Here is a 51120-nt window from a genome sequence, read left to right as displayed (position 1 = left end):
CCGCCGCCGCCCGGTCCGTCCGCCCGCGGGCCTGGCCGAAACCGGGCCGCCGGCCCCGAGGACTACCTCGGCTGACGGGCGCCCGGCCCCGCACTCTCACCGTCGTCGTCACGCCCCCCTGCCGGCTCGGGGCCGGGCCGCTCGGCGTCAGGCCGGGAGCAGGCGCAGGGTGAGGCCCAGGCGGGCGGGGCGGCCGGGCGCGGCCTCCAGCGGGGTGTTGACCCGGCCGGTCTCCACGCACAGGAAGTGGCGGTGGTCCTCGTCCGTCAGGTCGGCCATGCCCGCGGCCAGTTCGGGGCCCGGGTTCCAGACGATGACGTCGCTCGCCCCGTGGTGGGCGATCTCGACGGCCCGGCCGAGGGCCCGGTCGGTGACGAGGGCGATCTCGTCCGGTTCGGGGTAGACCCGTTCGATGTGGTCCGTCGGCGTCACCGCGCCGCCGGCGTCCGACACGTCCGACGCGAGGAGGTTGTCGCGGTAGTGCTTGCCGAGTCCCGAGACCTCGGCCTCGCCCAGGTCGCCGATCTGCAGGTAGGTGTGCAGGGCGGCCGTGCTCCGGTGCTCGCCGCTCGCCTCGACCTCGATGCCGCAGGTCTCGCCGAGCGTGATCCGGGTGGTCAGCGTGAACTCGTGCGGCCACAGGGCGCGCGTGACGTCCGAGGCCTCCAGCCGGAACACCAGCACGACCCCGTCCTCGGTCGTGTCGTGTGACACGAGGTCCCAGTCGAGGGTCCGGGCGAAGCCGTGCGAGGGCCTGGCGACGGTGCCGAACCACGGCCAGCACAGTGGCACTCCGCCCCGGACGGGGGTCCCCGCCACCCAGGCGTTCCGCTCGCCCAGCCACAGCCCCGGTGCGGCTCCCGCGGGCTGCCAGGCGATCAGCTGGGCCCCCTGGAGGCTGACCGCTCCCCGGACGCGCGGGTGGTCGACGACCAGGAGCGGGATCTCGCCGATCCGGCGGCGGGTGACCGACGGCGCGAGCTGTTCGAGGACGGGGAGGGCGAGCAGGTTGTCGTTCATGCGCCGACTCTTCAGAATCCGCACAAGAGAGTCAAGTCGGGCCCCGGGGGACACGCCCCGGACCGCGCGCGGGTGCGGCACGGCGGGTCCTGAAGTCCGCCGTGCCGCCTGCCGTGCCGTGCCGTGCCGCGCGTGCGCCGCGTACCGTTCCGTGCTCGAAAGGGCCCCCGTCGGGCCCGCCCGGTCCGGTGCTCGCGGCCGGCCTCAGCCGATCTGGTCGTAGTTCCAGTACTGGTCGAACAGCGGGGCCCACACCTCGGGCCACGGGGTGGTGGTGCTGCCGCAGGCACCCAGTACGGCCTGCGAACGGCGGCCCGTGTCACGGATGCACTGACCGGTGCTCGCTTCGACGATCTCCCAGCGGTTCGGGTACTCGGGAGTGCCGCGGTGGTTCCACGTGAAGGTGGAGCAACCCCAGCCCGTGGTCAGCGCGATCGGGGCGCCGGGCGCGGGGCTGCCGCCCTGCGGGCCGAGGCAGTAGGTGCCGAAGGCGCCGACGGTGAAGTTGCCGTTGCCCAGGCTCTGGAAGTGGAAGCGCTGGTGCAGCCCCGTCTTGCAGTCGAAGGTCTGGACGACCTGCCCGGCGTGCGGAGCCCCGCCGCCGCGGAGGTCGAGGCACTTCCAGCTGACGGCGGCACGCAGTTCGTAGATGGCCGCGCTGCGGAAACTCGTCGTGTACCGGATGCCGGGGTTCTCGGCGGCCTGCGCCGAAGTGGGCATGAGCAGGGCGGACAATCCGATCAGGGCAGTCACCACACCGTGCCTGCCGAGCCTGCCTGACTTTCGAGCCACGCGGTCATCTCCTGTCTCGCGACGGCCTTGACGCGAAGAACCTAGCGAGATCCACTGAATACCCGGTACCCACCCTTTCAGGGGGGTGTGTTCACTGCGGAGGCTGTGGTGAGTGGGGGCTCGGGGCTTCAGCGCGCCCAGCAGTTCATGATCTTGGCCACCGGGCTCTACCGGGCCAGCCACCTGACCGTGGGCGTGGTGTCCGTCGCCCGGCACACGCCCGGCGCGCCCGCCGCTTGGGGGATCCTCGCCACGGCCGTCGCGACCAGCCTGACGCTGTACGGCACGGCCCGCGCGGACGGTTGGTTCGGCCGCCGCTGGGTGTGGTGCGACGTCCTGGTGACGGGCTGCGCCCTGCCGTGGGCCGCCTGGTGGGCCCTCGGCGGTCCGACGGTGTCCCAGAGCGGCTGGCTGATGCTGCTGGGCGGATCGGCGAGCTCGGCCGCCGCCGCGGGCCTCGGCGTCCGGGGCGCCGCCACGTCGGCCGTACTGCTGCTCGCGACCTCCCTCGCGGTCCACCTGGTGGTGGCCGGCGAGCACTCGGCCGAACTGCTCGGCCACCTCAACGCGGTGCTCTCCTCCACGGTGATGGCATGGGTGTTCTGGTGGTACCTGCGGCGCCAGGGCGCCCTGCTGGACGCCGCCCAGAGCCAGGCGGTGACCGCCGAGGCGGCACGGGCCCGCCAGGCCGAGCGGATGGCCCACCACGCGGCCCTGCACGACACGGTCCTGGCCACCCTGACCACGATCGCCGCCGGGCGCGTCGACGCCAACGCGGCGCCCGTGCGCGAGCGGTGCGCGCGGGAGGCGGCCTACCTGAGGCGGCTCGTCCAGCAGGAGGACGGCGCGCCGCGCCGCCGCGGGGGAGCCGTCCCCGGGGCGACGGCGGCCACGGCCGTCGGCGCCGCCCTGGAGGCGGCCGCACGCTCCGCGGAGTGCCTGGGACTGAGGGTCGCCGCCCAGTACCACGCACTGCCCGCCGTCCCCCGCGCGGTGGCCGTCGTCCTGGAGGCGGCCGTCTGTGAGGCGCTGAACAACGTACGGAGCCACGCCGGGACGGGAGAAGCCTTCCTGACCGCCGTCGGCGACGGGGACGGGAACCTCACGGTCACGGTCGTGGACCGGGGCGCCGGGTTCGACCCGGCCGCGGCGGACGGGAGCGGCGGGACCGGGCTGCGCCGCTCGGTCCACGCCCGGATGGCCGCGATCGGCGGACTCGCCGGGGTGGAGAGCGCTCCCGGCGAGGGCACCCGGGTCGAACTGCGCTGGCCGGCGTGATCACGGTGGCGGTCGTCGACGACGACCGGATGATGCTGGACGGACTGAGCTCCTGGCTGGCCTCGGGCGCCCGGCTGCGGCTGCTGGCGGCGGTGGCGACCGTGGACGCGCTGCTCGCCGGGCCGGGACGCGCGGCTGACGTGGTGCTCCTCGACCTGGTGCTGCGGGACTCCTGCGCGCCCGAGGACAACGTCCGCAGGCTGCGCGCGGCGGGCAGCCGGGTCCTGGTGATCAGCACGGTGGCCGACCGGGCCCGGATCGTGGCGGTGGTGGCGGCCGGCGCGGACGGCTACCTGACCAAGGACCACGACCTGGACACCCTGGTCGCGGCCGTCGAGACGGTGGCCGGGGGCGGTACGGCCCACTCGCCCGAGCTGGCCTTCGCCTGGGCGCACGACACCTGCCCGGACCGGCCGCGGCTGGCGCCCCGGGAGCGGCAGGTGCTCCTGGACTACGCCTCCGGGCTGACCCTGAAGGCGACCGCCCGGCGCGCCGGGATCAGCCCGAACACCGCGAAGTACTACCTCGACCAGGTCAAGGAGAAGTACCGGCGCGCGGGCCGGCCGACGTACACCAAGACGGACCTGGCCCGCCGGGTGCGCGAGGACGGTCTCGACGGCTGAGGTCCCCGCGGCCGACGGCCGACCGGGTCCGCCCGCCGCTCACTTGCCCTTGAGCTTGGCCCAGACCCTTTCCAGGGCCCGGATGTCCTCGTCGTCGAGCCGTTCGTCGAAGACCTCCCGCAGTGCCTCGCGACGGGTGGCGTCGGCCTCGGCGAAGGCCGTGCGCCCGGCGGGGGTGAGGGCCACGGAGACGGAACGGGCGTCCGTGGCGGAGGGGAGGCGCTCCACCAGGCCCCGTGCCTGGAGCTGGTCGACCACCCGGGAGACCTGGCTGCGGCTGAGGAGCGTCTTGGAGCCCAGGGCGGAGGCGGCGACCGGTTCGCGCTGCGCGCTCAGCCAGAGCATCACCTCGAACCAGGAGAGCGGCAGCTCGTGGGCCCGGGACAGGGCCTGGTCGATGCGGGCCGAGAGCGTGGTGCCCGCCCAGATCAGGCCGTAGAAGGCGTGATCGCGAGGGGTCAGTTCACCCATGGTGAGGTCGGTACGAGCCATGGGGGGAGCCTACCCGTTTGCGTGTGCGCGCACATATCTCTATGGTGTGTGTGCACGCACATAAACCTGTGCGCGTCGGCCCGTCCCTCGGCGCCGTCCCCGCCCCACCCCCCGGAGCACCCCATGACCACGCCGCACGCCCCCCGTACCGTCCTCGTCACCGGCACCTCCTCCGGCATCGGTCTGGCCGCCGCGGTGGCCGCCGCCGAGGCCGGATGGCAGGTCGTCGCCACCATGCGCGACACCGGCAAGGCCGCACCGCTGCGCGCCGCGGCCGCCGAGTCCGGGGTCGAGGGCCTCGTCGACGTCATGCGCCTGGACGTGGTCGACGCCGCCTCCGTCGACGCCTGCCTGGAGGAGGTGCTCGCGCGGTACGGCCGTCTCGACGCGGTCGTCAACAACGCGGGCGCCGGCCGGGTCGGCACGATCGAGCAGGGCACGATCGACGACGTCCGCGCCACGATGGAGGTCAACTTCTTCGGCGTCGTCCAGGTCACCCGCGCGGCCCTGCCTCACCTGCGCGCCTCCCGGGGGCGCGTGATCACGGTCACCAGTGTCGGCGGTGTCATCGGCCAGCCCTTCAACGAGGCCTACTGCGCGGCCAAGTTCGCCGTGGAGGGGTTCATGGAGTCCCTCGCCCCGGTCGCGGCCACGGTCGGCGTCGACGTCACCGTCGTCGAGCCCGGCGCGGTGGCCAGCGAGTTCGTGGCCAGCATCGGCGTGGACGTACCGGCGATGGTGGCCGCGGCGGGCCCGTACGGCGACGCCCTCCAGACCTACATCGCGCGCACGACGCAGTCCTTCACCACGGCCCAGACCCCGGCCGAGGCCGCCCGCCCGATCGTGGACGCCCTGACCGCCGACCGGCCCCCGTTCCGGGTGCAGACCTCGGACTGGGCCCGCGCGTTCGTGGCCCCCAAGCTCGCGGACGCGGACGGGTCCGCCGTGCAGGCACTGACCGGCGGCTGGGTCCGCTGACACCGGCGCGGAGGCCGGCGCCGGTCCCCGCGCCCCCGCCCGCGCCCCGCCTCACGCGGCGGTCCAGCCGCCGTCCATCGGGAAGGACGCGCCGGTGACGTGGGCGGTGTGCGGGCCGCAGAGCCACAGGGCGACCGACGCCACCTCCTCCGGTTCGATCAGCCGCTTGATCGCGGACCCGCGCAGCAGCACCTCCTCGACGACCCGCTCCGGCGGGATGCCGTGGGCCTGCGCCTGCGCGGCGATCTGCCGCTCCACCAGCGGTGTGCGCACGTACCCCGGGTTCACACAGTTGCTGGTCACCCCCCGCGCGGCCCCTTCGAGGGCGGTGACCTTGCTCAGCCCCTCCAGGGCGTGCTTGGCGGTCACGTAGCCGGACTTGAAGGGGCTGGCCCGCAGCCCGTGCACACTGGAGATGTTGACCACCCGCCCCCAGCCGCGCCCGTACATGTGCGGCAGGGTCCGGCGCAGCAGCAGGAACGGGGCGGTGACCATCACCCGTTGCAGCGTCTCGAACCGCTCCGGCGGGAACTCCTCGATGGGCGAGAGGTGTTGGAGTCCCGCGTTGTTGACGAGGACGTCGACCGCCGAGGGCAGCCCCTCGACGGCGGCGGGGTCGGCCAGGTCGGCCGTGTGGGCCCGCCCCCCGACCTGTTCCGCCACCGCCGCGGCGGCCCGCGCGTCGACGTCCACGACGTGCACGAGGGCCCCGGCGGCGGCCAGCGCCACCGCGCAGGCCCGCCCGATGCCCCCGCCCCCACCGGTCACCATCGCCACGCGCCCCGCGAGGTCGGCTCCCGCGCCCCCGCCCGCCGTTCCACCGAGTGAGGTGGTGAATCCGCTTGTCATGCACGGCACGCTAGAGCCCCGGGCGCCCCGTTCCGATGTGGCCCGCCCCCACACTCCCGCCCCCGGCTGTGGTGCCCACGCCCACCACCCCCGCCGGGCGGCGGCCCGTGCGCTCAGGCCGTGCCCGCCAGGGTGCGGTAGCGGCCGGGCGTGGTGCCGAACTCGCGGTTGAAGGCGTGCGACAGGGCGTACGGGGTGGCGTAGCCGACGCGGCGCGCGACGGTGGCCAGCGGGTCGTCGGAGTCCCTGAGCAGGGTCGCGGCGAGGTTCAGCCGCCACCAGGTGAGGTAGGCCATCGGCGGGCGGCCGACCAGGGAGGTGAACCGCCTGGCCAGGGTGGGGCGCGACACCCCCGCCTCGGCGGCCAGCCGCTCGGTGGTCCACGCGGAGGCCGGGTCCGAGTGCAGCGCCCGCAGCGCGGCGGCCGTGACCGGGTCGCCCAGGACGGCCGGCCAGGTCCCCGGGGTGCCCTCGGCGACCACCCAGGAACGGATCATGTACACGAGGAGCAGGTCGAGCAGGCTGGGCACCGCGATGCACGCGCCGGGCTGCCGCTCGTCCATCTCCCGCCCCAACAGGTCGATGGCCGAGCGGAGTTCCGGGTGGCTGCCGACCCGGTTCGGCAGGTGGACGACCTGGGGGAGTTCGGCCATCAGCGGGTGCGTCCGGCTCCGGTCGAGCCGGTACTTGCCACACAGCATCTCCACCACCCCCGGCCCGTCCCCGGGGCCGGTGTCCGGCTCCCGCCCCCGCCTGCGCGCCACGGCCTCCTCGAACGGCACCGCCCGCGCCACGGCCGCCGCGTCGGCGGGCCCGTCGGCGATCACGTGCCCCGCGCCGTGCGGCAGCAGCACCGCGTCACCCGTGCCGAGGGCGACCGGCGCACCGCCGTCGGGCAGCAGCCAACAGCCGCCCTGGAGCACCACGTGGAACCCGGCACCCTCGTAGGGCGCGAAGCGCGCGCACCACTTGCCGCCGATCCGCACCCGGTCGGAGGAGGGCCGCCCGATGCGTACGGCCGAGATAGCGTCGCTCACCACGTCCATCCGTCCAGGCTACCCACGGGCGTCAAGACGTGAGACGCATGCGTATCCCCATGAGCCGAAGGGGCATTGAGCCACTCAACCGGCCCTCCGTAGAGTCGGGTCCATGGAGAACGAGAGCAAGCAGAGCATGGTGTTCGGGGACGTCGAGGTCATCCGGGTCGTCGAGTGGCAGGGGCCCTTCGTCCCCTCGCTCGGGCTCGTGCCCACGTCCGGGGAGCGGATGTGGAAGGAGAACGAGGACTGGCTGGCGCCCGACCACTGGCACCCGGAGGAGGACCTCGCCGTGGTGGCCCTGCAGAGCTGGGTCCTGCGCAGCGGCGGCCGTACGGTCCTGATCGACACCGGGGTGGGCAACGGCCGCGAGCGGCCCGGCTCGCCGCGCTTCCACCACTGGCAGGGGGACTTCCTCGGCGCCCTCGACCGTGCCGGGGTCAGCCCCGAGGAGGTCGACGTGGTCGTCAACACCCACGTCCACGGCGACCACGTCGGCTGGAACACCCGGGACGAGGCGGGGGAGTGGGTGCCCACCTTCCCCAACGCCCGATACCTCCTGCCGGCCGCCGACGACTTCCACTTCGGCCCGCGGGGCGGCTACGGCGACGGGGTCCGGGAGGACGACCGGCTGATCTACGAGGACAGCGTCGCGCCCGTCCACCGGGCCGGCCAGGCCGTCCTCTGGGAGGGCTCCCACCGCATCGACGAGCACCTCACCCTCGAAGCCGCCCCCGGGCACACCCCCGGCTCCTCGGTGCTGCGCCTGGACTCCGGTGGCGAGCGCGCCGTCTTCGTCGGTGACCTCCTGCACAGCCCGGTCCAGATCCTCGACCCCTCCCACAACAGCTGCTTCTGCATGGACCCGGCGCAGGCGGCCGCCACCCGCCGGCGGATCCTCGCCCGTGCCGCCGCCGAACGGGAACTGGTCGTACCCGCGCATTTCGGCGGGCCGGGGGCCGTGGAGGTCCGCGCGGAGGGAGAGGGGTTCGCCCTCACCCGGTGGGCCGCCTACGGTCCGGGCCGCTGATCCCACGGCCGGACCCGGCCGGACCCGGCCGCACCGGCCGGGTCGGTCCGGCCGGCCGCGCCGACCGGATTGAACGGTCGGATCATCCGACTGTTACCGTCCAGGGCATGCCCGAGCTGATCGCCCCCACCCGCCGTCTCCGGGCCTCCTGGCTCTCCGCCCAGGAGGAGTGGGGGCAGGACGCCCACATGGACGGCGCCGGCCTGGACCGCGAGGACGACGTGGACAGCCCCGAGGGCTTCGCCGCCTGGACGCGGCGGCTGCACGGCTACGCGGACCGTACGGCGCCGATCGAGCAGGGCCGCGTCCACGCGACGTACTGGTGGATCGCCGACGGCGACACCTACCTCGGCGCCATCGACCTGCGCCACTACCTCAACGGCTTCCTCCTCGACGCCGGGGGCCACATCGGCTACAGCGTCCGCCCCTCCGCCCGCGGGCGCGGGCTCGCGGGCTGGGCGCTGCGCGAGGTCCTCCACGAGGCGCGCGTCCTCGGGATGGACCGGGTCCTGCTGACCTGCGACCCCGGGAACGAGGCCTCCGTGCGCACCATCGAGCGGGGCGGCGGCCTCCTGGAGGACGTCCGCGACACCCTCGTCGGACCCAAGCGGCGGTACTGGATCACCCTCTGACCGCGGGCTCGCACCCCCGCGCACCGCACCACCCGGCCGGGACCGACCGGGCCGGGACGGGCACGCCGTCGAGGTGGAGGCCGGACGGGTCGATCCAGTGGCCGGTGCGGTGGACGCCGCGGCCCTCCGCCCCGGTGTTCGCGTGAGGGCGTGCAGGATCCGGTGCGGTCAGGCGGGCTGCCACAGCTCGATCCGGTTGCCCTCCGGGTCGGTGACCCAGCCGAACCGGCCGACACCCTCCATCTCCTGCGTTTCCTCGGCCACGTCCGCGCCCCCGGCGCGCAGTTGCGCGAGCATCGCGTCCAGGTCGCGGACCCGGAAGTTGAGCATGGTCTGCTGGGTGGGGGAACCGAAGTAGTCGGTCCCGGACTCGAACGCGGCGAACACCGTCGGACCGGCGCTCTGACTCCACAGGCCGTTCTCGTCGGCGTCCAGCCCCAGACAGTCGCGGTACCACGCGCCCAGGGCCACCGGGTCGGCGGCCCGCATGAAGTGTCCACCGATTCCAAGCACACGTTCCATGCCGCCATCCTGCCAGTCCGGCGACCGGGCGGTCCGGCACCACACCACCGGACGCCGCCGCACCCGTGCCGCCCGCGCCGTACGGGGGACGGCACGGGCGGCACGGTGGCACGGGGGCGTTCGCGGATCAGCGGGCGTTGCGCTCCGGCAGGTCCACGTCGGCCGGGGCCGGGGCGGTGGCCGGGGCGGTGGCCGCGAAGCCGCGCGCGGTCGCCTTGACCGGCTTCTTGCCGCAGAAGGCCGCTTCGAGGGTGCCGCCGAGTGCGGTGTTCGCCGCACCCCGGTTCGAGGTGTTCGCCATCGCGGCCAGGCTGCGCTTGCCGTCACGGGTGGAGAAGGCGTACGTGTAGAAGCCCTGCACGGTGCCCGTGTGGCCGTAGACGGAGGTGCCGCAGGACAGGTCGTACCGGCGCAGGCCCAGCCCGTAGAAGCGGGTGTTGGTCGCGTCGGTCGGGGTCATGGTGAGCATCTGGTCGAGCATCTGCGGCGGGAGCAGCCTGCCCGTCACCAGGGCCGAGGTGAAGGTGTTGAGGTCGGCCGCGCTGGAGATCATCGCCCCGGCGGACTGGGCCCAGGACACCGTCTGCTCGGTGGAGTCGACCAGCGGTGCACCGGCCTCGTCCGGGTGCAGGTAGCCGTTGGCGTGCAGGCCCTTGATCTTCGTGTCCGGATGCACGTAGGAGGTGTTGCGGAGCTTCAGGGGCTTGATGATGCGGCGGTCGTACTCCTTGACGACCGGGTTCCCGGTCGCCTTCTCGATGAGCATGCCGACGACCACGAAGTTGGTGTTCGAGTAGCTGTACGCGGCGCCAGGCTCCCCCGTGCGGGGCTCGTTCAGCGAGAGCTGCACCAGCTCCTGGTAGCTGAACACCTTGTTGCGCACGGCCTCGAAGCCGGGCACGGTGTTGTTGAACATGGCGTTGGTGTAGTCGGACAGCCCGCTGCGGTGGGTCATCAGGTGACGGACCGTGATCCGGTCGTCCGGCAGCAGCCCCGGCAGGTAGTGGTTGACCGGCTGGTCCAGCTCGATCTTCTTCTCCGCCACCAGCTGCAGCAGCACGACGGACGAGAAGGTCTTGGTGACGCTGCCGATCCGGAAGCGGGCGTCGGTGTCCATGGCCGCGCCGCTCACCTTGTCGCGGACGCCCGCCGTCTTGGTCTGGACGCCGTCCACACCGCTGATCCGGGCCATCGCCCCCGGCGCCCCCGCGGCGAGGGTGTTCTGCAACGCGGCCTGCAGGGCCTCCAGATCGGGCGCCGGCAGGGCGGTCCCGGCGCCCTGCGCCGCCTCGGCGGAAGCGGCCGGAGCGGCCTGGGCGGCGGTGGCCGGCGCCACACCGGCCACGACGGCCAGGAGGGCGGCGCTGACGGCCAGACGTCGGTTCATGGGGAGGTGCACGTTGATCCTCGATCGGTCGGGTACTGGTCGGGGTACCCCACGGCCGCCGACTGGGTTGCCGAACAACGCAGTTGACGGCCGGGTTGGTCAAGATCCTACGGAACGTCACCGGGAGCCTGACACCGGCCTCCCGGACGGGACGTCCTCGACGACCCGACCGGAGCCCGTCACGCTCCGTCAACGAGGCCTTCGGCGCCACCATTTGACGGGGGTTGCCCGAAAGGGCAGCGGCGAGGGCAGGCTTCTCCGGGCGCGACCGGCCCGCCGCGCCGCCGGCGCCGGACACGTGACCGGTCCGACCCGGGGTCGGAGCCCGAGGAGCCGACGCGCGACCCGCGGAGACGGGCGTACGGGAAGCCCGGCTCGGCACCCGCCGCCCGGTGAGGGGCTCCGGGGTCCGCAGGGCTCCGGCGGCGCGTGCGCCGGGTTCGACTGGCCGCGGCTCGGTCCGATCGGTCTCGCCCCGCCCCGCACCCGCCCCGGCCCGCCACCCGCCCTGACCAGGGCTGATGCCGTGCACGCCCGCCCCGTACCGGCCCGCCGCCTGCGCGGACCCCGGCGAGCGGAAATATGATGAGCAGGATCCCGCGCAGCGGAAGCGAAGGCGGAAGCGAAGGCGGAAGCAGAGGCACATGGACGTACTTCGGAGCGGTCCGTGACCCGGCGCCGCCCCCCTCGGCCGGACAGCGCCGACCTGCTGAGCATGCTGGGGCAGCTCACCGCCCAGGCACGGGAGGGGGCCGAGCTGCACCAGGCCCGCGTGGAGCTGGCCGAGGCCCTCCAGCGGGAGCTGCTGCCCGCGACCCTGCCCGCCCTGCCCGGACTGCGCGCCGCCGCCCGGTACACGCCCGCCCGGCGCGGGCTGGAGATCGGCGGCGACTGGTACGACGGGTTCCTGGTGGCGCAGGACGCCGTCGCCTTCTCCATAGGCGACGTCCAGGGCCACGACGTCGCGGCCACGGCCTTCATGGGCCAGGTCAGGGTCTGCCTGCGCGCCCTGGCCTCCGTCATCGCCGACCCGGGCGAAGTCCTGAACAGGGTCAACGAGGTCCTGCTCGCGATGGACAGCGAACTGTTCGCGACCTGCACCCTGCTGCGCGTCGATCCGCGTACGGGCGAGATCGCGGGCGCACGGGCAGGCCACGTACCGGCCGTCTGGGCCACCGCCGACGGCCGCTACGGCATCGCCGAGGACGCCGGGGGCCCGCCGCTGGGCACGCTGCCCGGAGCGCGCTACGAGGTCACCCGGCGCACCCTGGCGGGCGCGGGGTCCATCGTCCTGCTCACGGACGGGGTGGTCGAGGGGCCGGCGTTCCCGATCGAGGAGGGGCTGGCGCGCGTGCTGCGACTGGTCCGGGACGCCGCGGGAGGGGATCCCGACGAGCTCGCCGCCGAGGTGCTGAAGGTGGCCGATTCCACCGGGCACGCCGACGACGCCGCCGTGCTGGCCATCGGCTACGACCTCGGCTGACCGGTCCCGGCGCCCGCCGCCGTGCGCCCGACTTCCCCGCCGCGCGTGTCACGCCGCGCCCGCGGGCCCGGACTGTTGTCTGATGCTGTGATGCGCACCGTGGAATGGCGAGGTCCGGCCCTGGCGCTGTCGCGGATCCTCGCCGTCGCCGCGGCCTACTACGTGTCCGGCCGGCTCGGCCTGCTCTGCCAGGTGGTCGTCGAGGGTTCGGTCGTCACGCCCCTGTGGCCGCCCACCGGCATCGCCCTCGCCTCCCTCCTGTGGTTCGGCCCCCGGATCTGGCCCGGGATCGCGGTGGGCACGTACCTGACCATCGAGAACCTCAGCTCCTTCAGCGCGTCCGACATCAGCATCGTCGCGGGCAACGTCCTCGCCCCGCTGTGCGCCTACGCGCTGCTGCGCCTGGTGGACTTCCGGCCCGAGCTGGACCGGCTGCGGGACGGAACCGCCCTGGTCTTCCTGGGCGGCATGCTCCCGATGCTGATCAGCGCCGGCACCGGCTGCGGGACCCTGCTGCTCACCGGGAACCTGCCGGCGTCGAACTTCTGGGCCGTGTGGTCCGCCTGGTGGACGGGGGACACGATGGGGGTGCTGCTGGTGACCCCCCTGCTGCTGGTCCTGCGCCGGCCCCGGCTGCCGCGGGACCCGTACCGGGTGCTGGAGGCCGTGGCCCTCGCGGTCGCCACGGCCACGGGCACGTTCCTCGCCACGAGGAGCACCCTGTCCCTGCTCTTCCTCGTCTTCCCGCTGCTGATCTGGGCGGCCGTGCGCTTCCAGCTCGCCGGGAGCGCCCCGTGCGCCCTGCTCGTATCGGTCCTGGCGATCTCGGCGGCCACCGAGAGCGTCGGCCCGTTCGCCGGGCACACCCTGCTGGAGATCATGGTCAACCTCCAGGCCCTCAACGGGGCGGCGGCCCTGACCGGGCTCCTGCTGGCCGCCCTCGTCACCGAGCAGAACAACATCCGGATGAAGATCGAGGAGGTGTGCGAGGACCTGGCGGAGGTGGTGGCCCACCTCACGCCCCGGAAACAGGCGGACTAGCCGGCGCCGCGGGCCGGGCGGGCCGCCGGACCGCCGGGCCGCGGTGCCGTGGTCCACGGGCGGTCCGGTCCCGGCCCGGCCGGGCGCGGCCCCTACGCTGGGCCCGTGACGAACGCGAACGTGGTGGGTGCGGGGCAGGGCGGCCGGGTGCTGTACGGGTGCATGGGGCTGGGCGGGAGCTGGGATCCGCAGCCGTACGGACCCGGGGACGTCGATACCGCCGAGGCCGCCGTCCACGCCGCCCTGGACATCGGGATCACCGTCTTCGACCACGCCGACATCTACCGCCACGGCAAGGCGGAGGCGGTCTTCGGCGAGGTCCTCGCCCGGACCCCGGGCCTGCGCGAGCGGATCGTCCTGCAGACCAAGTGCGGCATCCGGCTCCCGGAGGGGGACCGCCCCGGCCTCTACGACCTGCGCGGGACGAGCATCGTCCGCCGGGTGGAGGAGAGCCTGGCCCGGTTGAGGACCGACTCCGTGGACGTCCTGCTGCTCCACCGCCCCGACCCGCTGGCGGACCCGGACGACATCGCCTCCGCCCTGATGTCCCTCCACCGGCAGGGCCTCGTCCGCGGCTTCGGGGTCTCCAACACGGGCGCCGCGCAGATCGCCCGCCTCCAGGCCCGCCTGGACGTCCCGCTGGTCGCCAACCAGCTGGAGATGAGCCTGCACAGTCGCGCCTGGGTCGAGGCGGGGGTCCTGCTCAACACTCCCGAGGGGGCCGCGCACGGCTTCCCGTCCGGCACGCTGGAGCACTGCCAGGAGCACGGCATCCGCCTCCAGGCCTGGGGCGCCCTGGCGCGGGGACGTTTCACCGGCGGCCAGCAGACCCCCGCCGAACACGCCACGGCCGAGCTCCTGGCCGACCTCGCCCGCCGCAAGGACACCACCCCGGAGTCGGTCCTGCTGTGGTGGCTGACGCGGCACCCCGCCGACATCGCCCCCGTCATCGGCACCGCCCGCCCCGACCGCATCCGCGCCTGCCGCGATGCCTCCCTGCGCGCGCCCGACCTCACGCACGAGGAGTGGTACGCCCTGTGGACCACCGCCCGGGGCCTCCCGCTGCCCTGAGCCGGAGGCCGGTCAGAGGCCGGTCAGGCCGCTGCCGATGCGCTTCCACACGGAGCGCGTCGCCCCGAAGCCGCTCTCGTGCTCCCAGACGTGGGTGCAGCCCGGGCACTGGAGGTGGAGCAGGCTCCCGGTGTTGGAAAGCATGTAGCGCCAGTGCTCCGAGCAGCTCCGGCGCTCGTCGCACGGGGCGCAGCCGCGGGCGTCGTCGCAGTTCGGGCAGGCCACCCAGGCGCGTCGCCCGATGTCGGCCTGCGGGTCAAGCGGCAGCACGGCCGCCCCCGCGCGCGGGCAGCACTCCGGCCGCGACGAGCTCCTCGTACACGCGCTGCTGCTCCGCGTCGAGGCCGGAGTACAGCAGGTCGTACGCCGCCTCCTCGCCGCGCAGCACCTCGATGGGGTCCCAGTCGGGGCCGAGGGCGGCCATCACCTGGGCGCGCCGGGCCACCTCCTGGGAGGTCAGGTCGACGTCGAAGGGCACCAGAGCGGGGCCACCGGGCTCGGTGGGGCCGTCGGGGCCGGTGTGGGGGGTGTGGCCGTGGGGGGTCATACCTCGAAGTTAGGTAACCCTTCTTTTCCCGGTCAAGGGAGGGTGGGCGGAGTCACAGCGGGCCACGGGCCGGGGGCGGGCGGCCGCCCGATGGATATGGAGGGCCGGATTCCTTACCGGTCAAGGGCATTCGGACCTCACGGGGCGGCCGTATGAGCGCCACCACTGTGGGGGATACATGTATCTGCGGAGTGATCCCGCGACGCATTCGATTCAGGGGGAATGGAATGGCGACTCGGCCCGACAGGATCGATCTGCTGGAACTCGGTCCGGACTTCGTCCGCGACCCGTATCCGGTCTACGCGCGACTGCGGGCCGAGGGGCCCGTCCACCACGTACTCACCCCGGACCGCCAGGACGTCTGGCTGGTCGTCGGACACGAGGCCGGCCGTACGGCCTTCACCGATCCCCGGCTGAGCCGCGACTGGCGCCGCTCCGGCGACATCGGCAAGATCATCAACACCGAGCAGGACCACCCCGCGCTCGCCCACATGCTCATGGCCGACCCGCCGGACCACACCCGGCTGCGCCGTCTGGTGGCAAGCGCGTTCACCCCGCGGCGGATCGAGACCCTGGCCCCGCGCGTCCGGCAGATCACCGACGAACTGCTGGACGCCATGGCGGCGCTCCCGGAGCGCCGGGCCGACCTGGTGGACGCCTTCGCCTTCCCGTTGCCCATGACCGTGATCTGCGAGCTGCTCGGTGTACCGGAGCTGGACCGCGGTGCGTTCCGCGGCTGGTCCAACGAGATGGTCTCCCGCACCAGCCCGGAGGCCGAGGCCGCCGCGTACGCGCAGATGCCCCGGTACCTCGTCGGGCTCATCGAGGCCAAGCGCGCCGCGCCCGGCGACGACCTCCTCAGCGCGATGATCCACGCCGTCGACGAGGGCGGCGACCGCCTCTCGCCCGACGAGCTCATCGGCATGAGCGTCCTGCTGCTCATCGCGGGGCACGAGACCACCGTCAACATGATCGGCAACGGGATGCGCGCCCTGTTCGCCCACCCCGACCAGCTGGCCGACCTGCTCGCCCACCCCGACCTGCTGGACGGGGCGATCGAGGAGATGCTCCGCTACGACGGGCCGGTGGAGACCTGCACCGACCGCCTCGCCCTGGAGGACGTGGAGATCGGCGGGGTGGTGATCCCGGCCGGTTCCGCCGTCCTGATCGCCATGGCCGACGCGGACCGGGACCCGGCGCGCTTCGTGGACCCGGACCGTTTCGACATCCGCCGTGACGCCCGCGGCCACATCGCCTTCGGCCACGGCCTGCACCACTGCCTCGGGGCGCCCCTCGCCCGCCTGGAGGGCCGCATCGCGCTCCGCTCCCTGCTGGACCGCTTCCCCGGCCTCACCGACGACGCCGGCGGGGCCGAGCCGGCCTGGGTGCCGGGCATGCTGATCAGGGGCGTAAGGCAGCTGCCCGTTCGCTGGTGATCCGGTCCCGGGGAGGGGCCCGCGTCCGCGGCCCCTCCCCGGGATCAGGAGCCGGGCGTCGTGCCCGGCCCGGGAGGGTACGGGACCACGGCGGCCGACGGATCGTCGGCGGGCCCCACCGGCCGGCGTCGACGGGCGAAGGCGTGGGCGAACTCCACCGGGTGACCGAGCGTCAGCGTGTCCGCGCCGCCCGCACCGCAGGGCCCGGAAGGCGACGGGGCCCCGCCGTCCACCCGGTACCCCGTACGGATCAGTTGGTCGTCCGGGCCGCTGTGGTCCACGGCGGCGAAGCCTTCCGAGTCGGTGCCCCACTGTCCGTCGACCCGCCACGTGTAGCGCAGTTCCAGCAGGCCGGGACCGGGGCAGCTCCAGCGGAACCGGCCGACGCTCAGCTCGGAGCTGAAGCTCTCGAAACGGCTCCAGCCCCGGCCGTCCGGCAGGAAGACGAGTGCGCTGGTTTCCATCGCGCCCTGTTCCAGGGGCGCGCTGTCCCACAGGCCGGTCAGACGGTCGTCGAGAGGTGTCACCGCCCGATCATGGCCGATCCGGGCCGGCGGCGAGAACCCGGCCCCCGGAGCCGGGGAGCCGACCCGGTCAGGCCTGCCGGATCGCGGACACCTCGAACTCCAGGACGACCTTGTCGCCGACCAGGACGCCGCCGCCCTCCAGGGCCGCGTTCCAGGTGATCCCGTACTCCTTCCGGCTGATCGGCACCGAGCCCTCGAACCCCACCCGCAGGTTCCCGAACGGGTCGGTCGCGCTGCCCTGGTACTCGAACTCGATGCCGATCGGCCGGGTGACGTCCTTGATGGTGAGGTCGCCCGTGACGCGGAAGTGGGTTTCGTCCAGCGGCTCCACGCCCGTGGACACGAAGGTGATGTCCGGGAATTTCGGGGCGTCCAGGAAGTCGTTGGTGCGCAGGTGGCCGTCGCGCTGTTCGTTGCGGGTGTCGATGCTGGCGGCCTTGATGGTGACCGTCGCCGACGACTTCGCGGGATCCGTGCCGTCCAGGTGGGCGGTGCCTTCGAACTCGTTGAAGGCCCCGCGGACCTTGGTGACCATCGCGTGCCGGGCCACGAACCCGATCTGGGTGTGGGCGGGGTCGAGGGAGTAGTTCCCTGTGAGCGAGGTGAGGGGGGTCGTGGTCATGGACCTGCTCCGCGGGGGCTGGGGGACGGGGGGAGGCGCTGGACCACGCTAGCCAGACCCGCCCTGACCGGCGCGTGCGACCACGCCCACGGCGCCCGCGCGTCACCCGATCGGCGAACGTGCCCTGCCACGCCGGCCGGGAAGAACCGCGGTCCGGCCCGGGTCCGGGGCGCGGCCCCCCGGGGGCGGACCGGCCGTCCGGGCCTGACGGGCGGGACGCGGGCCGCCGAAGCGTCCCTTCCCCGGCCGCCCGCGGGAGGCGGCCACATGGAGGACGCGCCGGGAGGCGGCGCCGGACGCGGGGTAGCGCTGAGGAAGGGGGCCGGCGTCCGTCCGGGCACCGGCCCCGGCCCGCGCACGTCCCCCGCGTAAGGACCCCGCATGCAGCACGTCACCTTGAACAACGGCGTCGAGATGCCGGTCCTCGGCTTCGGCGTCTATCGGATTCCGCCGGAGGAGACCGAACGGGCCGTCGGCCAAGCCCTCGCCGCCGGATACCGCTCCCTCGACACCGCGGCCGCCTACGGCAACGAGGAAGCCGTCGGCCGCGCGATCAGGAGCAGCGGCGTCCCGCGCGACGAGCTGTTCGTCACCACCAAGCTGTGGATCTCCGACGCCGGCGAGGACAGGGCCGGGCGCGCGTTCCACACCTCGCTGCGCAAACTCGGCCTGGACCACGTCGACCTGTACCTGATCCACCAGCCGTACGGCGACGTCTACGGCTCCTGGCGCGCCATGCAGAACCTTCAGCGCGAGGGGCTGGTCCGGGCCATCGGGGTCTCGAACTTCCACTCCGACCGGCTGCTGGACCTGATGGACCACAACGAGGTCACCCCGGCGGTCAACCAGGTCGAGACCCATCCCTTCCACCAGCGCACCGGCGATCAGGAACTGATGGCCGGGCGCGGGGTCCAGATCGAGTCGTGGGGCCCCTTCGCCGAGGGCCGGGGCAACCTGTTCACCCACCCGGTGCTCGCCCGGATCGCCACCGCGCACGGCAGGTCGGTGGCGCAGGTCGTCCTGCGCTGGCTGGTCCAGCGGCAGGTCGTGGTGATCCCCAAGTCGGTGCGCCCGGAGCGGATGGCGGAGAACCTCGACGTCTTCGGCTTCGCGCTCACCGACGAGGAGATGGCGGCCATCGCGGCCCTGGACACCGGGGCGTCGGTGTTCTTCGACCACCGCGACCCGGCCGTGGTCAGCCGGCTCGGCAACATCACCATCGACACCTGAGGACGGCCGGGCGGCCGTCCTCACGGCGCCGGCGCCGGCACGGGGCGGCGCAGCAGGTAGAGCGCCGCCGCCGAGACCAGGACGGCCATGCAGGCGATGAACACCAGTCCGGCACCCTCCAGCCCGAGCGGGCCCGTCAGCACTCCCACGCCGATCACCGGCACCGAGATGCCCGCGTACGCCACCACGAACAGGGTGGAGATCACCGCCGCCCGGTGGTGCGGCGGGGACGCCCCGGCCACCGCGGACAGGGCCCCCCGGAAGGCCAGCCCCTGTCCCACGCCGCCCACCAGCGCGCTCAGCACCACCAGTGCCAGCAGGTCCCACCGCAGCGCCCCCGCGAGCAGCGCCAGCCCCGCGAGGAGCCCGGCGCAGCCCAGCGGCAGCGACCGCCGTACGCCCACCCGGCCGACAGCCAGTTGCCCGGCGGTGGACGCGAAGAAGGCCAGCGCGACGACCAGTCCGCTCACCGCCCGGTCGTGCACGCCGAGGGACTCGGCGAGGAACGCCGGGCTGACCGACGTGAACACCCCGAACAGCGCGAACCCCACGAACGAGGCGATCGCCGCCGGTCCGAACACCGCCCGCACCTGCGCGGGGAGCCGGAGCCGCTGCGGCCGTACGGTGCTCAGCGGACGCTGCTCCCGTACGGTCTCCGGCAGCCCCGCCAGCACCGCCGCCGAGCCCGCCACCAGCGCGAGGTGCACCCAGAAGGGCAGGTACAGGGGCCAGGGGGCGTACTGCGCGAGCAGTCCGGCGAGCAGCGGACCGCAGCCGAGCCCGCCCATGTTGGCCGCCGTCGCCACGAAGGTGGCCCGGGAGGTGCCGCCGGGCGGGGCCAGCTCCATGACGAACACGGTCGCCGCGCCGGTGAACAGCCCTGCGGAGAAGCCCGACAGGACCCGACCCGCGTACAGCCAGCCGAGGCCCGAGGCGCACAGGAAGCAGACGGCGCTGCCGGCCGCGCACGCGAGGCCCGTCCAGAGCACGGGCCGCCGCCCCACCGCGTCCGAGGCGTTGCCCCCCAGCACGAGCACCCCGATGACCGCGAAGGCGTAGACCGCGTACACGACGGTGACGGTCAGTTCGGAGAAGCCGAACTTCTCCTGGTAGAGGCCGTAGAGGGGGGTCGGGAGCGTGGTGCCCGCCATGCACACGGCGAACACGGCCCCGGCGAGCAAGCACTGGCGCCACTGCCGGCGATCACCGTCCATGCCGCCGAAGGTAACCCCGCTCGGGTCCCCGTGCCCGGCGCGCGCCGCGGCAACCGGGGGCGGGGTGAAGGGCGTCCCCCTGCGGGGGTGGTGTTCATGACAGAGATGGTCCGGCCGGGGTGGCGGCTCGCCACCGTGGCCCTGCCCGGCCTCGCCGCCGGGGCCGTGTACGCAGGGGCGAGCTGGTGCTACGCGGCCTCCTCCGCACCCTCCGGGGCGGTCGCCGTGGTCGGCGGAGCCGTGCTGATCCTCGGCGTCTGCACGGCGTACTCCGTGCTCGTCGGCGGCGCCGGCGGCCTCTTCGGGGCGCTGCTGCTGTCCCTGGGGCTGCTGCTGGCCGTGGCCGCGGCCGACCAGGCGGCGGCCCGCACGGCCGCCGCCACCTGCGCGGTGCGCGAGGTGCACATCAGGGTCCAGGACTCCGCGGGGGAGGGCGCGCCGCCCACCCGGACGGTGTACCGGCTCGTACTGGACTGCCCGGGAGGCTACCCGGCCGAACTCAAGGAGGACCGGCCCGTCGCCGCGCGAGGAGAGCGGATCCGCGTCGCCTTCGACCCGGCGCACCGCGTGTCCCCGGAGTTGGAGGGGCGTACGCGGCCCTGGAAGGCCGGCCTGTGGAGTGCGGCCCTGATCGGCCTCAGTACGGTGATCGCCTGGGCGAAGCGGCGCCCGTACCGGGAGGAGGGGGCCTGACCGGACGCGCCCGGCGCCCCCGTCCGCCGCGGGCCGGTTCATCCGGCCGGCCGCGCAACGGATGCCGCCGGAGCGCCGTCGGTGCAGGCTGCGGGCAGGAGAGCCACCACCGCACAGACGAGGATCCGCCATGTCCCACCACCGGCGCACCGGCGTCATCACCGGGGTCGCAGCCCTGCTGCTCACCGCCACCGCCTGCTCGGGCCTGGGCCGGAGCACGGTCGGCATGCTCACCTTCCGCGGCCACGACTCCCCGGTCGCGCTGTCGTACTCCAACACGAACGTCAACGGCTGCCACCGCATCAACCTGCCGCGGGGCGCCACCCACGTGGAGAACAACACCCTCGTCGACGTCGTCCTGTACCGGACGGAGAACTGCGAGAAGACCGACCGGGCGGACGGCGTCTACGTCGCCACCACGCTCTCGAACGTGACGGCCCCGGTCTCCCTGCCCTGGCGCAGCTTCAGCGTCATCCACTGACCCGCCGTGCGGGGCAGCGCCGGCCCCGCCGCGGGGGCGGGGCCGGCGGGCGCGGTCACCAGTAGATGACCACGTACCCGTTGCCGCCGTCCTTGCCGTTGCCGCCGGGCCGGGCGGCCTCGCCGCCGGTGCCGCGCTCGCCGCCGTTGCCGCCGACCACGGTGTTCGGGGGCAGGCCGACGATGCCGTCGGGGGCGACCCCGCCCGTGCCGTTGGAGCTGCCGTTGCCGCCGTTCAGGTTGACCCCGCCGGTCGAGCACCAGCCCTTGCCGCCGGCCCCGCCGGCACCGTTGCCGCCGTCGACGATCCCGCCGCCGGCCCCGCCGCCGCCCCCTTCGCCCCCGGTCGCGTTGAGCAGGAGCGTGTTGTCCGAGGACCGGGTCAGCGAGGACGCGGTGCCCGCTGTGCCGGGACCGCCGGTCGATCCGGGGCCGCCCATGGTTCCGGGCGCACCGCCCGTACCGCCGTCGCCGCCGTCGCCGATGTCCACCCCGTACGTGGTCAGCGGCTTCACCTGGACGGTGCACCAGGTGAAGCCGCCCGCCCCGCCGCCCCCGCCGTTGCCCCCGTTGTAGGCACGGGCCTCCAGGCGGCCGCGGCTGCCGCCGCCACCGCCGCCGCCCCCGCCACCGGCACCCCACGCCTGGACGAACACCGAGGTGACGCCCGGCGGCGGGGTGAAGGTGTTGTCGGACGTGAACTGCTGCAGTCCGTGGATGACCTGAGGGGGCTTCTTCTTGTCCTTGTCTTTGTCCTTCTCCTTCTCCTTCTCCTTGCCCCAGTCGTCCCCGTCGTCGTCGCTGTTCCCGCCGTGGTCCTTGTCCGACGGGTTCTGCTTCTGCTGGGCGGCGGGCGTCGGCTTCGGCCCCGAGGGCCCCGGCCCGTGGGCGGACGCGGCCGGAGCCATCGCCACCACCTGGCCGGTCAGGGACGCCGCGGCGGCGAGGGAGGCGAGGAGGACCCGGGAACGGACACGGGGCCGCCTGGTCGTGACGGGATGCTGCGAGAGGTTCATGAGTTCCTTCCCCGCCGGCCGCCGGAGGCGCCGCGGGATTGCGAGGGGACGGGTGCGTGGGCGACTGGGCACCCCCGTGGGCCGGGCGTCCCCGCCACGCGATGCCCATCCCAGCGCTCCCCGCCGCGGGGCCGCCGTCGGCGCGGCCGGGGCTGTGGACCAGGCAGGTGAGCATTTCGTCAGACCGGAGCAACGCTGGGCCGGCCGGGGTAGCCGGTGTCACGGAGCCGACCGGCCGTCGTTGCCCTGACATGACCGACTTGATGGTGAAGATCCCCGCCGACTGGCTCGCCCGCGTTTTCCTCTCGCTGCGCCGCAGCGCCCTCGACGACGCCCAGGCCGTCGCCGCCGAGCTGTGGCCGTTCACGGAGCAGCCCGGGCAGCGGGTGCCCGTGCCCCGGGCCACGGTGATGCGTACGGAACGGGCCCTGCGGGGAGAACTGGCCCGCGTCGAGGAACCGGAACGCCGCGCCCGCCTGAACGAGGAGACCGCCCGGCTGATCAGCGCCCGCCTGGGCACCGGGGACCGCTGACCCGGCGCGGAGGTTCCGGGCTCCCGCCCGGGGCCTACCCGCCCGGCCGGCCGCCCCGCGGACCCGCTCCGGCCCGCCGGCCCCAGGCGGTGATCAGCCCGGGGGACAGGGCGGCGCAGTCGGGGGAGTCCAGGTAGCGGACGGCTGCGTCCACGGCGGCGTCGTCCACGAGCCCGGTCGCGGTCATCGCGGTCCGGGCCCGCTCCCAGGTGTCGGCCCAGAAACGGCTGATGGGGCTGCCCGGGAGCAGCGGCGGGACGTGGATCTCGGCGGCCACCTCCGTCAGCCCGGCGGCGCGCAGCAGCTCCGGGTACCGGGGCGTCCAGTCCACGTCGGTGCCGATGCTCGCCCGCAGCCCCTGCCACATGGCGCGCACGGCCCGTGTGTACGGGGTCGCGGGCGCCGCCGCGGTCGTCAGGTCCACGGCATCGCCGAGCACCAGCACCCCGCCGGGGACCAGCAGATCGGCGAAGCGGGAGATCAGGCGCTCCCGCTCGGGCAGGTGCATCAGTACGAAACGGGCGTGCACCAGGTGGAAGCGCCCGGGGTCGAAGGCGGGGTCGCCGATGTCCGCCTCCAGGGTGGCCAGGCCCGGCTGTGGACGGGACGCCAGGAAACGGACGTCGCGGTCGACGGCCAGCACGCTCGTCACACCGGCCCGCATGAGCAGCCCCCGGGCGACGCTGCCGGTGCCGGCGCCCAGTTCCAGGCAGGTCCAGCCGGGTCCCGCGCCCAGGGCCGTCAGCCGGGCGAGCGTGATGTCGTCGTAGGCGAGCGCTCCGAGGTCGATGCGCTCGTCCTCACCGGCCTGCTCGGGCCGGAACACGGCCGTGCCGTACCGGCCCGGCACGTCGTCCTCGGGCCGGGCCCCGTCGCCCGCCGCCGCGTGTGCGCCCATGGATCGGTCACCGCCTCCCGCTCACGCCGTCCCGGCCCGCGCGTCGCGCACGGCGCCGGGTCAGTGGTTCCAGTATCGGCGCGCGCCACGGGGTCGGCGCGACAGTCCCCCGGAAGGTCAAGGTCACGGTCACGGTCACGGCCGCCGCCTGGCGCGGCGCCGTGTCGTCGGCCGGGAAGGCGGGGCCGCGGCCCGGGACGATCACGTCCGCGGCGTCCAGCACCCGCAGCCGGGACCGGAGCAGCACCGCGTGGTCGTCACCGCCACCGGCACCACCCCGCACGCCTGGCTCCTCGGACTGCGGCTCAGCCGCGCCGAGGAACTCCTGGAGTGCCGGTCGAGGAGGTCGCCCGCCAGGTCGGCTACGGCAGCGCGGCCGTGCTCCGCGCCCGGTTCGTACGCCGCGGAGTACCGCCCCGCACCTACCGCCGCTCGTTCACGCGCACCCCGTAGTCGGGCAGGTCGATGTTCTCCGCGGCCTTCCGGGCGATCTTGGCAGCCATGTCCTTTCCCGGCAGGTACGGCATGAGGCGGTAGTAGCGGTTGAGGAACGCCGCGAGGAAGCGGCTGCCCGGGACCATCAGTTTCGCCACGCCGTCCCCCATCTTCTGGCAGCCCTCCGCGTACGCGCGCATCCGCTCCTCGTAACGGGCGAAGGCGACGCGGTGGTCGCCCGCCGCGGCGGCCAGTTCCCCCGCGAGGACGTAGGCGCCGACGAGCGCCAGGCCCGAGCCCATCCCAGACAGCGAGGAGGGGCAGTACGCGGCGTCGCCGACCAGGCAGACCCGGTCCCGCGACCAGGTGTCCATCCGCACCTGACCGACGGAGTCGAAGTAGAAGTCGGGGGCCCGCCGCATGTCCCGCAGCAGCCGCTCGCATTCCCAGCCGTTGCCGGAGAACCGCTCCGCGAGCACGTCCTGTTGCGCTGCCGCGTCCCGGTGGTCGAGGTCCAGGAGCGGTGAGGCGAAGTAGAAGACGGCCTTGGCCTCGGTGTTGTTCCGGGCGCTGTACATCGCCGCCAGCCGGCCCGCGGTGCGGTAGGCGTGGCCCGTGCGGTCGAGGCCGAGGTGGTTGTCGGTGGTGAACACCGCGCAGTGGACGCCGAGGTGACGGACGAAGCGGTCGTGCGGACCGAAGGCCAGCCTCCGGGTCGTCGAGCGCATTCCGTCGGCCCCGATCACCAGGTCGAACCTGCGGGGCGCGCCGCGCTCGAAGGTGACGTCCACGCCGTCCGCGTCCTGGGTCAGGGAGGTGACGGAGTCCCCGAAGACGTACTCGGTGTGGTCCTCCGTGGCGTCGTGGAGGACCCGGGCGAGGTCGCCGCGCAGCACTTCCAGGTCCCCCGCGAACAGGTCGGCGGGGAGGGTGGCGCGGGTCCGGCCGTGGGTGTCGACGTAGCTCATCGAGCCCGTGTGGGTACGGACGGCGTCGAGTTCCCCGAGGAGGCCCATCCGGTCGAGGACGGACAGGTGGGCCCGGCCGCGGAAGTCGACGGCGTAGCCGCCCTCGCGCAGGGCGGGGGCGCGCTCGACGACGGTCGGGCGGAAGCCGTGCCGGTGGAGCCAGTAGGCGAGGGCGGGGCCCGCGACGGAGGCGCCGGAGATCAGGACCGTGGTGTTCTTCTTCGTGTTCGTCATGCGGGTCAGCCTGTACGGGGCGGCTCACCGGGCGCTCACATCCGGCTCACCGCCTCGGTGAGCGGCTCCGGCAGGCCCAGGATGCGCAGCGCCTCCCGGGTGTCCCGGCCGGTGAGCGTCCGGGCGTACGAGGCGGCCTCCCGGGCGCGCGCCCGGGCCGTCACGCCGTCGCCGCGCAGTTCGGCGACGCGGGAGAGGCCGGCGAGGATGCGCACCCGGTTGCCCGCGCTCTTGACCCAGTGCGGGTCGGCGCGTTCCAGGGCCTCGGCGTACAGGCGCCCCGCCCCGCCCGGATCGGCCTCCAGGAGGGCCATGTCGCCGAGTCCGCGCAGGGCGGCGGCCAAGCCCGCCGAGCTGCCGGCGCTCCGGGCCAGGGCGGCGGCCTGCGCGTAGTCGGCGCCGGCGGCCACCGGGTCCGCGTCGACGACGTGGTCGCCCCGGTTGACCAGCAGGTCGGCGCTGTCCTCCAGGGCCCCGAGCTCCTGGGTCAGGGCGAGCGCCTCGTCGGTGAGGGCGACGGCCCCCGCACGGTCCCCGCGCGCGCCCGCCAGGCCCGCGAGCACGTCCAGCGCCAGCGCCCGGCCCCACCGGTCACCCACCGCCCGGAAACCGTCCGCGGCCTCCGCGAAGGCCGCTTCCGCGCCCGCGCCGTCCCCGTCGCCGAGGGGCCCGAACCCCGCCACGTAGCGGGCGGCCGCCCGTACCCACGGGTCGCCGCAGTCGTGTTGGGCCGAGACGAAGGCGAAGGCCTCGCCGGGGTCGCTCTCGGTCGCGTTGCGCATCATCCACGACAGCAGCACCACCGGGTAGCGGCCCGTCCGGTCACCCGGCCAGGCGGCGGCGAGTTCCCGCCCGGCCCGCGCGCGGTGGCGCCGCCACACGGCCGCGCCGCCGTCCCCGGTCGCGGCCAGCAGCACGCAGACCGCGTACTCCTCGCCGGACCCCTCCGGCACCTGCGTGCCGACGCCCTCCAGCAACGCGGCGGCCTGCGGGGAGACGGAGGACCGGACGCCGCGGATCCACAGGTAGGAGGAAGCCGAGGCGAGGAGTTCCAGGCCCGTCTCCCACCGGCCCGCGTCGATGGTCCAGGCCAGCGCCGCGAGCAGGTTCCCGTGCTCGGCCGACAGCGCCGCGAGCCGGCGCAGCTGGCCGGCGCCCCTGGTGTCCGGATCGGCCGCCCGTACCAGGTCCAGGAGGAGCCGGGCGTGGACCGCCCGTACGCCCTCGCCCTCGCCCGCCGCCTCCAACTGCTCGGCACCGTACGCGCGGATCGTCTCCAGCATCCGGTAGCGGCCGCCCGCGACCTCCAGGAGCGATTTGTCGATCAGGGACTCCAGCGTCTCCCCGTCCGCCCCGCACACCCGCCGCGCCGCGTCGGGGGCCGCGCCGCCGGCGAAGACGGTGAACCGCCGCGCGGCACGCTGCTCGGACTCGGAGAGCAGCTCCCAGCTCCAGGCGACCAGCGCCCGCAGGGTCCGGTGCCGCTCCTCGGCACTGCGGTTGCCGCGGGCCGCCCCGATCCCGAGCCGGTCGTCCAGCCGGCCCGCAAGGTCCTCCGGCTCCAGCGTGCGCAGCCGTGCCGCCGCGAGCTCGATGGCCAGCGGCAGGTTGTCGAGGGCCGCACAGATCCGGCCGACCGTCTCCGTGGCGGGCGCCGGCCCCCGCCGCACCGCCGCGGCCCGGTCGGTGAACAGCCGGGCGGCCGCCGTGTCGTCCAGCGGCCGCACCGGCCAGAGGCTCTCCCCGATGACGGCGAGCGGCTCACGGCTGGTGGCGAGCACGCGCAGCCGCGGACAGGCCGCCAGCAGGCGGGCCGCCAGCAGGGCGGCCCCGTCGACGAGGTGCTCGCAGTTGTCCAGGACGAGCAGCAGCGCCCGGTCGGACAGGGCCATGACCAGGCGCTCCACGGGCGTCTGCCCGGTGGGCCCCAGCTGCAGCCCGCTCTCCCGCAGGCCGAGTGCCCCCAGCACCGCCTGCGCCGGATCGGCTCCCTCGCGTACCTGGGCGAGCTCGACGAAGCACACCTCGTCACCGCTGCCCGCCGCGACCTCCACCGAAAGCCGGGTCTTGCCGACCCCGCCGGGGCCGATGAGGGTGACCAGTCGGGCCGCCCGCAGGAGGGAGGTCACCTCCTCGACCTCCGCGGCCCGGCCGACGAAGGAGGTCAGCTGGGCCGGGGGAGCGGTGGGGCCCGACGAAGGGCCCGCGGTCAGCAACTCCCGGTGGAGTGAGGTCAGATCGGCCGACGGGTCCGAGCCGAGCTCGTCCGCAAGGTGGCGCCGGGTCTCCTCGAAGACGACCAGCGCCTCGCCCTGCCCGCCCTCGGCGGCCAGGGCCCGGATCAGCAGCCCCGCCAGCCGCTCCCGCAGCGGATGACGGCCCACCAGCTCACGCAGTTCGCCCGCGACCCCCCGGTGCCCGCCGAGCCGCAGCTCGGCCTCGATGCGGTCCTCCAGGGCGGCGAGGCGCCCCTCCTCCAGCCGCGCGGCGGCGGCCCCGGCCGTCCGGCTCTCGGCGAGGTCGGCCAGGGCCGGCCCCCGCCACAGCTCCAGCGCCTCGCGCAGGAGCGGGACCGCCCGCGCGGCGTCGCCGGCGCCCAGCGCCTCCCGTCCCTCGCGGGCCAGCCGCTCGAACCGGCAGGCGTCCACGTCCTCCCGACGTATCGTCACTCGATAGCCCGCCCCGGCGCGTTCGATCGCCGCCGGGCCCAGGACCGCGCGCAGCCGGGACACCTGGGAGTGCAGCGCGTGCGTCGACGTCGCCCCCTGCGGGGCCGTCTCCTCGGCCAGCAGGTCGGCCGAGACGACCTCCCCGGGCCGCACCAGCAGCAAGGTCAGCAGCGCCCGCCGGGCCGGCCCTCCGAGGGCGACCTCGGTGCCGTCGTCGTGCCGTGCCACGGTCTCGCCCAGGATGGAGAAGCGCATGCGGGCGATTATCCATCAGCGGAGATCATCCCAGGGGGCCGAGCCAGGTTCCGCCGGAGACGTCGACGGTCTGCCCGGTCACCCACCGCCCGTGCGGACCCGCCAGGAAACCGACGACGTCGGCCACGTCCTCGGGCTCACCGAGCCGTCCCAGCGCGGTGATCGACTCCAGTGCGGCCACCACCTCGGGAATGGCGGTGTATCCGGCCGTCATGTCGGTGCGCACCGCACCCGGTGCGACCGTGTTCACCGTGATCCCGCGCCGGCCCAGTTCGTTGGCCAGCGAGGGCGCCATCGCCTCGATCGCCGCCTTGGTGATGGTGTAGCCGATCTGGGTGGTGACGGCGAACCGGCTGGCCGTCGAGCCCATGTTGATGATGCGTCCGCCGTCGTTGAGCAGCGTCAGCGCCCGCTGGATCACGAAGAACGGCGTGACCACGTTGACGGTGAGCAGGTTCGCCAACTCCTCCAGACCGAGCGTGTCGACCGAACTCCCCGAACTCATACCCGCGTTGTTGACCAGGATGTCCAGCCCGCGCCCGGCCAGCCCCTCGGTCAGTCCGTCGAACAGCCGCCCCACCGCGTCCACTTCACCGAACCGCGCCCGTACCGGGAACGCCCGCCCGCCCGCTTCCTCGATCAGGGCCACCGTCTGCCGGGCGGCGGCCTCGTTGCCGCCGTAGTGGACGGCGACCAGGGCGCCCTCGGCGGCCAGCCGCAGCGCGATCGCCCGGCCGATGCCCCGGGATCCGCCCGTCACCAGTGCCGTCTTGCCGTTCAGCATGCCCATGGTCCGCTCCCTCGTCAGGTGGCCGGATCTCGGTCGATCCGGCGACGAGGACCACATTGGCGAGACGGGCTCACCGCCCGCTCACCGCCCGCTCACCGACCCACGGGCCACGGGCCACGGGCCACGGGCCGCGTCCCACGCGCCACGGGCCGCGACCGGGGGCGCGGTGCGCACACCGCTCCGCCGGCCGGGGCGACACCCACATCCGGCCGACCCGGCCGACAGGGTCGGGGCGCCGCGCGTTTTGGCTCGGAACGAGCGGCCGACGCGCCCCGGCGACGGCAGACTGGGCAGGTCAGCAGCCCCGTACGAGGAGGACCGCCCGTGCCCGTCCCGATCATCATCGACTGCGACCCAGGGCACGACGACGCCCTCGCGATCATGCTGGCCGCAGCCGACCCCGCGGTCGACCTGCTCGCCATCACCACGGTCGCCGGCAACCAGACGCTGGAGAAGACCACCCTCAACGCCCGCCGCGTGTGCACCATCGCCGGGATCACCGACGTGCCCATCGCCGCCGGGTGCGCACGGCCGCTGCTCCAGCCGCTCGCCGTCGCCGAGGACGTGCACGGCGCGTCGGGGCTGGACGGGCCGCGGTTCCCCGAGCCCACCGTCGACGTGGTGCCCGAGCACGCGGTCGACCTCATCCACCGCATCCTCCTCGAACACCCCGAACCGGTCACCCTGGTGCCGACGGCCCCGCTGACCAACATCGCCCTGCTGCTGACGCGCCACCCCGACAGCGCCGCCCGGATCCGCGAGATCGTGCTCATGGGCGGGTCCACCGAACGGGGCAACCGCACCCCGGCGGCCGAGTTCAACATCATGACCGATCCGGAGGCAGCCGACATCGTCTTCCGCAGCGGGGTCCCCCTGACCATGTGCGGGCTCAACGTCACCCACCAGGCCCTCGCCACGCCCGAGATCCGGGCCCGCTTCGACGGCCTGGGCACCGAACTCGGCCAGGTCTGCTCGGAACTGCTGGCCTTCTTCGCCTCGACGTACAGCCGCCTGTGGGGCATGCCCCACCCCCCGCTCCACGACCCCGTCGCGGTGGCCCGGGTCATCGATCCGTCGATCGTCGACGTCAAGGACGCGAACGTCACGGTCGAACTGCACGGCCGCTACACGCGCGGGGCCACGGTCGTGGACCTCCACCGCTACCTGGACCGCCCCGTCAACGCCCGCGTCGCCGTGCACCTGGACGCCGAACGGTTCTGGGACCGCATGGTCACGGCCGTCGACGTCCTCGGCTCCCGCCACACCACGTAGCACCGGGACACGGCCGCGCCCCGTACGAGTACGGCCACGAGTACGGCCACGAGGCCGCCGCACAACAGCCGCACGGACGGACTCGAACGCACGCACCCGCGGATCAGGCCACCACAGCACATTTGCCGCCGTTCCCCATCGATCGGGGCGCGGCGCGCCCGGCCACGGGCTACACAGGAGTACGGGGCCGTCGTCCGCTGCCCCGGTGGGATCCGGGTGGAGGGGCTGGGCACTTGCTGTCGATCGACGTGGCGGTACTGCTGTTGGTGGTCGTCGTACTGCGGCTGCGCCGACGGACCCAGGCCCGGAGCCGGTTCGACGAGAAGATGACCGTGCTCATCGTCCTGGCGCTGGGCGTCGTCCTCGCTCCCACCGAAGTGGGCCAGGGCATCGCCGATGTCCTGGGCCGGCTCGTCGACGGCGTGTCGCAGGCCGGCCAGTGACCGTGCCGAGTCGCCGGAGCCGCCGTCCCGTACGCCGCGCCGTGCGGCGGCGGCAACGGCGGCGGCGGAAGCAGCTCCCGGAACAGGTGGTCCTCGCCGTCCTCGCGGCGGCGGTCGCGGTCGCCCTGGCGGCCACCGCGCTACGGTGGCTCGCCGCCCACCCCTGGACCGTGGTGGCCGTCCTCTCGGTGGCGGCCGCGGTGGCCGCGGCGTGGGTGTGGCACCGCGGGGAGGCCCTCCGCTGGGACCGGGTGCGGGCGAGCGGACTGCGCTACGCGCTCGCACAGCTCGATGCCCTGCACCACCGGGAGTTCGAGTTCGCGGTACGGGACCTGATGCGCCGCGACGGCTGCGCGGACGCACGGCAGGTCGGTGGACGCGGGGACAACGGCGCCGACGTCAAGGCCACCGACCCGTCCGGCCGCCGGTGGGTCATCCAGTGCAAACACCGCAAGGACGGCTGGTCCGGGAAGCCCGTCGGCACCCCCGACCTGCACGTGCTCAACGGCACCGGCAGGCAGGTCCACCACGGTGACGTCCTGGTCATGCTCACCAACGGCCGGATCACCGACAACGCGGCCCGGTTCGCGAAGTCCCAGCGACTGCACCTCGTCGACCGTCACCTCCTCGCCGAATGGGCCGGCGGATCCCGCCCGTTGTGGGACCTCCTGCGCGCCCTCCCGCCGGGCGGCCGCCGCACCGGCCTCGAACCCTGAGGGCATCGCCCGGATCCCCTTGACCTGAAGCCCGGTCGAGGTCCTAGCGTAGACGATGTTGATCACCATCTGGCGGCAGGGGGACGAAACCGTGCATCTCGATACCGGAGCCACGTTCGACCGGGCACTCGTACTGGGCCCGGGAGGGCCGGTCGGCACGGCATGGATGGCCGGGCTGGCCGCTGGACTCGGCCGCGCGGGGGTGGACCTCGGTGACGCCGATCTGACCGTCGGCACGTCGGCCGGTGCCATCGTCGCCGCGATGCTGACCACCCGTCAGGACCTGCACCGGCTGAGCGTCCCGGCACACAGGCCGGGTCCGGCGGCCCCGTGGCGCGAGGTGGATCCGGCCGTGATGGCTTCGGTGTTCGCCGTCCTCGGCGACGCCGGGCTGGAACCCGGGGAGGCTCGGCGCCGAGTGGGCCGGATCGCGCTCGACCACGCCGGCCCCGGCGCCGAAGAAGCCCTGCTCGCGGGGCGGGGCGCCCTGATCGGCGCGAACGACTGGCCTGACCGGCACTTCCTGGTCACGGCGGTGGACGCGGTCTCGGGCGAACCCGTCGTGTGGGACCGCACGAGCGGCGTGCCGCTCGTGCACGCGGTGGCGGCGAGCAGTGCCTTCCCCGGGGCCGAACCGCCCGTCGGCATCCACGGGCGGCGCTACATGGACGGCGCCCTCCGCGCGGGGACGAACGCCGACCTGGCGGCCGGAGCCCGCGCACTGGTCGTCGTCGAACCGCTGGCGCACCTGTTCCCCGACGAGCCGCTCGACGGGCAGTCGGCAGACGGCGCGGGTCGTACGGTCGTGACCGTCGCCCCCGACCCGGACGCCGTCCGGGCGCTCGGCTCCGACCTGCACGACCGGGCCCACTGGGAACCGGCCTACCGTGCGGGCCTCGCCCAGGCGCCCGCCACCGCCGAACGACTGCGCCCGGTGTGGGTGCGCGGCTAGGGCATGTGTCGAGTTGCGATCGGTCTGCCGGTGCTGCCCTCGCGGCGAAGGCGGCGCCGGTCGTCCGGTACACATGACGCGTGCGCAACCGACGGACGACGATTGGGGGCTCGTCGAGCCGTATCTGCCGGTCGGTGAGTGCGGCCCCCAGCGGCTGCGGCAACAGTTCGAAGGCGTGACCTGCGAGTTCCGCCCGGGAGCGCAGTGGCGGTAGAACCGGACCGGTTCGGCACCTGGTCCACCGCGGTCCGCGGGGCAACCACGCCTACCTGTGCAAACGCAGCATCAAAGCGGTCATCCCGGAGAAGGAGGATCAGGCGTCCAACCGGAAGAACGAAGGCCGCAGAGGCGGCCGGCCGGTTGATCACGACGCCGACTTCCACAAGAAGCGGAACACCGTCGAGCGCCTGATCGACAAGCTGAATGCCTGGCGAGGCATCGTCACTCGATACGACAAAACGCCTGAGAGTTACCCCTCCGGCCTCCACCTGCGCGCCTCAATGATCTGGATCAAGTGCTTCGCCCGGATCAGCCCTTGACCGCGACCGGATGGGCGTTCTAGGTCGGAGGTGCAATCGTGATGTACGTGACACATACCCATTCGCCGGCTCGCAAAGCCCACCTGAAGCACCCTTCCTCTACGGGTGGTCCCCCGGGTCGCGATCGAGCGACCGGTCAACGCACTTGGTGACAGTCTCACCGTCCCGAACGGTCGGCACCTCGACTTGACGATCAAGGTCAATCGCCACGACGTCAACTACCCCACCGATATGACCGATAGAGTAGTCTTTTGTGACGTCCGGGTATTTTTCGAACACTGCCTGGATGTCCTTGAAAAAGGCGGTGTCGTGAGTCGGTCCGATCTTCGGCTTCGCCTTCATGGATGCTCCAGTACGCCGGTTGGTTGCCTGACCCTGCACGAGGCGCAGGCCACCTACTGAGCAATTACTCCACCACGATGCCCATTTGATTGCCACCGCCACCGGGGTGGAATGGCCCCTCGCGACTGCCTGCGCAATCCTTCGCCCAGCGGCATGCGGCCGGAGGTCGCACATGGGCTGGTCCACGAGCTCCTTGCCCAAGCCCACTCACGGCGGGCGATCGCCCCGGCACCTGGGCTGGGGCCTCAACACCGTGCTCCGGTACGTGAACGCCGCACGCCGGCAAACACCATCCGCGACAACCGGCCCGGGCCCGGCAGGCTGGATCAACGGCGCGTGATACGGCGCCCCTGGTCCGGACGGGGGGAGGCCGCTGCCAGCTCCCGGCTGGAGGCCTCCACCATGACGCGCACCATCTCGTCCGCGGACGGTCCGGGGGCGCGGCACAGGGAGTCGAGGCTGTAGCCGTTCGGGGCGAGCCGCAGGAGGGTGTCGGCGATGTGGTGGCGCTGTTGCGCGAAGGCCGCGTGGTCGCCGGTGTCGTGCTCCCGGGCGGGCCCCGGTGCCGGTCCGGCCGTGACGGTGTGGAGGTGCTCCTCGGCACCGACGGCCGACAGGACCTCGCGGAAGGCCTCGGCTTCGGACCGCCCGAGAGCCGCCAGGGTGGTCGCCAGATCGTCGGAGACCGGTGCCTGGCGGAGCCGGCGGGCTTCCTTGAGGTAGCGGTCGAGGATGAGGTGGAGGAACGAGCCGGCCGGGGGAGGAGCCTGGTCCATGGCGTCCAGGACGGCGCTGAGCCAGTCGACCATGCGCCGGCCCGCGAGTCCGAGTTCGTCCCAGCACTCGGACCGCAGGCTCTCGGCCAGGTAGCGGGCCCGTTCGAAGGCCTTCCGGCTCGATGTCATGGGGCTCGGGGCGTCCAGCGGGCCGTAGACGTCCCGTAGCCGGGGAGCGTGCTGCTCCGCGAGGGAGCACAGCAGGGCCAGGTGGACGTAGACGTGGAAGGCCGCCATGGTCCGGTGGGCGTTCCAGCGGTTGCTCCCGTCGAGGCCCGGGACGTTCCACAGCGACACGACGCGGCGGACCTCGGTGGGGGCGTGCGGGGAGTCGTCGAGGTCGCGGGCCAGCACGGAATGGGCGTGGCGGAAGTCGTACAGCCTCTGGTGGAGGGCCTCGTGGAGCAGGTGCTCGGCCACCCACCAGGGGTTCTGGAGGAGCTTGCGGTTCAGGAAGACGATGCCGACCAAGGTGAACTGCGAGCTCGACGCCTTGCCCTCCCACGCGTCGGTCCCGGAGGTGATCCCGATCAGGTGAGTGTGGCTCAGGGCGCCGCGGGAGGTCAGCGGGAGGAGTTCGGAGAGGAGTCGGTGGCCCTGGCGCAGCCGTGCGAGGTCGCTCTCATCGGGTTGCTCCAGCCCGGCGGCGAACTGCTGCTCGACGAAGCGGTCGAACGTCCGGCCGAGTAGGCCGTCGTCCCGGCCGGGGGAGTAGACCCAGGGAGTGTCGGACGGATCGCCGAGCCAGTGCGCGCCGACGGGATCGCCCTGCAGCGGTCCGTGGTCGGCGCCGGTCTCCACGTGCTGCGCGACGGCCTCGATCACCTCGGCGCACACCTGCGGGGACAGCGAGTTCCGCCGGGGTCCGATGGTCTCCTGGGCCAGCAGCTGCTGGACGGCCTGACGCAGGAGCGGATCGCCCAGGGCGCGGTATTCGGTACGGGGCCGGGCCCGTTGCAGGGGCACGCGGTTGGCGGGGCTCGATCTGGCGGGGTTCGCGCCCCGGAGGTGGGGGGCCGAGGTGTCCCTCGCGGGCGCGGACCTGCTCGGGGCCGATCTCTCGCGGGCGGACCTGGAGGGTGCGGACCTGTCCGGGGCTGCCGCCGCACAGCACGAGCAGGTTCAGGCAGTTGCCCGCGAGGTTGCCCGCCTCCGCCTCCCGTCCGGCGGTCGAGCCGGTCAGGGCGAGCAGCCGCTCCCGGTGATCGGGGCACTCCCGCACCATCGCGGACAGGAACTGGTACACCGCCTCGTCGCGCCCGAACGCCCCGAACGTGCTGCCCAGCACCTCCACCGGTTCCGCCATGAACTCGCCGAGGGGCGGGAGCGTTCCGTCCCCCGCGCGCGCCGCGAAGTACCGGGACCACGTCCACTCGCGCGTCCCGGCCTGCGCCGACCCGGCCGCCGGGATCACCTTCATGAAGTCGCCTCTGGGCAGACCGAGTTCGGCCGTGAACTTCAGGGCCACCAGGAATTCCAGCAGCGACTTGTGCGAAGGCCCGTAGTCACCCTCGGCGTTGCGCACCAGCATGCCCTGGTTGCGCATGTCCTGCTCCCAGTAGTCCAGGTCCTTGGCGCTCTGCACGGTCGACCCGAAGCAGGACCGCAACCGGTCCGGGAAGTCACGGTAGTTGAGGGTGAGCCGATGGGTGGAGAGCATCTCCCAGGCGACCTCGCACAGGAAGAGCAGCTTGTCCCCGCGCGAGGTGAACGTGCGCTCCGCGCTGACGTCGCGGTCCATCTTGCGCTGCACGGCGTAGAGATAGATCCGGGCCAGGTCGATCTCGGCGCCCTGCTCGATCTCCGGGAGCGCGTCGATCTCCAGCTCCGACATGAGAGGGCGCCCCATCAGCTCGCGCACGTCGTCATGGGCCATCACCATGCGGACCTTGTCCTCGGACAGGTCGTGGCGCAGCATCCGCTCGATCTGCTCGTCGTCGAAGCGGACCAGCTCGACGATGTCGAAGGTCGGCCCGTCCTGGGGCACCTTGGATCCGAGCGCGGACGCACTGACCTTCGCGCCGAAGAGGTTGCGCGCCTCCTGGGCGTTGCGGAAATGCTCCTGAAGGCTGCTGAGCAGCACCTTGGAGCCCGGGTCGACGGCGTTGGCCAGTTCCCAGAAGTTGGCGACGATCGTGTTGCGGTCGGCCCGCGCGGCCATCTCATCGAAGCCGTCGAAGATGAGGAGCAGCCGTCCCATGCGGTTCAGGACGCGGAAGACGTCGTAGCTCCGCAGGTCGATCTTGTGCTTGTTGAAGAAGAACTCCGAGAGCAGCCCCTGCATCGTGGTCTGCTTGGCGTAGTCGCGCAGGGGGATCAGCAGCGGGATCCGGGGCCTCGGCACCCCCCGGCGCCTGGCGTCGCGCCAGCCGCGCGCCATCTCGACGGCCAGGTGCAGGGCGAACCACGACTTGCCCATCCCGAACTCGCCGAGGACCGAAAGGTGCCGCTTGGCGGGCTCCTGGAGTTCGGAGCGGCCCGGTTCGGTACAGGTGTGGTGGCTCTCCTCCTCGACCCGGGTCTGGCTCACCCGTTCCAGGAACACGTCGATCTTCTGCTCCAGCCGTGCCTCGTGCGGTGCCCGGCTGCGGTCCACGAGCCCCTGGAACGCCGCTGTGAACCCGTCCACGTGCTCTTCGAACCCGTGGCCGAGATGCCCGAACTCGACCGTCTCCCGATTGCGTTCCACGGCTTGCGCCGCCTCCGCACGGAACGCCGCCCAGTCGCCTTCGGAGAAGGAGCGCCGGAAGGACTCCAGCACGTAGGGGTTCCGGAAGAAGGCGAGCACGGGCGCGGGGCGGCCGAGGCAGTACTCGATCAGCGTGTGCGCGTAGAGGCTGCCGAAGTCCTGCGGCGGCACCGTGGGGTCGAGCCGGACCGCCCGCAGGGCCCGCAGCACCGCCTCCTTGCGCAACGCGGTGTCCGCCAACGGTTTGGACGCCAGCTTGCCCAGGATCCCCGCGGCCGCCGTGACGATCTCCATCGCTTTCGCTCGCCCACGAACTCCGTTGTCCGTCAGCCCACTCGGGGAACCCTAGCGGCTGCGGACCCCCGGCAGCGGTACAACGGGCTCACCCGGCGACGGGGTACATCAGGCCGCGCCGACCTTCCGGCGAGGTCAGCCACTCCAGCTTCTCGGCCGTTTCGGTGCCCGGCAGCGGGGTGTGCAGCACGATCGCCAGATCGGGCCGGGCGGGAACGCGCAGCTGGGTCGACTCCACCTGGAGCGTGCCGACGACGGTGAAGGTGGCGCCCCCGTCGGTGGACACCTGCACGGCACCGATGTCGTAGCCGGGCTCGATGTCCCAGCGGGCGTCGAAGGAGAGGGTGGGGTCGGCCGGGTCGACGGTGACCGACCGTACGATGCTGCGGTCGAGGCTGACCTCGTCGCCCGGCCGGCCGGCCGGAGTGGAGGGAGGGGTATCCGGCGCCGTGGCCGTCCGGATCGACGCTCCACTCCACCGGACGCGTCGGGTAGACGGCCGGCGCGTCGAAGGTCAGGGAGCGCAGCGCGCCGGCCGTGAGGTACCCGCCCGAGCCGTTGCGCAGGCGTACGTAGTCGGCGCCGTTGGAGGGCGCGCCGGGGCGGGAGTAGGCGAAGGGCGTGTCGAAGTTCACCGTCGAGTGGAGCGCCTTCGCCTGGAAGCGGCCGGCCCCGGAGTGTCCGGCCGGCCGTGCGCCGTCGTCGAGGACGCCGTCGAGCGCAGCCGTGGTGGACCAGTCCTTCAGGAGGTCGAAGGGGTCTCCTTGGAGTGGTGGCGTGCCAGGGTCTTGGAGAGCCGGTCGAAGCCGGAGCCGCCGCCCGCGAACAGCAGGTCCTTGACGAAGCCGGTTCCGTAGCGCTCGTTGAGCGTGTGGATCATGATCTCGGCGCCGCCGTGGTCACAGAGGAAGCTCTGGCCGGGATCGGGCCACACCGAGAGGGAGTTCTCGGGGCCGCCGTTCCGGTCGCCGTACGGGTCGGTGTATCCCGGGGGCATCATCGCGTTCTGGCGGCCCTGGAAGCATCCGACCTTGAGGTTCTTCAGGGCGTCCTGACGCCGGTCGTCGTAGCCGACCAGCCACCTGGCCCATTCGGCCGTTCCCTCGGTGATCCAGTTGGGGCCGCTGACGTCCTCGGCCCTGCTGTGCCAGATCGCGTGGTTGTACTCGTGGGCGAGCAGGCCCTCGATGTAGTGGGGGAGGGGGAAACCCTCCCAGACGCGGCACGGGGCCGGGCAGAGGGACGGCGGCTCCGGGCCGACCATGGTCTTCCAGCCGGCGGCCTCGATGACGACGAAGTTGCGGTCGACCGCGGCGATGGCGTCCGAGAGGAACTCGCCGCCGGACGCGATGTTGTCGACGAGTACGACGAGCCGGTCGCCCGGCCCGCGCCAGGCGCCCGCCGGAATGCTCGGGTCCAGCAGTTCCGGCTTGGCGTTGCTCCCGTCGCGCGGGGTCGGGGTGCCGAACACCCGGGCCTCGCGCGGGCGGATGACGTGCTCGAACTGTTCGGCCACGTAGCGCAGCTGCCGGTCGGTGACGACGAGGTCGTCGGCGTTCGAGCTGCTGCAGTCGTCGCTGTCGACCCGCAGGTCACCGGTCCGCACCCAGAGCTCGACGTGAGGGGCGACCTCGCGCAGCTCGAACTCGCGCAGCACGGTCTGGAACGACCAGTCGACGGTCGGCCACGTGCGGCGCGTGCCGACGGTCGCCTCCCCGCCGCCGTAGCGGCCGGTGCGCGCCTGCTCGTGCAGCCGGGGGGACTTGCGCCACTGACGGTGTGCGGAGTGGGTGCGGGACGGCCCGTCGGAGCGCCGGTGGGGCGGTTGGTCCGGGGGGCTGCCGGGGCCCGGGTGCCCGTACGCGGGGGAGACGCCCAGGGACAACGCGAGTGCGGCCAGGAGGGTGGTCAACCACGCGGCGTGTCGACACACTCCGGCCGGGAGGGGCTGACGCATCGGATCTGCTTCCAAAGAAGCGGATGATGCGTCAACGTAGCGAAGCCGTGGCGCTGACCAGGGGATCTCGCGCGAGGCGTGTCGGGGCCGGGCCGCCGGGCCGACGTTGCGGTGGCCCGCGGCTCCGGTCCGGGAGCGGGCCTCACGGACGGGTCTTCAGGCCGTCCAGGGTGAGGTCGAGCAGGCGCTCCGCCCGCTGCCGCTGTTCGGGGCTCGCCGAGGTGAGGGCGATGCCTTCGAGGGCGGCGCCGATGTCGGCGGGGCCGATGTCCGTGCGGATCGTCCCGGCGGCCACGCACGCGTCCATGAGGGAGCTCAGGGCGGCGTGGATCATTTCGCGGCTGTGGCCGTACGGGCTGTCGCCCGTGGCGGCGATGGCGCGCAGGGCGTCGATCATGCCGTACTTGGCGCTCACGTAGTCGAGGAAGAGACGTGTCCAGGCGCGCAGGGCGTCCAGCGGCGGTTCCGTCGCCAGCAGGGTGGGGGCCGCGTCGCACAGCCGGGCCACCTCGTTGCGGTAGACGGCCTCGACCAGTGTCTCGCGGGTGGGGAAGTTGCGGTACAGCGTGGCGCTGCCCACTCCCGCCTCCTTGGCGATGCGCTCCAGGTGGGCGTCGAGCCCCTCCGTCGCGAATACGCGCACCGCGGCCGTGAGGATCTTCTCCCGGTTGCGCCGTGCGTCAGCCCTCAACGGCCGTTGTGCTCCCTCGGTCATGAGCGCTCGCCATCCCCTCTCAGGATCTCCGCCTTGCTAAGTGGGGGCGTGTCCACTTAGCCTGAAGTAAGTGGGGGCTCCCCCAATTCCACTGTAGGCCAACGCACCGGCCCGCACGCACCCCTCACGGAAGGACCGGCCATGTCAGGCATCGAGGGCAAGGTCATCGCACTCACGGGCGCCAGCAGCGGCATCGGAGAGGCGACGGCGGTCCATCTCGCGGAACGGGGGGCCCACCTGGTGCTCGGAGCCCGGCGGGAGGACCGATTGAACGCGGTGGTGGACCGGATCACGGCGCGGGGCGGCTCGGCCGTCGGGGTCGTCGTCGACGTCACGCGCCGCGAGGACCTCCGGCGCCTGACCGGCGCGGCGGTCGACCGCTTCGGCCGGCTCGACGTCCTGGTCTCCAACGCCGGCACCATGGCGGTCTCGCCGCTGGACGAGTTGCGCCAGGACGACTGGGACGCCATGGTCGCCACCCACATCACGGGCCTGCTGAACGGCATCGGGGCGGCGCTGCCCGTCTTCCGGCGGCAGAGGTCCGGTCAGTTCGTCAACGTGGCCTCCACCGCCGCCTACGTCGTCAAGGCTCCCCAGACCGTCTACGCGGCCACCAAGACGGCCGTGAAGGTCCTGACCGAAGGGCTGCGACAGGAGGCCGGCCCCGACCTCCGCGTCACCCTCGTCTCGCCCGGCTTCACCCACACGGAGGGCGTGGGCAAGGGGGCGAGTCCCGAGGTGGCGGCGGCGATGACCCGGCAGCGGGACGAGATGGCCATGCCGCCCTCCGCCATCGCCTCCGCCATCGGTTACGCGATCGGGCAGCCCGACGGCATCGACGTCAGCGAGATCGTCGTCCGTCCCACGGCGCAGGCCTGACGGCAGGAGCGGAGGGGCGGCGCAGAGGGCCGGCACGGAGGGGCGGCACGGAGGGGCGGCACGCCCGCCGGGGAGGTCACCCCGCGTTGACGTGGGCGCTGACCCACTCCAGGGAGGGCGGGATCTCGCGCCTCCAGGTGTTGAAGTTGTGCCCGCCGTGGTCGAGGGTGATCGACGAGACGTGCGCGGGAGCCTTCACCTTCCGGATGAACTGCTGCGTCGGCTTGAGGTTCGGCTCGCCCTGCAGGGAGCTGGTGACCAGGAAGGAGGACTTGCCCTGCGGCAGGTGGTCCAGGCTCCACAGCAGGTCCGCCCGCTTCTCCTCCTGCTTGTTGCCGTGGAACAGGTCGCCCGAGTCCGCGTCGATCTCCGGCTTGTAGTCGGCCGAGAGGCCGACCCCGGCCGCGTAGCGCTCGGGGTGCTCCAGAGCGATCTTCAGGGCGCAGTAACCACCCGTGGAGTCGCCCATGATGGCCCAGCTCGACGGCACGTTCTTCACCCGGTACGTGCCCGAGACGGCCTGCGGGAGGTCGGTGGCGAAGTAGGTTTCGCTCTGCGGCCCCCCGGGGACGTCCACGCACTGGGTGTTGCGGGTGGGGATCACAGACGGCCGCATCATCACGAGGACCATCGGCTGCGTCTTCTTGTGCTTGGCCAGCTTCCAGGCCGTCTTCGGGTAGTCGAGCCCCTTGATCAGGTTCTCCGACGTGCCCGGGAAACCGGTGAGGACCACGGTGGCGGGGAACGTCCTGTGCTCGTTGCCCTTCTGGAAGTACTCGGGCGGCAGGTACACGTAGGCCGATGTGGCGGTCTTGGACCGCTGCCCCTGGATCGTCACCTTCTCGATCACGCCGCCCACGCGCGGCGTGGCGCCGCCGGGCACGTCGACCGGCTGCCGGCCGAGGATCTTCACGCCCGAAGCGTCACCCTGCCCCGCGTCGAGGGCCGGCGGTGCCTGCGCGTGCCCGGCCAGCTCGGCCCACGATCCGTAGATCAGGAAGCTGCGGTTGGCCGCCAGTCCGATCGAGGCCACGAGCAGCAGCTGGAGCACCACGACCAGCGCGACCCGGCCGAACACCTTGCGCGGGCCGCCCTTCGACAGCCGTGGCCACAGCCAGACCGTCAGGGCGAACAGCAGGAGCGTGCACAGCAGGGCGAGCACGAGGGGGGCGCCACTCGTCAGCTTCATGGATCGGTGAGACCTTCTGTCGGCTATCGGTCGGGACCCGCGGGCCCGTCGGCCCGCGTCGGCGTGCCAAAGAAAGAGAGGGGAAGGCGGGGCAAAAGGTTGCGGGCCTTGAGGTGATCTTCGAACACCCGCTCCCGGAACCCGGCGTAACGTGGGCGTGAACTCACTTGCGCACGACTTGTTATGGGAAGGAAACCATCCATGCAGGAGCATTTCGACGTCGTCGTCCTCGGGGCCGGCCCCGGCGGATACGTTGCCGCCATCCGTGCCGCCCAGCTGGGTCGCAGCGTCGCGGTCGTCGAGGAGAAGTACTGGGGCGGCGTCTGTCTGAACGTCGGCTGCATCCCCACCAAGGCGCTCCTGCGCAACGCCGAGCTGGCACACCTGTTCACCCACGAGGCCAAGACCTTCGGCATCAAGGTGGACGGCGAGGTGTCCTTCGACTACGGCGAGGCGTTCCGGCGCAGCCGCCGGGTCGCGGACGGCCGGGTCAAGGGCGTCCACTACCTGATGAAGAAGAACGGGATCACCGAGTTCGACGGCCGGGGGACCTTCCTGGACGACCGGACCCTGCGGATCGACGGGGCGGGCGGCACCACCCGGGAGATCTCCTTCGGCGACTGCATCATCGCCACCGGCGCCACCCCGAAGCTGCTGCCCGGCACGCGGCGCAGCGACCGCGTGGTCACGTACGAGGAGCAGATCCTCGCCGAGGACGTGCCGGGGTCCATCGTGATCGCGGGCGCCGGCGCCATCGGCATCGAGTTCGCGTACGTCCTGCACAACTACGGCGTGAAGGTCACCATCGTCGAGTTCCTGGACCGGATCGCCCCGCTGGAGGACGCGGACGTCTCCGCCGAACTGGCCAAGCAGTACCGCAAGCTGGGGATCGACGTCCTGACCTCGACCCGCGTCGAGTCGATCGACGAGTCGGGCCCGCAGGTCCGGGTGACCGTCACCGGCGCCGACGGCGCGACGAAGGTGCTGGAGGCCGACAAGGTGCTCCAGGCCATCGGCTTCGCGCCCAACGTCACCGGCTACGGGCTGGAGGCCACCGGCGTACGGGTCACCGAGCGCGGCGCCATCGACGTCGACGGCCGCTGCCGCACGGCGGTGCCGCACATCTACGCCATCGGCGACGTCACCGCCAAGCTGATGCTGGCGCACACGGCGGAGGCCATGGGCGTCGTCGCCGCCGAGACCATCGCGGACGCGGAGACGATGGAGCTGGACTACCCGATGATCCCGCGGGCGACCTACTGCCAGCCGCAGATCGCGAGCTTCGGCTGGACCGAGGCGCAGGCGAAGGAGAAGGGCTTCGACGTCCGCGTCGCCAAGTTCCCCTTCACCGCCAACGGCAAGGCGCACGGCCTCGGTGACACGGCCGGCTTCGTGAAGCTGATCAGCGACGCCACGCACGGCGAGATCATCGGGGCCCACCTGATCGGCCCCGACGTCACCGAACTCCTGCCGGAGCTGACGCTGGCGCAGCAGTGGGACCTGACGGTGCACGAGGTCGCGCGCAACGTCCACGCGCACCCGACCCTCGGCGAGGCCGTCAAGGAGGCCGTCCACGGACTGGCCGGCCACATGATCAACTTCTGAGTCCCGCCGCGGGGCGGGAACCCGGCGCGCGCACCGGGGAAGTCCTCCCCGGCAGGAGGTACTCGACAGCTCGGGCCGGCCGCACGGACCGCTCCCTCACCGCAAGGGGGCGGGCCGTGCGACCGGACCGGCGGGCGCGCCGGGCGCGGTCAGAACGCCGAGTGGGTGAACCAGAGGTCGAGCAGGTCGGCGTCCCCGGTGCTCTCGACACCCGGCGCCGTGCGCGCGGTGCGGCCGTAGAGGACCAGCAGCAGATCGGCGGCCGACGCGCTGACGGCCGCGTCGGCGGCTTCGGCCCCGGCGCCGTCCCCCGCCCCGTCGGCGACGAGGCCGAATCCGTCGGGTCGCAGGCGGACCAGCCACGAGCCGTCCGTGTCGGTGCACCGGAACCGGATCGTCCGGCCCGTTCCCCGCAGCCGCGCCACCCCGGGCGCGAAGGGGGTGGCGTAGGGCAGGTTGACGAGGAACTCGTCGACGCCGTCCCGCGCGAGCGGGGCGTCGATCGAGGACGCGAGCCCCAGGGCGCGCTCCGCGTCGACGCGGTGGACCAGGGTCTCGAACAGCATCCGGCGGATCCAGAACCGGGCGTGGGCGTCGGCTCCCCAGACCCACATGGGCGCGTCGGGGTCGGTCGCGGCGAACACCTCGGCCGCCGCGGCGGCGCCGGCGGCCAGCCAGTCGGCGTAGTCCTCCTCGCGCTCGGGAAGGCGCAGGTCCACATCACGGCTCGTCGGGCGTTCCTGCACCTTCTGGAGCAGCAGCGCGGAGAACCAGCGGTGCACGCCACCGCAGTGCCGGACCAGGTCGGCTAGGGTCCAGCCCGGACAGGTGGGTACGGGGGCCGTCAGGTCGGCGCCGCGGACCAGGTCCACGAACCGTGCGCTCTGGGCGGCGACGGCCGCCGCGTGATCGGGCTGCTCGGCTGTGCTCATCGGGTGGTGCCTTCCTGACCTGGGGGTTCGCCTCTTCCGGCACTCTTTCACAGGGCTCGGGAGGTGCGTGCGCGGGGGGCGTCAGGGGTGTGCGGGGCGTCAGCACGCCCGTTCGTACTCGACCTGGTCGAGGGGGTTGCCGTCGCCGAAGTCGTGGGGGCGCGAGGCGCCGGTCTCGATGAAGCCGCACTTGGCGTAGAAGCGGCGCGACTGCGGTGTCCCGCGCAGCGTCCACAGGTGCACCCGGGCGAACCCGTCCTCGCGCAGCCGGCTCAGGGTCGCGTCCATCAGGGCGGCGGCGACCCCGCTGCCCCAGCCGTCGGGGTGGTTGTAGACGGAGAAGATCTCGGCGAGGCCGGGCCGGTCGGGGGAGGACGCGAAGAAGCTCAGGGCCAGCGGGCGGCCGTCGACCGTGGCGAGCAGCACCGTCTCGGAACCCCCGCCGACCCGCGCGTGCCAGCGGTGTCGCCGGTCCTCCACCGCCGGTGCGGCGAAATCGGGGGCGAAGAAGGGCGCGTAGACGGCCTCCCAGGCCGCGGCGTGGATCTCACCGAGCACGGTCCCGTCGGCCGGGCCCGCGCGACGAATCTCGATCATGCGGCGAGCCTACAGCGCAACGGGCCGCGCATGCCGAGGTGTTGGGGGCTTGAACTTACGCCGCCACACCTCACGCCGCCGCACCTCATGCCGCTGCACCCCACGCCGCCACACCTCACGGCACGCCGGGCTATGGCGCCTCGTGGAGCCGCGTCAGCAGGGCGATCAGCTGCCGCTGTTCGTCCGGGTCCAGCGGAGCCAGCAGCGCCGCGTTGGCCGTCCCGGCGAGCCGTGCGCAGCGGGCGAGGGTCGCCGCGCCCTCCGGGGTGACCGTGACGGCGTTCTTGCGGCGGTCGGCGGGGTCGGGGGTGCGCAGGACGAGTCCGCCCTGCTGGAGGTGGTTGAGGAGGCCCACCATGTCCTTCGGGTCGACCGCCAGGCGGCGGCACAGGTCGGCCTGGGCGACGGGTCCGTACTCGGCGGTCGCGGCCAGCACCGCGTGGTGCATGAGGCCCAGTCCCTCGCCGGAGAGCGCGTCGGCGACCAGCCCGCGGCCGCGTGCCGCGACGCGGCCGACGAGCCAGGTCGGAAGGGACCGGATGTGCGCGAGGGGGGACGTCATGGGGCCAGCCTAACGAAGTCGTTGGACATCCCCACGATTTCCCGCTTATCGTTGGGGCATCCAATGAATCCGGATCGGGGAGGTCCTGTGCTGCGCATCCGTCACGAGGTCAACGGCGGACCCGAAGTACTGTTCGCCGAACACGTCGACCGGCCCGTCGCGGGCCCCGGTGAACTGCTGGTCCGGGCCGAAGCCGTCGGCGTGACGCTGCCCACCGTGCGCAAGGTCAGGGAGGGCGACGGGCCCGTCTCCTTCGGCGGCGAGATCGCCGGAGAGGTCGTCGCCACGGGCCCGGGGGTGAGCGGCTTCGCCGTCGGGGACCGGGTCACCGGACTGTGCTTCGCCGACGCCTACGCCGAGTTCGCGCTCCTGGGTGCCGCACTGGCCTCCCGCATCCCCGACGGCGTGAGCGCGGTGCGGGCCGTCGCGCTGGTGCGCAGCGGCCTCGTGGCCCGCGGCGCCCACGCGGCCGCCCGCGTCGAGCCCGGCGAGTCGGTCCTCGTGACCGCCGCGGCGGGCGCGGTGGGCGGCCTCGCCGTCCAGTACGCGAAGGCCGCCGGGGCCGGGCGCGTCGTCGCCGCCGTCAGCAGTGCCGGCAAGGCCGATTTCGTCCGCGGCCTGGGCGCGGACCGGGTCGTGCTGTACGAGGACGCCGACTGGGGAGCCCCGTACGACGTGGTCCTCGACGGCGTCGGCGGCGACCTGCTCGGCCCCGCCGTCCGCGCCCTCGCCACCGGCGGACGCATCGTGGCGTACGGCTCGGGCGGCGGTACGGTCGAGGCCTACGAGCTGCTCGTCCGCGGCGCCTCGATGATCGGCTTCCAGATGCGGGCGATCGCCTTCGGCAAGCCCGAGCTCTACGACCGCTGGCGGCGCGAACTCTGGGAGCTGCACGCGGCGGGCACCCTGCGCCCCGCCGTCCACGAGGAGATCCCGCTCGCCGAGGCGGCCCGCGCCCACGCCGTCATCGAAGCGCGCCGCAACCTCGGCAAGGTGGTCCTGGTCCCGTAGCGGACGGACGGGTCGCCCGGCGCGGCCCCCTCCGCTGTCCGGCCGACTCGGCCGTCCGGGGGACACGCCGCTGCCCCGGACGCGGTGCGTGCCGCGCCTGCGACAGCGGTCGCGGGCGGTGTGGAACGGTTCGAGCCGGTCACGCAGAGCAGCCGATCGGAAGGACTCCACATGTTCAGAACGGTGTTCATCGCCGGCGCGGCCGCGGCCCTCGCCGCCTCCGCCCTCACCCCGTCCGCGGGGGCCGCCACCACCGCCGCCCCGGCCCCCGCACCCCTCGACAAGATCACCATCGACGTGGTCCAGGTCAACGGCTCCGGCTGCCGGCCCGGCAGCGCCACCGTTGCGGTCTCTCCCGACAACACCGCCTTCACGGTGGCCTACAGCGAGTACACGGCGCAGGTCGGCAAGGACGCCAAGGCGACCGACTTCCGCAAGAACTGCCAGCTCGGCCTGAGCGTGAACGTCCCCCAGGGCTACACCTTCGCCATCACCCAGGCGGACTACCGGGGCTTCGCCAGCCTGGCGCCCGGTGCGAGCGGCGAGCAGAGGGCCGGCTACTACTTCCAGGGCATGTCCGAGACCGCCCGCCGCAGCCACACCCTGCGCGGCCGCTACCAGGACAACTGGCAGGCCACCGACCAGGTCGCGATCGAGGCCCTCGTCTTCCACCCGTGCGGGGCGAAGCGGAACCTCAACATCAACACCGAGCTGCTCGCGCAGGCCGGCACCTCCGACACGGCCAACACCACCAGCTTCCTGACGATGGACTCCACCGACGGCAGCATCAACACCAAGTACCACTTCGCCTGGAAGACCTGCCCGCAGCGCTGAGCCGCGGCCGATCGGGTGGCGGGGCGCAACAGGCACTGTCCGGCCGCCCGAGGGCGATGTCCGGCCACGTCCGCGCCGCGTCAGGCCGGCTCCGCCGTCCCGCAAGGCCCCGGGCTTACGATCTCGACGGACGGTTCCCTCCCGTGACCGCTCCCACCCCGCATCCGTGGAGGTCAACCGTGTTCCGGACGGCCGCAGAACACCGCAGTCAGCGCAGCAGTCCCCGTATCCGCGCCACGGCCGGCCTCGCCGCCGCGGCGGGCGTGTTCCTCGCCGCGGGCTGCTCCTCCGGCGGCAGCGGCCCGGGGGAGGCGGCCGGAGGCGTCCCGGTCGTGGAGAAGGGCAAACTGACCACCTGTACGCATCTGCCCTATCCGCCCTTCCAGTTCGAGCAGAACGGCAAGGTCGTCGGCTTCGACGTGGCCCTGATCGACCTCGTCGCCCGGAACCTCAAAGTCGAACAGAAGATCCTCGACACTCCGTTCGAAAACTTCAAGACCGGGGCCTTCCTGAACTCCGGCCAGTGCGACCTCGCCGCGGCCGGCATGACGATCACCGACGAACGCAAGAAGAACGTGGACTTCTCCGTCCCCTACTTCGACGCGACCCAGGCCCTCCTCGCCAACAAGAAGAGCGGTGTCACCACGCTCGCCGAGCTCAAGGCCAAGGGCGGGAAACTGGGCGCGCAGGCGGAGACCACCGGGGAGAGCTACGCCAAGGCGCAGGGCTTCAACCCGGTCTCCTTCGAGAGCTCGGACGCGGTGCTGAACGGACTGCGCACCGGCCAGGTCGACGCGGTCGTGATCGACTACCCGGTCGTCCAGGGCTGGCTCAAGGACAAGACGAACGCCGCCGAGTTCGTCCTGGGCCAGAACATCGACACCGGTGAGAAGTACGGCTTCTCGGTGAAGAAGGGCAACGCCGCCCTCCTCGCCGCGATCGACAAGGCGATCACCACCGCCAAGGCCGACGGCACCTACAAGAAGCTCTACGAGCAGTGGATCGGACCCCTGCCCCAGGCCACGTCGTGACCTCTCGGCTGACCCGGCGCCAGCGGCGCCGGGTCTGGCAGTGGATCCAGTACGCGGTCTTCGTGGCCGTGCTGGTCCTGGTCGTCGTCCTCGCCGACTGGGGCCGGCTGGCGAACCAGTTCGCGCAGCCCGACCTGGCCGCCCGGCTCTTCCCGGACATCATCACCATCGCCCTGCGCAACACGGTGGTGTACACCTTCTCCGGATTCCTCTTCGGCCTCGTACTCGGCCTGGTCGTCGCCATGATGAGGCTCTCCTCGGTGGCCCCCTACCGATGGGCCGCCGGTGTCTACATCGAACTGTTCCGGGGTCTGCCCGCGCTGCTCATCTTCATCTTCGTGGGCGTGGCGGTGCCGCTCGCCTTCCCCGGCACCCAGATCCCCGGCGGCATCTACGGCAAGGTCGCGCTCGGTCTCGGCCTGGTGGCGGCCGCCTACATGGCGGAAACGATTCGGGCCGGCATCCAGGCCGTGCCCAAGGGGCAGATGGAGGCGGCCCGTTCGCTGGGCTTCTCGCACGCCCGCGCCATGGCCTCGGTGATCATCCCGCAGGCTTTCCGCATCGTGATCCCGCCGCTCACCAACGAACTGGTCCTGCTCTTCAAGGACTCCTCCCTGGTGCTCTTCCTCGGAGTGACGCTGGAGCAGCGGGAACTGACGAAATTCGGACGGGACCTCGCCAGCGAGACCGCCAACTCCACCCCGATCCTGGTCGCGGGCCTGTGCTACCTCCTGGTGACCGTGCCGCTGAGCTTCGTGGTGCGCCGCCTGGAAGCCCGTGCCGACAAGGCCACGTGAGGACGACATGCCACAACAGACACCACCGGCGGACACGGCGCCGGCGGACCGCCCGGAGATCGAGATCCGCGACCTGCACAAGTCCTTCGGCGACAACCACGTCCTGCGCGGCATCGACCTCGACGTCGCCCCCGGCGAGGTCGTCTGTGTCATCGGCCCGTCCGGCTCCGGCAAGTCGACGCTGCTGCGCTGCGTGAACCTGCTGGAGGAGCCGAGCCGGGGCACCGTCCACGTCGGCGGTACCGAGCTCACCGACCCCGACGTGGACATCGACGCCGTCCGCCGCCGCATCGGGATGGTCTTCCAGCAGTTCAACCTCTTCCCGCACGTCAGCGTCACCGGCAACCTCACGCTGCCGCAGCGGCGGGTGCTGGGCCGGAACAAGGTCCGGGCCGCCGAGGTCGCCCGGGAGAACCTGGAACGGGTCGGTCTCGCCGACAAGGCGGGCGCCTTCCCGGCCCAGCTGTCCGGCGGACAGCAGCAGCGCGTGGCGATCGCCCGGGCCCTGTCGATGGGGCCGGAGGTGATGCTGTTCGACGAGCCGACCTCGGCGCTCGACCCCGAACTCGTCGGCGAGGTCCTCTCGGTGATGCGGCTGCTGGCCGGCGAGGGCATGACCATGATGGTCGTCACCCACGAGATGAGTTTCGCCCGGGAGGTCGCGGACCGCGTCGTGTTCATGGACGGGGGAGTGATCGTCGAGCAGGGGCCGGCGGCGCAGGTGATCACGCGTCCGGCACACGAGCGGACCAGGAACTTCCTCGACCGCATCCTGGACCCCGCGGCGGCCGAGCCGCCCGTCGGCGAGGACCCCGGCCCGGCCCGGCCGCCCGAAGGGTGAGCGGGTCTTGTCATGGTCCGACGAGATGCCGTTGGGTGCGTTCGGGTGGGACGGAGCGCGGCCCGCAACCTGGCGCACAGAGTGACGAGTCCTCAAGAGTCCTCAAGAGTCCTCACGTTCGGTCACGACATTGGAGGTCCGATGGACACGCAGCCCACCTACGCACTGTCGTCGCGGACGCCGCGATGGGCGCTCGACCCCTACCGCTTCCCCGGACTGGAGGGCCTCGACATGGACGAGGCCCTCGCCGACGGAGCCGCCGCGCCGTCCACCGGCTCCGCCGAAGCCCCTCAGCGCCCGGCCCGCTGAACGGGCCCGGTGAGGGCCGCGTCCGGGATCCACGAGCCGTGGATCATGGCGGGTACCCGGCGCGGGAGGTGGACCGTGGCCACCGGGGCCAGGGCCGGATCCCCGGCGTCCAGGACGAGCAGCCGTGAGGCGTCGGCGTTCAGGTCGCCGACCACCGTCAGGAGGTAACCGGCGTCCTCCTCGGTGGCGCCGGCGGCCGGGACGAACACCGCCTCGCTGGGGAGCTGCCCGGCGCCGAAGGGCCGCAACAGGCGGGCGCCGGTGGCGCGGTCGTACTTCACGAGGGTGTGCCGGCCGATGCCCCGGTCGTCGGGGAAGGCGAGCGCGTACTGGTAGCGGTGCTCGCGCCCGGTGAACGCGTCGTTGATCGTCGGGAACTCGACCGTGAGGTCGTCGCTCTCCTCCTCCGTGGTCCGCCCGCTCGCCGGGTCCACGGTCCAGCGCCGGCCCCGGGAGCCGGAGGCGGGCTCGGCACCGCGGTCGGGGGCGCCGACCCACCAGTTCCAGGAGCGTCGCCAGCCGTCGCGGCCCACGGACGGGCCCTCGATGACGATCCGCCCGCGGGCGTCCTCGTAGGCGTTGGCGAGGTGCATGGCGAAACCCTGGCCGATCTCGAACCAGCGGACCCGCCGAGCGCCGCCCGCACCGCGCGGCAGGACGCCGATGCGCGAGGGCTGCGCGTCGCTCCAGCCGTACGGGATGCCGGAGTGCTCGGAGGGGTCGAAGGTGACCGAGCCCTCCAGGAAGACCACGTGGTGCTCGGTGAGCGCGAAGTCGTGCTTGAGGGCGGCGGTGGCGCCCGGCACCTCCTGGCTGTCCAGGACCTGCCCGTCGGCCGAGGCCACGTGGTGGATCAGGTACGGGGGGAAGGGGGAGGAGGAGAAGAAGTGGAGCTCGCCGGTGACCGGGTCCTCCTTGGGGTGCGCGGTCATGGCGCTGCGCAGCTTGCCGCCGAAGTCGTACGCGCCGACGGTCTCCAGTTCGGGTGTGAGTTCGAAGGGGAGGTTGGCCTCGCAGAGGGCGAGCAGGCGTCCGCCGTGTTCGATGATGTGGGTG

Annotated in this window: 52 protein-coding genes and 4 pseudogenes; 27 read left to right on the top strand and 29 right to left on the bottom strand. The window is 73.2% G+C overall.

Annotated features, from left to right (window positions below; genetic code table 11):
- Nucleotides 1–147: 147 nt before the first annotated feature.
- On the bottom strand, nt 148–1020 hold the full coding sequence (locus tag ACEPPI_RS20690; RefSeq protein ID WP_373916721.1) for a D-hexose-6-phosphate mutarotase: 873 nt from the start codon (nt 1018–1020) through the stop codon (nt 148–150).
- A gap of 204 nt (nt 1021–1224) precedes the next feature.
- The gene (locus ACEPPI_RS20685; RefSeq protein WP_373916720.1) at nt 1225–1812 is read right to left on the bottom strand and encodes an RICIN domain-containing protein; all 588 of its coding nucleotides are present in this window, start codon (nt 1810–1812) and stop codon (nt 1225–1227) included.
- Nucleotides 1813–1959: 147 nt separating this feature from the next.
- On the opposite strand from ACEPPI_RS20685, the gene ACEPPI_RS20680 reads away from it, so the two are divergent.
- Together ACEPPI_RS20680 and ACEPPI_RS20675 are read left to right on the top strand one after the other, a co-directional pair.
- Nucleotides 1960–3090 (top strand): ATP-binding protein, encoded by a 1131-nt coding sequence (locus ACEPPI_RS20680; protein WP_373916719.1) that lies wholly within the window; start codon nt 1960–1962, stop codon nt 3088–3090.
- Complete coding sequence (locus ACEPPI_RS20675) at nt 3087–3713, top strand: response regulator (RefSeq protein WP_373916718.1); 627 nt, start codon at nt 3087–3089, stop codon at nt 3711–3713. The genes ACEPPI_RS20680 and ACEPPI_RS20675 overlap by 4 nt, the downstream gene beginning before the upstream one ends.
- Before the next feature lie 39 nt (nt 3714–3752).
- Here the strand turns inward: ACEPPI_RS20675 and ACEPPI_RS20670 are convergent, their stop codons facing one another.
- A complete protein-coding gene (locus tag ACEPPI_RS20670; protein ID WP_373916717.1) occupies nt 3753–4205 on the bottom strand; it encodes a MarR family winged helix-turn-helix transcriptional regulator in 453 nt (150 codons plus the stop codon).
- Between the two features lie 123 nt (nt 4206–4328).
- Between ACEPPI_RS20670 and ACEPPI_RS20665 the strand changes: the two genes are divergently transcribed.
- Nucleotides 4329–5183 (top strand): SDR family oxidoreductase, encoded by an 855-nt coding sequence (locus tag ACEPPI_RS20665; protein ID WP_373916716.1) that lies wholly within the window; start codon nt 4329–4331, stop codon nt 5181–5183.
- Between the two features lie 51 nt (nt 5184–5234).
- On the opposite strand, the gene ACEPPI_RS20660 is transcribed toward ACEPPI_RS20665, so the two are convergent.
- Both ACEPPI_RS20660 and ACEPPI_RS20655 read right to left on the bottom strand, forming a co-directional pair.
- Nucleotides 5235–6032, bottom strand: coding sequence for a 3-hydroxybutyrate dehydrogenase (locus ACEPPI_RS20660; protein WP_373916715.1), 798 nt, complete (start codon nt 6030–6032; stop codon nt 5235–5237).
- A 113-nt stretch (nt 6033–6145) separates the two neighbouring features.
- Nucleotides 6146–7078 carry an AraC family transcriptional regulator gene (locus ACEPPI_RS20655; RefSeq protein WP_373916714.1) on the bottom strand — a complete coding sequence of 311 codons (933 nt, stop codon included), beginning with the start codon at nt 7076–7078 and terminating at the stop codon, nt 6146–6148.
- Nucleotides 7079–7181: 103 nt separating this feature from the next.
- On the opposite strand from ACEPPI_RS20655, the gene ACEPPI_RS20650 reads away from it, so the two are divergent.
- Both ACEPPI_RS20650 and ACEPPI_RS20645 read left to right on the top strand, forming a co-directional pair.
- Nucleotides 7182–8099, top strand: coding sequence for an MBL fold metallo-hydrolase (locus ACEPPI_RS20650; protein WP_373916713.1), 918 nt, complete (start codon nt 7182–7184; stop codon nt 8097–8099).
- A gap of 107 nt (nt 8100–8206) precedes the next feature.
- Nucleotides 8207–8731: a GNAT family N-acetyltransferase gene (locus ACEPPI_RS20645; RefSeq protein ID WP_373916712.1), complete on the top strand. Its 525-nt coding sequence runs from the start codon at nt 8207–8209 to the stop codon at nt 8729–8731.
- Nucleotides 8732–8899: 168 nt separating this feature from the next.
- Here the strand turns inward: ACEPPI_RS20645 and ACEPPI_RS20640 are convergent, their stop codons facing one another.
- Both ACEPPI_RS20640 and ACEPPI_RS20635 read right to left on the bottom strand, forming a co-directional pair.
- Complete coding sequence (locus ACEPPI_RS20640; protein ID WP_373916711.1) at nt 8900–9253, bottom strand: VOC family protein; 354 nt, start codon at nt 9251–9253, stop codon at nt 8900–8902.
- Nucleotides 9254–9380: 127 nt separating this feature from the next.
- Entirely contained in the window at nt 9381–10640 is a 1260-nt protein-coding gene (locus ACEPPI_RS20635) for a serine hydrolase domain-containing protein (protein WP_373916710.1), read from the bottom strand.
- Between the two features lie 667 nt (nt 10641–11307).
- Between ACEPPI_RS20635 and ACEPPI_RS20630 the strand changes: the two genes are divergently transcribed.
- The 3 genes from ACEPPI_RS20630 to ACEPPI_RS20620 all read left to right on the top strand — a co-directional run bounded on the left by ACEPPI_RS20630 (nt 11308) and on the right by ACEPPI_RS20620 (nt 14235).
- Nucleotides 11308–12123: a PP2C family protein-serine/threonine phosphatase gene (locus ACEPPI_RS20630; protein WP_373916709.1), complete on the top strand. Its 816-nt coding sequence runs from the start codon at nt 11308–11310 to the stop codon at nt 12121–12123.
- Between the two features lie 90 nt (nt 12124–12213).
- The gene (locus ACEPPI_RS20625; RefSeq protein ID WP_373916708.1) at nt 12214–13164 is read left to right on the top strand and encodes an MASE1 domain-containing protein; all 951 of its coding nucleotides are present in this window, start codon (nt 12214–12216) and stop codon (nt 13162–13164) included.
- 105 nt (nt 13165–13269) lie between these two features.
- Nucleotides 13270–14235: an aldo/keto reductase family oxidoreductase gene (locus ACEPPI_RS20620; RefSeq protein ID WP_373916707.1), complete on the top strand. Its 966-nt coding sequence runs from the start codon at nt 13270–13272 to the stop codon at nt 14233–14235.
- 12 nt (nt 14236–14247) lie between these two features.
- Here ACEPPI_RS20620 and ACEPPI_RS20615 read toward each other — a convergent pair whose 3' ends face one another.
- Nucleotides 14248–14505, bottom strand: a complete 258-nt coding sequence (locus tag ACEPPI_RS20615; RefSeq protein WP_373916706.1) for a hypothetical protein — start codon at nt 14503–14505, stop codon at nt 14248–14250.
- Nucleotides 14492–14782 carry a DUF6400 family protein gene (locus ACEPPI_RS20610; protein WP_373916705.1) on the bottom strand — a complete coding sequence of 97 codons (291 nt, stop codon included), beginning with the start codon at nt 14780–14782 and terminating at the stop codon, nt 14492–14494. The genes ACEPPI_RS20615 and ACEPPI_RS20610 overlap by 14 nt, the downstream gene beginning before the upstream one ends.
- 227 nt (nt 14783–15009) lie before the next feature.
- Between ACEPPI_RS20610 and ACEPPI_RS20605 the strand changes: the two genes are divergently transcribed.
- Nucleotides 15010–16218 carry a cytochrome P450 gene (locus ACEPPI_RS20605; protein WP_373916704.1) on the top strand — a complete coding sequence of 403 codons (1209 nt, stop codon included), beginning with the start codon at nt 15010–15012 and terminating at the stop codon, nt 16216–16218.
- A gap of 44 nt (nt 16219–16262) precedes the next feature.
- On the opposite strand, the gene ACEPPI_RS20600 is transcribed toward ACEPPI_RS20605, so the two are convergent.
- Both ACEPPI_RS20600 and ACEPPI_RS20595 read right to left on the bottom strand, forming a co-directional pair.
- On the bottom strand, nt 16263–16745 hold the full coding sequence (locus ACEPPI_RS20600; protein ID WP_373916703.1) for a hypothetical protein: 483 nt from the start codon (nt 16743–16745) through the stop codon (nt 16263–16265).
- Between the two features lie 67 nt (nt 16746–16812).
- Nucleotides 16813–17367: a YceI family protein gene (locus ACEPPI_RS20595; RefSeq protein ID WP_373916702.1), complete on the bottom strand. Its 555-nt coding sequence runs from the start codon at nt 17365–17367 to the stop codon at nt 16813–16815.
- Between the two features lie 381 nt (nt 17368–17748).
- Between ACEPPI_RS20595 and ACEPPI_RS20590 the strand changes: the two genes are divergently transcribed.
- Nucleotides 17749–18597 carry an aldo/keto reductase gene (locus tag ACEPPI_RS20590; protein WP_373916701.1) on the top strand — a complete coding sequence of 283 codons (849 nt, stop codon included), beginning with the start codon at nt 17749–17751 and terminating at the stop codon, nt 18595–18597.
- Between the two features lie 20 nt (nt 18598–18617).
- Here ACEPPI_RS20590 and ACEPPI_RS20585 read toward each other — a convergent pair whose 3' ends face one another.
- A complete protein-coding gene (locus ACEPPI_RS20585; protein WP_373916700.1) occupies nt 18618–19811 on the bottom strand; it encodes an MFS transporter in 1194 nt (397 codons plus the stop codon).
- A gap of 96 nt (nt 19812–19907) precedes the next feature.
- On the opposite strand from ACEPPI_RS20585, the gene ACEPPI_RS20580 reads away from it, so the two are divergent.
- The gene (locus tag ACEPPI_RS20580) at nt 19908–20504 is read left to right on the top strand and encodes a hypothetical protein (protein WP_373916699.1); all 597 of its coding nucleotides are present in this window, start codon (nt 19908–19910) and stop codon (nt 20502–20504) included.
- 130 nt (nt 20505–20634) lie between these two features.
- Complete coding sequence (locus tag ACEPPI_RS20575; RefSeq protein ID WP_266846052.1) at nt 20635–20985, top strand: hypothetical protein; 351 nt, start codon at nt 20635–20637, stop codon at nt 20983–20985.
- Nucleotides 20986–21040: 55 nt separating this feature from the next.
- Here the strand turns inward: ACEPPI_RS20575 and ACEPPI_RS20570 are convergent, their stop codons facing one another.
- On the bottom strand, nt 21041–22000 hold the full coding sequence (locus ACEPPI_RS20570; protein WP_373916698.1) for a hypothetical protein: 960 nt from the start codon (nt 21998–22000) through the stop codon (nt 21041–21043).
- A 251-nt stretch (nt 22001–22251) separates the two neighbouring features.
- On the opposite strand from ACEPPI_RS20570, the gene ACEPPI_RS20565 reads away from it, so the two are divergent.
- On the top strand, nt 22252–22533 hold the full coding sequence (locus tag ACEPPI_RS20565; RefSeq protein WP_373916697.1) for a hypothetical protein: 282 nt from the start codon (nt 22252–22254) through the stop codon (nt 22531–22533).
- Between the two features lie 34 nt (nt 22534–22567).
- On the opposite strand, the gene ACEPPI_RS20560 is transcribed toward ACEPPI_RS20565, so the two are convergent.
- Both ACEPPI_RS20560 and ACEPPI_RS20555 read right to left on the bottom strand, forming a co-directional pair.
- Nucleotides 22568–23431 carry a class I SAM-dependent methyltransferase gene (locus tag ACEPPI_RS20560; RefSeq protein ID WP_373916696.1) on the bottom strand — a complete coding sequence of 288 codons (864 nt, stop codon included), beginning with the start codon at nt 23429–23431 and terminating at the stop codon, nt 22568–22570.
- Nucleotides 23432–23438: 7 nt separating this feature from the next.
- Nucleotides 23439–23714, bottom strand: a complete 276-nt coding sequence (locus ACEPPI_RS20555) for a hypothetical protein (RefSeq protein WP_373916722.1) — start codon at nt 23712–23714, stop codon at nt 23439–23441.
- Between ACEPPI_RS20555 and ACEPPI_RS20550 the strand changes: the two are divergent.
- A pseudogene (locus tag ACEPPI_RS20550) lies at nt 23679–23884 on the top strand (helix-turn-helix domain-containing protein); the annotation flags it as partial. The gene ACEPPI_RS20555 and the pseudogene ACEPPI_RS20550 overlap by 36 nt on opposite strands.
- On the opposite strand, the gene ACEPPI_RS20545 reads toward ACEPPI_RS20550, so the two are convergent.
- The 3 genes from ACEPPI_RS20545 to ACEPPI_RS20535 are packed head-to-tail and all read right to left on the bottom strand — an operon-like array spanning nt 23854 to nt 28782.
- A complete protein-coding gene (locus tag ACEPPI_RS20545; protein WP_373916695.1) occupies nt 23854–25068 on the bottom strand; it encodes an FAD-dependent monooxygenase in 1215 nt (404 codons plus the stop codon). The pseudogene ACEPPI_RS20550 and the gene ACEPPI_RS20545 overlap by 31 nt on opposite strands.
- Nucleotides 25069–25103: 35 nt before the next feature.
- A complete protein-coding gene (locus ACEPPI_RS20540; RefSeq protein WP_373916694.1) occupies nt 25104–27992 on the bottom strand; it encodes a BTAD domain-containing putative transcriptional regulator in 2889 nt (962 codons plus the stop codon).
- A gap of 25 nt (nt 27993–28017) precedes the next feature.
- Complete coding sequence (locus ACEPPI_RS20535) at nt 28018–28782, bottom strand: SDR family oxidoreductase (RefSeq protein WP_373916693.1); 765 nt, start codon at nt 28780–28782, stop codon at nt 28018–28020.
- 324 nt (nt 28783–29106) lie between these two features.
- Here ACEPPI_RS20535 and ACEPPI_RS20530 point away from each other — a divergent pair, with 324 nt between their 5' ends.
- The 5 genes and pseudogenes from ACEPPI_RS20530 to ACEPPI_RS20510 all read left to right on the top strand — a co-directional run.
- A complete protein-coding gene (locus ACEPPI_RS20530) occupies nt 29107–30054 on the top strand; it encodes a nucleoside hydrolase (protein WP_373916692.1) in 948 nt (315 codons plus the stop codon).
- Between the two features lie 233 nt (nt 30055–30287).
- Entirely contained in the window at nt 30288–30497 is a 210-nt protein-coding gene (locus ACEPPI_RS20525; RefSeq protein WP_373916691.1) for a hypothetical protein, read from the top strand.
- Nucleotides 30494–31213, top strand: a complete 720-nt coding sequence (locus ACEPPI_RS20520) for a restriction endonuclease (RefSeq protein WP_373916690.1) — start codon at nt 30494–30496, stop codon at nt 31211–31213. Before ACEPPI_RS20525 ends, ACEPPI_RS20520 begins: the two co-directional genes overlap by 4 nt.
- 91 nt (nt 31214–31304) lie before the next feature.
- A complete protein-coding gene (locus ACEPPI_RS20515) occupies nt 31305–32165 on the top strand; it encodes a patatin-like phospholipase family protein (protein WP_373916689.1) in 861 nt (286 codons plus the stop codon).
- A gap of 248 nt (nt 32166–32413) precedes the next feature.
- Nucleotides 32414–32704 (top strand): annotated as a pseudogene (locus tag ACEPPI_RS20510) (IS5/IS1182 family transposase); the annotation flags it as partial.
- Nucleotides 32705–32803: 99 nt separating this feature from the next.
- Here ACEPPI_RS20510 and ACEPPI_RS20505 read toward each other — a convergent pair.
- The 6 genes and pseudogenes from ACEPPI_RS20505 to ACEPPI_RS20480 all read right to left on the bottom strand — a co-directional run bounded on the left by ACEPPI_RS20505 (nt 32804) and on the right by ACEPPI_RS20480 (nt 39477).
- Nucleotides 32804–33046 carry a hypothetical protein gene (locus ACEPPI_RS20505; RefSeq protein ID WP_373916688.1) on the bottom strand — a complete coding sequence of 81 codons (243 nt, stop codon included), beginning with the start codon at nt 33044–33046 and terminating at the stop codon, nt 32804–32806.
- A gap of 326 nt (nt 33047–33372) precedes the next feature.
- Nucleotides 33373–34647, bottom strand: a complete 1275-nt coding sequence (locus tag ACEPPI_RS20500; RefSeq protein ID WP_373916687.1) for a hypothetical protein — start codon at nt 34645–34647, stop codon at nt 33373–33375.
- Nucleotides 34648–35731: 1084 nt separating this feature from the next.
- Nucleotides 35732–36805, bottom strand: a pseudogene (locus ACEPPI_RS20495) (NACHT domain-containing NTPase); the annotation flags it as partial.
- Nucleotides 36806–36893: 88 nt separating this feature from the next.
- A pseudogene (locus tag ACEPPI_RS20490) lies at nt 36894–37058 on the bottom strand (XRE family transcriptional regulator); the annotation flags it as partial.
- A 489-nt stretch (nt 37059–37547) separates the two neighbouring features.
- Nucleotides 37548–38717: a hypothetical protein gene (locus ACEPPI_RS20485; protein WP_373916686.1), complete on the bottom strand. Its 1170-nt coding sequence runs from the start codon at nt 38715–38717 to the stop codon at nt 37548–37550.
- A 187-nt stretch (nt 38718–38904) separates the two neighbouring features.
- Nucleotides 38905–39477: a TetR/AcrR family transcriptional regulator gene (locus ACEPPI_RS20480; RefSeq protein WP_373916685.1), complete on the bottom strand. Its 573-nt coding sequence runs from the start codon at nt 39475–39477 to the stop codon at nt 38905–38907.
- Between the two features lie 141 nt (nt 39478–39618).
- Between ACEPPI_RS20480 and ACEPPI_RS20475 the strand changes: the two genes are divergently transcribed.
- Nucleotides 39619–40356, top strand: a complete 738-nt coding sequence (locus tag ACEPPI_RS20475; protein ID WP_373916684.1) for an SDR family oxidoreductase — start codon at nt 39619–39621, stop codon at nt 40354–40356.
- Between the two features lie 76 nt (nt 40357–40432).
- Here ACEPPI_RS20475 and ACEPPI_RS20470 read toward each other — a convergent pair whose 3' ends face one another.
- On the bottom strand, nt 40433–41545 hold the full coding sequence (locus ACEPPI_RS20470; RefSeq protein ID WP_373916683.1) for an alpha/beta hydrolase: 1113 nt from the start codon (nt 41543–41545) through the stop codon (nt 40433–40435).
- Nucleotides 41546–41746: 201 nt separating this feature from the next.
- Between ACEPPI_RS20470 and lpdA the strand changes: the two genes are divergently transcribed.
- On the top strand, nt 41747–43150 hold the full coding sequence (gene lpdA / locus ACEPPI_RS20465; RefSeq protein WP_373916682.1) for a dihydrolipoyl dehydrogenase: 1404 nt from the start codon (nt 41747–41749) through the stop codon (nt 43148–43150).
- A gap of 149 nt (nt 43151–43299) precedes the next feature.
- On the opposite strand, the gene ACEPPI_RS20460 is transcribed toward lpdA, so the two are convergent.
- From ACEPPI_RS20460 to ACEPPI_RS20450, 3 genes are all read right to left on the bottom strand, one after another.
- Nucleotides 43300–44082 (bottom strand): maleylpyruvate isomerase family mycothiol-dependent enzyme, encoded by a 783-nt coding sequence (locus ACEPPI_RS20460; RefSeq protein WP_373916681.1) that lies wholly within the window; start codon nt 44080–44082, stop codon nt 43300–43302.
- 99 nt (nt 44083–44181) lie between these two features.
- Nucleotides 44182–44679 (bottom strand): N-acetyltransferase family protein, encoded by a 498-nt coding sequence (locus ACEPPI_RS20455; protein WP_373916680.1) that lies wholly within the window; start codon nt 44677–44679, stop codon nt 44182–44184.
- Nucleotides 44680–44809: 130 nt separating this feature from the next.
- The gene (locus tag ACEPPI_RS20450; RefSeq protein WP_373916679.1) at nt 44810–45241 is read right to left on the bottom strand and encodes a MarR family winged helix-turn-helix transcriptional regulator; all 432 of its coding nucleotides are present in this window, start codon (nt 45239–45241) and stop codon (nt 44810–44812) included.
- An 87-nt stretch (nt 45242–45328) separates the two neighbouring features.
- On the opposite strand from ACEPPI_RS20450, the gene ACEPPI_RS20445 reads away from it, so the two are divergent.
- From ACEPPI_RS20445 to ACEPPI_RS20420, 6 genes are all read left to right on the top strand, one after another.
- Nucleotides 45329–46252: a zinc-binding alcohol dehydrogenase family protein gene (locus ACEPPI_RS20445; RefSeq protein ID WP_373916678.1), complete on the top strand. Its 924-nt coding sequence runs from the start codon at nt 45329–45331 to the stop codon at nt 46250–46252.
- A gap of 171 nt (nt 46253–46423) precedes the next feature.
- Complete coding sequence (locus ACEPPI_RS20440) at nt 46424–47086, top strand: DUF4360 domain-containing protein (protein ID WP_373916677.1); 663 nt, start codon at nt 46424–46426, stop codon at nt 47084–47086.
- A gap of 179 nt (nt 47087–47265) precedes the next feature.
- Nucleotides 47266–48117 carry an ABC transporter substrate-binding protein gene (locus ACEPPI_RS20435; RefSeq protein WP_373916676.1) on the top strand — a complete coding sequence of 284 codons (852 nt, stop codon included), beginning with the start codon at nt 47266–47268 and terminating at the stop codon, nt 48115–48117.
- Nucleotides 48114–48914 (top strand): amino acid ABC transporter permease, encoded by an 801-nt coding sequence (locus tag ACEPPI_RS20430; RefSeq protein WP_373916675.1) that lies wholly within the window; start codon nt 48114–48116, stop codon nt 48912–48914. The genes ACEPPI_RS20435 and ACEPPI_RS20430 overlap by 4 nt, the downstream gene beginning before the upstream one ends.
- Nucleotides 48915–48921: 7 nt before the next feature.
- Entirely contained in the window at nt 48922–49755 is an 834-nt protein-coding gene (locus ACEPPI_RS20425; protein ID WP_373916674.1) for an amino acid ABC transporter ATP-binding protein, read from the top strand.
- A 141-nt stretch (nt 49756–49896) separates the two neighbouring features.
- Nucleotides 49897–50064 carry a hypothetical protein gene (locus ACEPPI_RS20420; RefSeq protein WP_373916673.1) on the top strand — a complete coding sequence of 56 codons (168 nt, stop codon included), beginning with the start codon at nt 49897–49899 and terminating at the stop codon, nt 50062–50064.
- Here ACEPPI_RS20420 and ACEPPI_RS20415 read toward each other — a convergent pair.
- Nucleotides 50046–51120 (bottom strand): carotenoid oxygenase family protein (locus tag ACEPPI_RS20415; protein WP_373916672.1); only part of this gene is annotated, 1075 nt, incomplete at its 5' end. The two genes, ACEPPI_RS20420 and ACEPPI_RS20415, sit on opposite strands and share 19 nt — an antisense overlap.

The organism is Streptomyces sp. AB3(2024), from assembly GCF_041862025.1.
Classification (GTDB): domain Bacteria; phylum Actinomycetota; class Actinomycetes; order Streptomycetales; family Streptomycetaceae; genus Streptomyces.
The sequence above is the reverse complement of the archived record's forward strand: the minus strand, read 5'-3'. Positions and strand labels throughout refer to the sequence as shown.

Bases quoted from the DNA above. Each gene is read 5' to 3' on its own strand.
- ACEPPI_RS20690 (WP_373916721.1), bottom strand. From the start codon at position 1,020: ATGAACGACAACCTGCTCGCCCTCCCCGTCCTCGAACAGCTCGCGCCG.
- ACEPPI_RS20680 (WP_373916719.1), top strand. From the start codon at position 1,960: ATGATCTTGGCCACCGGGCTCTACCGGGCCAGCCACCTGACCGTGGGC.
- ACEPPI_RS20670 (WP_373916717.1), bottom strand. From the start codon at position 4,205: ATGGCTCGTACCGACCTCACCATGGGTGAACTGACCCCTCGCGATCAC.
- ACEPPI_RS20665 (WP_373916716.1), top strand. From the start codon at position 4,329: ATGACCACGCCGCACGCCCCCCGTACCGTCCTCGTCACCGGCACCTCC.
- ACEPPI_RS20660 (WP_373916715.1), bottom strand. From the start codon at position 6,032: ATGACAAGCGGATTCACCACCTCACTCGGTGGAACGGCGGGCGGGGGC.
- ACEPPI_RS20655 (WP_373916714.1), bottom strand. From the start codon at position 7,078: ATGGACGTGGTGAGCGACGCTATCTCGGCCGTACGCATCGGGCGGCCC.
- ACEPPI_RS20650 (WP_373916713.1), top strand. From the start codon at position 7,182: ATGGAGAACGAGAGCAAGCAGAGCATGGTGTTCGGGGACGTCGAGGTC.
- ACEPPI_RS20645 (WP_373916712.1), top strand. From the start codon at position 8,207: ATGCCCGAGCTGATCGCCCCCACCCGCCGTCTCCGGGCCTCCTGGCTC.
- ACEPPI_RS20640 (WP_373916711.1), bottom strand. From the start codon at position 9,253: ATGGAACGTGTGCTTGGAATCGGTGGACACTTCATGCGGGCCGCCGAC.
- ACEPPI_RS20635 (WP_373916710.1), bottom strand. From the start codon at position 10,640: ATGAACCGACGTCTGGCCGTCAGCGCCGCCCTCCTGGCCGTCGTGGCC.
- ACEPPI_RS20625 (WP_373916708.1), top strand. From the start codon at position 12,214: ATGCGCACCGTGGAATGGCGAGGTCCGGCCCTGGCGCTGTCGCGGATC.
- ACEPPI_RS20610 (WP_373916705.1), bottom strand. From the start codon at position 14,782: ATGACCCCCCACGGCCACACCCCCCACACCGGCCCCGACGGCCCCACC.
- ACEPPI_RS20605 (WP_373916704.1), top strand. From the start codon at position 15,010: ATGGCGACTCGGCCCGACAGGATCGATCTGCTGGAACTCGGTCCGGAC.
- ACEPPI_RS20595 (WP_373916702.1), bottom strand. From the start codon at position 17,367: ATGACCACGACCCCCCTCACCTCGCTCACAGGGAACTACTCCCTCGAC.
- ACEPPI_RS20590 (WP_373916701.1), top strand. From the start codon at position 17,749: ATGCAGCACGTCACCTTGAACAACGGCGTCGAGATGCCGGTCCTCGGC.
- ACEPPI_RS20585 (WP_373916700.1), bottom strand. From the start codon at position 19,811: ATGGACGGTGATCGCCGGCAGTGGCGCCAGTGCTTGCTCGCCGGGGCC.
- ACEPPI_RS20580 (WP_373916699.1), top strand. From the start codon at position 19,908: ATGACAGAGATGGTCCGGCCGGGGTGGCGGCTCGCCACCGTGGCCCTG.
- ACEPPI_RS20575 (WP_266846052.1), top strand. From the start codon at position 20,635: ATGTCCCACCACCGGCGCACCGGCGTCATCACCGGGGTCGCAGCCCTG.
- ACEPPI_RS20570 (WP_373916698.1), bottom strand. From the start codon at position 22,000: ATGAACCTCTCGCAGCATCCCGTCACGACCAGGCGGCCCCGTGTCCGT.
- ACEPPI_RS20565 (WP_373916697.1), top strand. From the start codon at position 22,252: ATGACCGACTTGATGGTGAAGATCCCCGCCGACTGGCTCGCCCGCGTT.
- ACEPPI_RS20560 (WP_373916696.1), bottom strand. From the start codon at position 23,431: ATGGGCGCACACGCGGCGGCGGGCGACGGGGCCCGGCCCGAGGACGAC.
- ACEPPI_RS20545 (WP_373916695.1), bottom strand. From the start codon at position 25,068: ATGACGAACACGAAGAAGAACACCACGGTCCTGATCTCCGGCGCCTCC.
- ACEPPI_RS20540 (WP_373916694.1), bottom strand. From the start codon at position 27,992: ATGCGCTTCTCCATCCTGGGCGAGACCGTGGCACGGCACGACGACGGC.
- ACEPPI_RS20535 (WP_373916693.1), bottom strand. From the start codon at position 28,782: ATGGGCATGCTGAACGGCAAGACGGCACTGGTGACGGGCGGATCCCGG.
- ACEPPI_RS20505 (WP_373916688.1), bottom strand. From the start codon at position 33,046: ATGAAGGCGAAGCCGAAGATCGGACCGACTCACGACACCGCCTTTTTC.
- ACEPPI_RS20480 (WP_373916685.1), bottom strand. From the start codon at position 39,477: ATGACCGAGGGAGCACAACGGCCGTTGAGGGCTGACGCACGGCGCAAC.
- ACEPPI_RS20475 (WP_373916684.1), top strand. From the start codon at position 39,619: ATGTCAGGCATCGAGGGCAAGGTCATCGCACTCACGGGCGCCAGCAGC.
- ACEPPI_RS20470 (WP_373916683.1), bottom strand. From the start codon at position 41,545: ATGAAGCTGACGAGTGGCGCCCCCCTCGTGCTCGCCCTGCTGTGCACG.
- lpdA (WP_373916682.1), top strand. From the start codon at position 41,747: ATGCAGGAGCATTTCGACGTCGTCGTCCTCGGGGCCGGCCCCGGCGGA.
- ACEPPI_RS20460 (WP_373916681.1), bottom strand. From the start codon at position 44,082: ATGAGCACAGCCGAGCAGCCCGATCACGCGGCGGCCGTCGCCGCCCAG.
- ACEPPI_RS20455 (WP_373916680.1), bottom strand. From the start codon at position 44,679: ATGATCGAGATTCGTCGCGCGGGCCCGGCCGACGGGACCGTGCTCGGT.
- ACEPPI_RS20450 (WP_373916679.1), bottom strand. From the start codon at position 45,241: ATGACGTCCCCCCTCGCGCACATCCGGTCCCTTCCGACCTGGCTCGTC.
- ACEPPI_RS20440 (WP_373916677.1), top strand. From the start codon at position 46,424: ATGTTCAGAACGGTGTTCATCGCCGGCGCGGCCGCGGCCCTCGCCGCC.
- ACEPPI_RS20425 (WP_373916674.1), top strand. From the start codon at position 48,922: ATGCCACAACAGACACCACCGGCGGACACGGCGCCGGCGGACCGCCCG.
- ACEPPI_RS20420 (WP_373916673.1), top strand. From the start codon at position 49,897: ATGGACACGCAGCCCACCTACGCACTGTCGTCGCGGACGCCGCGATGG.